The following is a 56,812-nucleotide window of genomic DNA, read 5'->3' on the forward strand; positions in this document are numbered from 1 at the left end:
CGCGCAGCAGCACCGCGAGCTGCACGCCGATGAAGGCGGCGAACAGCAGGTTGAGCACGATCAGCGGAACGGCCCATTCCAGACGCTTGCGGGCACGGCCGGGCTTGATCCTGGCCTTGTCCCACTGGTGCGGGGCCGCGGCCGTGCGGGCGGCGGCCAGCGCGCCGATCAGCCCGAGCAGGAAGAGCAGGAACCGCCACGGCCCGTCGCCGACGGAGACGTCCGGCACCAGTTTGCCGAGGAGTTCGGCGAAGGCGGCGTCGGCGCTGACGAACAGCGCCCCGAAGACCACCAGCAGGCCGACGGCGATCGCCGCAGTACGGATCACGGGCCCCCAGCGGTCTCGCGAGCCGTTCGCCCGCTCGCGCATCCCGCGCCAGCCCCAGGCCACACCCGGGACCAGCGACCCGACGATGCCCACGGAGCCGATCAGCACCCCGGCCCAGGAGCGGCTGCCGTGCAGCGCCAGCGAGCCGAGCGCGAGCGCGGACAGGACCGCCAGGAAGGTGGGCCAGCCCGCGTCGCGCAGTGCGGGGACCGCCAGGAGCGCCAGCCCGCCGAGCCCCCAGAGCAGCGTCCAGGGGCGCGGTCGCCGCCCGGCGGCCTGCGCGGCGAAGAACGCGGCGAGGGCGGCCGGAACGGAGACGATCAGGAGGTTCAGGCCGAGCCCGTCGCCGAGGAACAGGGCGCTCAGCAGCGCGGTGGCCAGCACCGCCCACAGGGACGCCGTACGTATCCGGGCCGGGGGCGCGGGACGGACGCCGGCCCGCCAGGCGGGCGGCTCCATCGCCTTCTGCCGACGCTGCTGCTGCCAGTGCTGCTGCGCCTGCCACTGCTGCCACTGCTGCTGTTGCCGCTGCTGGAGCGCGGACTGCGGCTGCATGTAGGCAGCCGTCTGCGGCGGGTGCGGGCGCATGTACGCAGGGGTGGCAGGGGGCTCCGGTACGGCGTCCTGCGGACCGGCACCGGGCGTCTCACCGGCGCGTGCGCGGGGCGCTGCGGCCTCCCCCTCCGACGGCGCGGACGGCGACGGTGACGCGGACGGCGACGGTGATCCGGACGGCGACATCGCTGCGGGCGGCGACGGTGATGCGGACGGTGACGGTATCGACGGTGGTACGTCGTCAGGCACGGGACCCCCTCCCGACCGGGTGCCTCGCACCCGCGCGGTACGCGGTGGGCGGTTCCCCCGGTGTCTCTGTGAACGCACACCGGTGATGATCAACGCGGCGGCGTGGCCGTCAGAGTAGCCCGGGGCCACCGGACTTCCCCCGCCGCCCCCGGGGATGCGGACGAAACCGTGACAGCGGCCGCCCACGCGGAAGGGGCCGCACGGACAACGTCCGGCGACCCCTTACCCGTACGAAAGCCGTACGAGACGCACGTACGAGAAGAACGCCTCAGGCCACCCGCTCCGGCAGCCACTGCGGCAGCGCCTCCGTCTGCTTCAGCCAGCGCTCCGGCGGAGCACCGGCACTGGTGCTCGCGAGCACCCCTGCGACGATGGCGCAGTTCGTGTCGACGTCGCCGCCCACCTGCGCGGTCCGCCAGAAGGCACCCTCGAAGTCGCCCAGCCCTCGCGCGGCGGCCCACAGGGCGAACGGCACGGTGTCGTGCGCACTGGTGCGCCTGCCGCAGCCGAGGACCGCCGCGACCGTGCTCGCGTCGTCGTAGTCGAGCATGTCGCGTGCCCTGCGCAGTCCCGCCCCCACGGCGCTGCGCGGGATGAGCGCGATCACTCCGTCGAGCAGTGCCGCCGGCGTCGGCGGGCCGGCCGGGTCGGCGGCGAAGGCGGCAGCGGCGGCGACCGCCATGGCGCCCATGACCGCCTCCCGGTGCTGGTGGGTGACGTACGCGGAGATCTCGGCCTGGTGGGTGGCCTGCTCCGGGTCGTCCGCGTACCAGGCGCCCAGGGGTGCGATCCGCATCGCGGCGCCGTTGCCCCAGGAGCCGCGTCCGTCGAACAGGGCGGCGGCCAGTTCCCGCCAGTCGCCGCCCTCGCGGACCAGCCGGAGCATGCGGTTGACCGCGGGCCCGTAGCCGCGGTCGAAGTCGTGGTGGTCGGCGAAGGAGCGCGCGAGGGCGTCCTGGTCGATCCGTCCGTGCCCGGCGAGGACGGCCAGCACGGAGGCGGCCATCTCGGTGTCGTCGGTCCACTGCCACGGTCCTTCGGGCAGTTCCCGGCGCTTGAGCAGGGGATAGTTGGCGGGTACGAAGAACTGGGAGCCCAGTGCGTCTCCCACGGACAGCCCGCGCAGGCTGTCGAGCGCGCGTACGAAGCGCGGGTCGGAATCGGAGTCAGCGGTCATCGCTGTGCACTCTAACCGGTGGCCCCGTAGGACTCCGGTGTGCACCAGTGCTCGAACGGCCGGTCCAGGGTGTACCGCCCGTCGTCGCCCAGCTCCAGCACCCGCATCTCGGCGTTGCCGGGGTTGGACAGCGACTCGAATTCGGCGACCGGCCAGTGGAACCAGCGCATGCAGAACAGCCGCATGGTCAGCCCGTGCGTGACGATCAGGACGTTCTCCGGGTGGTCCTCGGCCTCGAAGCTGCGGTAGAGGCTCTCCAGGAAGGCCCCCACACGGTCGTAGACGTCCGCTCCGGACTCCCCCTGGGCGAAGCGGTAGAAGAAGTGCCCGTAGGCGTCCCGGTAGGCCTTCTGGAGGCGTACGTCGTCGCGGTCCTGCCAGTTGCCCCAGTCCTGCTCGCGCAGTCTCGGCTCCTCGCGGACCCTGACCCGCTCGGGGTCGAGGTCGAAGGCACGGAAGGTCTCGTGGGTGCGCCGGTAGGGCGAGACGTAGGCGCTGATCCGCTCGTCGCCGAACAGCTCGCGCAGCCGCTCGCCCGCCTTGCGGGCCTGCTGCCAGCCGGTGTCGGTCAGTCTCAGGGCATGGTCGGGCTCGCGCTCGTAGACGGTGTCATCGGCGTTGCCCTCGGATTCGCCGTGCCGGACGAGGACGATGCGTCGCGGTCGTGCCATGCCGAAACCCTAGTTCGAAGGCGCGGGGCGGGCTCGACCGGCCTCCCCCTGGGCCCCCATCCGGCGTACGAAGGCCCCGTACCGTACGCCGTCCGACGGTCACCCAGGGGGCTCACCGTCACACCGTCCAGTACGGGTCCAGTTCCACGACGTCCCCCGTCAGCTCCGCCACGTCGGCCTCGGTCTGCGCCCGCAGCGACAGCCGCTCCACCCGGTCGGCACGGTACTTACCGTGCTCGGCGGCCGACTGCCACATCGACAGCACCAGGAACTCGTTGCCGGGGGCCTCCCCGAACACCCCCCGCAGCATGCCGGGCGAACCCGCCATCGCCGGGTTCCACACCTTCTGCTGCATCAGCGCGAAGTGCTCGACCCGGTCCTCCCGCACCGTGCAGTGCGCGATGCGCACCACGTCGGCGTCGGTGAAGCGCGGCTCGAAGCCCGTCTTCACGTCGAAGCGGTACTCGAACAGCTTGACCTGGATGTCCTTGTACGTTCCGGACTGCCCGGCGGCGAGCTTGTCGTGCGAGCGGGCCATGAAGGAGTCGTAGAAGGCGCGGCTCTCCCAGAAGGCGATGACGTGGGCCACCCCGTCCCGCCCTCTGCTCCAGCCGCCGCCCTGGCCCCGGAATCCGGGTTCGCCGAGCAGCCCCGCCCATTTCCGCTGCCCCTGTTCAAAACCTCGACGGTCCACGACAGAGCAGCGAATCCACTTGACCAGCACCGCGCCATCGTACGGCCAGGAGGGTTGCGCAGGTCACCCCGCGGCGGGGTGCACTCGGCATACGCCCGACGCATCGTCGGCCCCCAGTTCGATCCCGAACACCCCGGCGAGGAGGTCTGCCAACTCGCCCGGCGCGACGGAGCGTTCGTCGAAGCTGCCGTCGGCCCTCCCCGTCCGCAGGGTGTCGGCGACGAAGCCGTACCGGGCGTCGGAGGCGATGCGGTGGGCGACGACCTTGCCCACGAAGCTGGAGCGGGGATGGGTGGAGCTGTAGTGGTTCATCAGCTCGAAATCGACCGGGTGGAGCGTCTGCGGCGCGAAGGCGTACAGGTCGACCCACCCCTGTGCCCGCAGCGACCGCAGTACGAGGACCCCCTCGTCCTCCTCCGCGATCGCGAAGCTCCACCCGTCGCTCTGCCGCACCTGCACGCCGGTGCGCAGCGGCACCGGCTCCAGCAGCCCCTGCCACCCGAATCCGGCGTCCACCAGCCACTGTTCGCCCTCCACCGTCACCACCAGCACGGCGTGTGTCGGGCGTCTCCGCGTGTGCGGTTGCGCGCACCACGCCCGGCGACCGCGAACCCGAGCCGCTCCAGCACCGCGGCCAGCAGCGAGTTCTGCTCGTAGCAGTAGCCGCCGCGCGCCCCCGCGACCATCTTCTGCTGGAGCCGCTTGAGGTCGAGGGGCACACGGCGCCCCAGGGCGACTTCCACGTTCTCGAAGGGGATCGCCGTCACATGCGCCCGGTGCAGCGCGTGCAGCACCTCCGTCGTGGCCGCGCGCTCCCCTGCGTACCCGATCCTCGCCACGTAGGCGTCCAGGTCGATCTGTTCCCCACCCCATGTCGTCATGTCCCCCATGATCGGCGCACCCAGGCCGACTTGTCGCGCCCCGTCCACCCTGTGAGGATCGGCGCACGACTGGAAGCGGAGGGACACACGGTGAGCAGCTTCAACAAGGGCATCCGGAAGGCCGAGGTCGCCCTCAAGTGGGACCCCAACCCACTCGGCGCGCCCGCCGCCGACCTCGACATCGTCGCCGCCGTGTACGGGACGGCGAGCCTGTACGAGAGCCCCGCCTACCTGGTGCACTTCGGCAGCCGCTCCCCCGACGGCACGATCACCCTGCACCGGGACAGCAAGACGGGTCAGGGCTTCGGCGCGGACGAGCAGATGACGATCGAGCTGGAGCGCCTGTCGCAGGAGTACGGGCGGGTGGTGCTCGGGGTGGCGATCCAACAGCGCGACGGGCGCATGGAGTTCGGCGACATACAGAGCACGTCGATGCGCGTGACCGAGGGCTACACCGAGCTGCTGACCAGCGACTTCGTCACTGTTGCGCGGGCCACTGCGGCCACTGTCGCGGAGTTCGTGCGCGAGGCCGACGGGAGCTGGGACATGCACGAGACAGTGCGCGGTTTTGACGCCGAACCGGAGGAGTTCACCCGGCTGATGGGAGTGCGGCAGCGCTGACACAGGGACAGCAGGAAGGGCGGCACTCCTCGTACGAGGAGTGCCGCCCTGGTGCTACCCGTTCCGGGTGTCAGCCGTGGTTCAGCTGCAACCGCTGGTCGAGCCGCAGCCCTCGCAGATGTAGCAGGAACCGGCACGCTGCATCTTCGTACCGCAGGAGAAGCACAGCGGGGCGTCGGCGCTGATGCCCAGCTGCATCTCGACCAGTTCGGCCGAGGTGTGCGGGGCGTTCTGCTTCGGGGCCGGAGCCGGGGCCTCCACCTTGGGGGCGGCGGCGACCGGGGCCAGCGGCGCGGACTGCGACAGGCCCTCCACGTCCAGCTCGTCCTCCTCCAGCGCCGGCTCGTACGAACCGGTGTCGAGGTGGCGCTGACGCTCCTCGGCGGAGTGGATGCCGAGCGCGGAACGCGTCTCGAAGGGCAGGAAGTCCAGCGCCAGGCGGCGGAAGATGTAGTCGACGATCGACTGCGCCATCCGCACGTCCGGGTCGTCCGTCATGCCGGCCGGCTCGAAGCGCATGTTGACGAACTTCGCGACGTACGTCTCCAGCGGGACGCCGTACTGGAGGCCCACCGAGACGGCGATGGAGAAGGCGTCCATCATGCCCGCGAGGGTCGAGCCCTGCTTGGACATCTTGAGGAAGACCTCGCCGAGACCGTCGTCCGGGTAGGAGTTGGCGGTCATGTAGCCCTCGGCGCCACCCACGGTGAAGGAGGTGGTGATGCCCGGGCGGCCCTTGGGGAGGCGCTTGCGGACGGGGCGGTACTCGATGACCTTCTCGACGGCCGTACGGATGGTGTCCTCGGCCTTGGCCGTGACCGCCTCCTTCTCCTTCTCCTTGGTCTTGGCGGAGAGGGGCTGGCCGACCTTGCAGTTGTCGCGGTAGATGGCGAGCGCCTTGACGCCCATCTTCCACGCCTCGAAGTAGACCTCTTCGACGTCCTCGACGGTCGCCGTCTCGGGGAGGTTGACCGTCTTGGACAGCGCGCCGGAGATCCAGGGCTGGATGGCGGCCATCATGCGGACGTGGCCCATCGCGGAGATGGAACGCTCGCCCATGGCGCAGTCGAAGACCTCGTAGTGCTCGGTCTTCAGGCCGGGGGCGTCGATCACATTGCCGTTCTCGGCGATGTGGGCGACGATCGCCTCGATCTGCTCCTCCTGGTAGCCCAGGCGGCGCAGGGCCTGCGGGACGGTGCCGTTGACGATCTGCATCGAGCCGCCGCCGACGAGCTTCTTGAACTTGACCAGCGCGAGGTCGGGCTCAAGACCGGTGGTGTCGCAGGACATCGCGAGACCGATGGTGCCGGTGGGGGCGATGACCGAGGCCTGCGCGTTGCGGAAGCCGTTCTTCGCGCCGAGGCGGATGACGTCCTGCCAGGCCTCCGTGGCGGCGGCCCAGATCGGGTTGTCCAGGTCGTCGACGTGCACGGCGGACGCGTTGGCGTCGGCGTGCTGCTTCATGACCTGCTGGTGCGGCTGGGCGTTGCGGGCGTAGCCGTCGTACGGGCCGACGACCGCGGCCAGCTCGGCGCTGCGCTTGTACGACGTACCCGTCATCAGCGAGGTGATGGCGCCGGCGAGGGCGCGGCCGCCGTCGGAGTCGTAGGCGTGGCCGGTCGCCATGAGCAGGGCGCCCAGGTTGGCGTAGCCGATGCCCAGCTGGCGGAAGGCGCGGGTGTTCTCGCCGATCTTCTCGGTGGGGAAGTCCGCGAAGCAGATGGAGATGTCCATCGCGGTGATGACCAGCTCGACGACCTTGGCGAAGCGCTCGGACTCGAAGGACTGGTTGCCCTTGCCGTCGTCCTTGAGGAACTTCATCAGGTTCAGGGAGGCGAGGTTGCACGAGGTGTTGTCCAGGTGCATGTACTCGCTGCACGGGTTCGAGCCGTTGATGCGGCCGGACTCCGGGCAGGTGTGCCACTTGTTGATGGTGTCGTCGTACTGGATGCCGGGGTCGGCGCAGGCCCAGGCGGCCTCGGCCATCTTGCGGAAGAGGGACTTGGCCTCGACCTCTTCGATGACGTCGCCGGTCATGCGGGCACGCAGGCCGAACTTGCCGCCGGACTCGACGGCGCGCATGAACTCGTCGTTCACGCGGACCGAGTTGTTGGCGTTCTGGTACTGGACGGACGTGATGTCGTCGCCGCCCAGGTCCATGTCGAAGCCCGCGTCGCGCAGGGCGCGGATCTTCTCTTCTTCCTTCACCTTGGTCTCGATGAAGTTCTCGATGTCGGGGTGGTCGACGTCGAGGATGACCATCTTGGCCGCGCGGCGGGTGGCGCCGCCGGACTTGATGGTTCCGGCGGAGGCGTCGGCGCCGCGCATGAAGGAGACCGGACCGGAGGCGTTGCCGCCGGAGGACAGGAGCTCCTTGGAGGAGCGGATGCGGGAGAGGTTCAGGCCGGCGCCGGAGCCGCCCTTGAAGATCATGCCCTCTTCCTTGTACCAGTCGAGGATCGACTCCATGGAGTCGTCGACGGCCAGGATGAAGCAGGCGGAGACCTGCTGCGGCTGCGGGGTGCCGACGTTGAACCAGACCGGGCTGTTGAAGCTGAAGATCTGGTGCAGGAGGGCGTACGCGAGCTCGTGCTCGAAGATCTCGGCGTCCGCCGGGGAGGCGAAGTAGCCGTAGTCCTCGCCGGCCTTGCGGTACGTCTTCACGATCCGGTCGATGAGCTGCTTGAGACCGGTCTCGCGCTGCGGGGTGCCGACCGCGCCGCGGAAGTACTTGCTGGTGACGATGTTGACCGCGTTCACCGACCAGAAGTCGGGGAACTCGACGCCACGCTGCTCGAAGTTGATCGAGCCGTCGCGCCAGTTGGTCATGACGACGTCACGATGCTCCCAGACCACCTCGTCGTACGGGTGCACGCCCGGAGTGGTGTGGATGCGCTCGATACGCAGACCCTTGCTGGCCTTGGAACCCTTGTTGCGGGAACCTCGTGCCGGGCCGCTCGTCGTCTCGGTCATGCCGCCTCCCATATCGGGCTAAAACGCCCAGAAGTACCCAGTTCTTCCCAGGGCACGGTGTGTGTCGTGTCGTCCCGGCCGTCGCGCACGGCGGCCGTGACTGGTCTTGAAGTTCTTGGAGTGCCGTCTTCTCGACTGTGCGTCGAAGGGTGTCGGCAGGGGGCCGAACTAGTCGGCGGCCGCCGCGGGCACGGGAACCGACGGATTCCCGCCCGCCCCGTCCTGCTGAGCGGAAGGCTGCTGGTCACGGAGTTCCGTGATGGCCGCCTCGAAGTCCTCCAGCGAGTCGAACGCCCGGTAGACAGACGCGAAGCGCAGGTAGGCGACGACGTCGAGCTCCTGGAGCGGACCGAGGATGGCCAGACCCACGTCGTGGGTGGTCAGCTCGGCGCTGCCAGTGGCGCGCACCGCCTCTTCGACCCGCTGACCCAGCTTGGCGAGGGCGTCCTCGGTGACCGGGCGACCCTGGCACGCCTTGCGCACACCGGAGATGACCTTCGTACGGCTGAAGGGCTCGGTCACCCCGCTGCGCTTGATCACCATCAGCGAGGCCGTCTCGACCGTCGTGAAACGGCGGGAACAGTCGGGGCACTGACGGCGCCTGCGGATCGACGTCCCGTCGTCCGTGGTGCGGCTGTCGACCACTCGGCTGTCGGGGTGCCTGCAGAAGGGGCAGTGCATGGTTCCAAGGCCTCCTTCGCGGCACGTCTGAAGAGCTTCGCCAGGTCGCTTGGCGGACCCTCGAAGCAGCTCCCAGCATAGACGATCCGGAGTCCCGGAAGGACCACGGACCACAACTTGTGGGCAGCTGGAGCGATCCAACCACTAGATCTGGGGTTTCGGCGACTCTTCGCCCCTACGCGCGTGTCGCACCGCAAAGCGGCGGAAAGCCACGGGAGGGGGCGCCGGAGAGGGCAGGGGCGTCGACCGCCCACGAGGGTACGGGACGCGCGGCGCGGAACGGGATTCCGCTCCCTCGGACGGCTCAGCGGGGAGAGGTGCGACACCTCGGGACGCGATGTTCGAGCGCGCGACGTCCACGGAGGAAGGCTACCGTAATGAGCCGAATTGCCGTTCGGGCCGTCGGTCGGCGATCACCGCTGAACCCTCGTTCCATACACCCATCCGTACGAATAGGGCAGCCATTCTGCGGTTTTTCACTCGAACGTGTGTTTGGCGCAACCTTTCGAAAGCTACTACCGTTGTCCGGTCAGGGAGACCATTCGAGAGGGGCCGACCATGACCACCACCGCGGACAGCGCAACGATCGCCGCCCAGGACCGCTCCCAGGGCCGACTTGAGCCGGTGCATGCCATGAATGACGCGACCACGAACTCCGAGGGCGCCAAGCCCGCCCGCTCGCTGCCCGGCCGACCTCCGGGCATCAGGGCGGACAGCTCGGGCCTCACCGACCGGCAGCGCCGGGTGATCGAGGTGATCCGGGACTCCGTGCAGCGCCGGGGCTACCCGCCGTCCATGCGCGAGATCGGGCAGGCGGTCGGGCTCTCCAGCACGTCCTCCGTCGCCCACCAGCTGATGGCTCTCGAACGGAAGGGCTTCCTGCGCCGCGACCCGCACCGCCCCCGTGCCTACGAGGTGCGCGGCTCCGACCAGCCGAGCACCCAGCCCACCGACACGGCGGGCAAGCCCGCGGCGTCGTACGTCCCGCTGGTCGGCCGGATCGCGGCGGGCGGCCCGATCCTGGCCGAGGAGTCGGTGGAGGACGTCTTCCCGCTCCCCCGCCAGCTGGTGGGTGACGGCGAGCTCTTCGTCCTCAAGGTCGTCGGCGACTCGATGGTCGAGGCCGCGATCTGTGACGGCGACTGGGTGACGGTCCGCCGCCAGCCCGTCGCGGAGAACGGCGACATCGTGGCCGCGATGCTGGACGGCGAGGCCACCGTGAAGCGCTTCAAGCGGGAGGACAACCACATCTGGCTGCTTCCGCACAACGCCGCGTACCAGCCGATCCCCGGCGACGACGCGACCATCCTGGGCAAGGTCGTCGCGGTGCTGCGGCGTGTCTGACGCCCGCCGCGGTGATGTGAGAGGGCCCCGGGAACCACGAAGGGTGGTTGCCGGGGCCCTCTCCTGTGCGGGCTGCTCCGGTGCGGGCTACGTGCCGTCCGCCTTGGCCGCCGCGTCGATCGCGGCCAGCGAGCGCCGCACCTGGTTGCGGTCCACGGTGTACCAGAAGTCCGGCATGGAGGCCTTGAGGTAGCTGCCGTACCGGGCCGTGGCCAGCCGCTGGTCCAGGACGGCCACGACGCCCTTGTCGCCCGTGGCCCGGACGAGGCGGCCCGCGCCCTGGGCCATCAGCAGCGCCGCGTGGGTCGCGGCGACCGCCATGAAGCCGTTGCCGCCGTTGTCCTCGACCGCCTTCTGGCGGGCGCTCATCAGCGGGTCGTCCGGGCGCGGGAACGGGATTTTGTCCATCACCACGAGCTGGCAGCTCGGCCCGGGCACGTCCACGCCCTGCCACAGCGACAGCGTGCCGAACAGGCAGGTCTGCGGGTCGGCCGCGAAGCCCTTGATCAGCTCGCCGAGGGTGTCCTCGCCCTGGAGCAGGATCGGCATGTCGAGCCGCTCGCGCAGTGCCTCGGCAGCGGTCTGGGCGGCCTTCATCGAGGAGAAGAGGCCGAGCGTGCGCCCGCCCGCCGCCTCGATCAGCTCTGCCAGTTCGTCGAGCATGTCCTCGCGCCCGGCGTCCCGGGTGGGACGGGCCAGGTGCTTGGCGACGTACAGGATGCCCTGCTTGGGGTAGTCGAAGGGCGAGCCGACGTCGAGGCCCTTCCACTCCGGGAAGTCCTCGCCGTGCTGCCCCTCGGGGGCCAGGCCCAGCGAGGCGCCGACGCCGTTGAAGTCGCCGCCCAGCTTGAGGGTGGCGGAGGTGAGGATCACGGAGCGCTCGGTGAAGAGCTTCTCGCGCAGCAGCCCGGAGACGGAGAGCGGGGCGACGCGCAGGGACGCGGTGCCGTAGCGCTCGTTGCGCTCGAACCAGACGACGTCGTACTCGGAGCCGTTGGCGATGCGTTCCGCGACGCCGTGGATGTTCTCGACCATGGCGAGGGCCTGCTTGCGGACGGCGTCCTCGTCGGTGACGGACCGGTCCTTGGTGGAGCCGAGCGCGGAGATCACCGTGCGGGCGGCGTCGCGCAGCGCCATCAGCGCGTAGCCGAGATCCTCGGGGATCTCCTCCAGGCGGCCGGGCAGGGCCAGCTCCATGACCCGCTCGAAGCTGTCGGAGGCGGTGAGGAGGGCGTCCGCCGCCTTCTCGTTGACGATCTTCGCGGCGCGCTTGACGGCCCGGGTGACCTGCGTCGGGGTCAGCTCGCCGGTGGCCACGCCGGTGACCCGGGAGACCAGTTCGTGCGCCTCGTCGACGATCAGCACCTCGTGCTGCGGCAGCACGGGCGCGCCCTCGATGGCGTCGATGGCCAGCAGCGCGTGGTTGGTGACGACGACGTCCGCCAGCTTGGACCGCTCGCGGGCGGCCTCGGCGAAGCACTCCGCGCCGTACGCGCACTTGCTGGCGCCCAGGCACTCGCGCGAGGAGACGGAGACCTGCCCCCATGCCTTGTCGGAGACGCCGGGGGTGAGGTCGTCGCGGTCGCCCGTCTCGGTCTCGTCGGCCCAGTCGCGCATCCTCAGCAGGTCCTTGCCCAGCTTGCTGCTGGGGCCGGAGGCCTCGTAGCTCTCGATCGGGTTGAAGAGGCCGTCCTCCTCGTCCTGCGGGGCGCCCTCGTGCAGGCGGTGCAGGCAGAGGTAGTTCGACCGGCCCTTGAGCATCGCGAACTGCGGGGTGCGGCGCAGCAGCGGCTTCAGCGCCTCCACCGTGCGCGGCAGGTCGCGCTCCACGAGCTGGCGCTGGAGGGCCAGCGTCGCCGTGGCGACCACGACGCGCTCGCCGTGGGCGAGGGCCGGCACCAGGTAGCCCAGGGACTTTCCGGTGCCGGTGCCCGCCTGGACGAGCAGGTGGGAGTTGTCGTCGACCGCGTCGGCGACGGCCTGGGCCATGGTGACCTGGCCAGGCCGTTCCACACCGCCGACGGAGGCGACGGCGGCGTGGAGGAGCTCGGGGAGTGAGGGCTTCGTCATAGCCCGACCACCCTACGACGCACCACTGACAACGGCGGTCACGGCCGGTTTCCCGGCCGCCGCCCGGACGGGCCTCACAGCCGGTGCAGCGGGTTGGGCACGGTGCCGTGCACGGTGGCGTGCGGGCGGTGCGGGCGGTCGCGGTAGCCGTCGGTGTGGAGCCGGTTGCGGTTGAGACAGAGCCGCTCCAGCCGGGGCGCGAGCAGGTCGAACATCTCGAAGCGCTCCTTGAGTTCGGGGAAGCGCCCCTGGTACCGGAGGACTTCAGCTCGTACGAGTGACCAGAACGCGTCCTCGGGGACGCCGAGTTGCTCCTCGCACAGCGGCGCGAGGTAGCGGTACACGCCGATGAACAGCCCGGACTGGATGAACTGCGGCAGGAAGGAGGCCGGTTCGGTGAGCAGGGTGGCGCGTACGTCGTCGGGCATGGTGTCGCGCTCCGGCAACGGTTCCTCGCTGACGTTGACGTCGTCGACGAAGTCCTTGATCGCGAGGCGGACCGGGACGTCGTGCGCGTCGTAGACGACGATGGCGTTCTCGCCGTGCGGGGAGAACACCGTGCCGTACCGGTAGAGGAAGTGCAGCAGCGGCGGCAGGGTCGCCGCGAAGAGGCGGCGCAGCCAGCTCTCGGCGGGCAGCCCCGAGCGGTCGACGAGTTCCGCGACGAACGCCCGCCCGTCGGGGTCGGTGTGCAGCAGCGCGGCCAGGGTGCGGGCCCGCTCGCCGGGGTCGAGGCGGCCTTCGAGGGGTTCGCGCCAGATCGCGCCGAGGAGTTCCTTGTACTGGTACGGGGCCTCCGGCAGGTGGTCGTACACGGGGTGCTCGACGGCGACCGAGGCGACCTCGCCGAGCAGCACGACCCTGCACTCCTCCTTGAGGTACGCGTCCGTGTCGTACAGCCCCTGCATCCAGGCGGTGACGGCGGGCGCGGCGACGGTCCGTTCGGTGGGCAGGCCGCGCCAGACGAGGGTGTTGAGGACGGACAGCGGCAGCTTGACGGTGTGCCGGTCGGGGCGGCTGACGTTGAGGAACGTACGGATGGACTGCTGCGGCAGCCGGAGGTCGCCGTCGGCGGGCAGCGGGACGATCTCGCCGTGCGCCACGGCCGGTGCGAAGAGCGGCAGGACCGCCTCGTCCCACTGCCAGGGGTGTACGGGCAGGAAGAGGTACGTCCGCGGATTCAGGCCCCTGTCGCGCAGGGCCTCCTCGAAGCACGCGCGCGTGGTGGCGTCGAGCTCCTGGGCGTACAGCTGCTGGGGGTCGGCGAGCGAGGGGATGCCCTGGTAGCGGGCGAGGGCGGTGCTGACGGCGATCCACGGGAGTCTGACCGGGGTGCGGCCCTCCGGGGCCCAGGCGTCGGTGTCCTCGGCGGAGAAGCCGACGCGGCCCTTGTTGAGGACGAGCCAGGGGTGTCCGGTCTGATGGCCCTCCAGTTCGGCGTAGGAGAGCTCGGCGAGGCGGGCGGAGCTGACGGCCGTGTGGTCGAGCCGGGCGTCGGCGGCGAGGGTGGCGGTCAGTTCGCGGACGAGGTGGCCGAGGGTGGCGCCGTCGAGGTCGAGGAGGCGGCGGGCGAGGACCATGAAGCGCACGGGGTCGCGGAAGGGGTGGCGCTCGGCGTGGTCGTGGTCCTGGAGCTCGATGGTGTCCGGGTCGACGCGCCAGCTGCCGTAGGAGCCGCGGCGGGCGCGGAAGGACAGTATTTCGCCGTTGTCGAGGCGGAGGGTGTGGGGTGTCGCGCCGGTGGCGCCCGCGGGTGCTGAGGGGGGTGTGTGCGCGGGTGCTGAGGGGTGCGTGCCCGCGGGAGCCGAAAGATGCGTGCCCGCGTCGCCGTCCGGGATCGGCTCGATGATGTCCTCGTACGCGAATTCGCTGAGCGTCTTGGCGAGCAGGCGGCCGGCCGCGCGCTCCCAGAGGGCGCTGGTCAGTTCGGGCGGGGCGAGCAGCGCCGGAGCGGCGGAATCCGTTGCTCCGGTGCCGGGCGGCGGTCCGGCCTGCGCCGGGATCGGGGTGGGTGTCGGGACGGGCGTGGGCTTCGACACGGTGACTCCTCGGGGTGGGACCGATGCGGGACGAGCGGTGCGGCGAAAGCGTCGGGGGGGGCGGCGCGCGTCCGGGACGGCGGGGGCGCGCGCCGCAGGGGGGGTGAGGGTTACGTCTGTGGCGGGTGGACCCGGTCGAGGGCGCTGTCGTGCCCCCGGTCGCGGATCATGAGCGCGGCCCTCTTGTCGGGGAGGTCGAGCTCGGCGGCCCGGCGGAAGCCCGCGCCGAGGAAGGCCTTGACGGACGCGGTGTTGCGGACGTCGGGTTCGGCGACGACGCGCGTGCACGCGGGCCGGTGGTCCAGGACGAGTCCGGCGACGGCCCGCAGGAGTGCCGTGCCCAGGCCCCGCCCGCGGTCGGCGTCCGCGCCGAGCAGAAGGTGCACGCCGGTGTCGTGCGGGCGGGCCGGAAAGTGGCGGGCCAGCGGGTCGAGGTCCGCCCGGTAGATCTCCCAGTAGCTCATCGGGACGCCGTCGAGGACGCCCAGGCAGGGCACGCTGCGTCCGTCGCCCTCCTGTTGGGGGCGCAGGTGGGCGACGGTGGTCTCCTCGGGTCCCGCGAGTTCCCAGTAGGCGGCGACGGCGGGGTCGTTCATCCACCGGGTGAGGAGCGGCAGATCGGTCGCCGGGTCCACGGGCCGCAGCCGGAACTTGCCCACGGGGGTGGCGGCCGCGGGCCAGTCCGCGACGGAGTCCAGGAGGTCTTCCGGCTGCGCCGTCCCGAACCGGGCGACGAACTCGTCGGGCAGCCGGAGCTCCAGGGTGTCCTCGTTGCCGGGTCTGGCGACGGGACCGAGGGGGGCCTGGGGACCGAGGGGGTCCTGGGGACCGAGGGGGCCGGTGTCGGCCGGTGAGGTGCTGCGGGGAGCCGGGTCGGCTCCCGCGTCGGTGCTCGCTTCGTTGGGGGACACGGCGGCGCGCTCCTCTCGGCGGGCCGATGGGGTGGCCGGCCCGCGGCTGAAATGGGTGCGAAGTGGGGGAACTTTCCTGTGGTGGCGGGGCGTTGAGCAGACGAGGCCCGGGGGGCCTGCGGGTCAGGGGCGGAGGGGGTTGGCGATGGTGACGTAGACGGACTGGGTGTCGACGGGGCCCACGAGCTCGTCCAGGCCGTGCAGCCGGGTGAGCAGGTTGGCCTTGCAGCGGAGCGTGGGCTTCTCCAGGAGCTGGGCGGGCAGTGCCGAGCCGAGCCCGGTGGACTTGCCGAGGAACTGGCGCAGCGCGGCGATCAGCACGCGTTCGTCGGCGAGACGCTGGGCGCCGAACGCGCCGATCAGGCCGAGGATGTTGTTGATGCCGAGGTAGTAGGCGAAGCGTTCGTCGGTGACGGCGTCGCTGACGAAGGTGTCGCTCTGCTGCCCGACGCCGCCGAGGCGTGCTTCGAGGGCGTCGCGGTGGGACTCGCGGAAGTAGTAGCCCTGGTTGTCGCGGTAACGGCCGCCGACCGGCCAGCCGTCCTGGTCGAGCAGGACCAGGGTGTTCTGCTGGTGGGCCTCCAGGGCGATGCCCGCCTGCCCGTCGAGCCAGAGCACGGGACGTACGACCTGGTCGAGGTAGCGCAGGAACCACTCGGCGGACACCGCTCCCGCGGGCTTTCCGGTACGGGAGGCCAGTCGCGCCACGCAGTCCGCGAGCCGGGAGTGCATTCCCGTCCGGCCGGGCCAGGGGCGGGGCGCGGTGAGGCCCGCGATGCAGACGGCGTCGTCGTCGGGTCCGAAGGGGTTGTGCCGGAGCACGACGTCCAGGCCGGGGACGGGTTCCCCGTCGGGGGTGTCGACGGCGAGCCAGGCCGGGTCGCGGACGATGTCGAAGCCGGGGTGGGCGGCGTGCCACTGCTCGGCGAGGCCGCCGCGCAGCAGCCGGTGCACTTCGACGCCCCGGTGGAGTTCCTTGCGGAGGTTCTCCCGGCGGGAGTTGGTGATGCGTACGCCCAGCGAGAGCTTGAGCATGGCCGCCGTGCCAGGCCGGTGCACGGTGCGCACGGAGGAGGTCGGGTGCCAGGCGTCTCCCCGGGGCCCGAGGTCGTGCAGCAGTCCTGCGTCGAGGAGCGCGGCGACGGCGGGCCGCAGGGCCACCTCGCGAGCCTGCCACGGATGCAGCGGAAGCGGCACCGTCCCGTCCGGCAACCGTGGGTCACCGGCCAGCCGTGCGGCGAGCTGCTCGGCCTGGAGGGTGCGGCCGCGCTCCGTCCAGGCGGAGTCCTGGGCGAGCACGGAGCGGTCGACGGCCATCCAGTGCAGGGGGAAGGACCCCCGCAACTCCGGTGAGTAGCGCCGCGCTTCGGCTTCGGAGAGCCCTTCCCTGCTCTTGGGCGTGGGGTGCGTGGGGTGTCCGAGCAGCAGGGACTGTTCGGCGGTGAGGAAGAGGTCGGCCCCGCCCCGCGGCCCGGGGTCGGCGCGCCGGTCGGCGAGGAAGTCGGCGGTCCTGCGCACCGAGTCGGCGACCCGGCCGACCAGGTCGGCGCCTTCCGAGGGGTGGGACTGCGCGGTGTCGCCGGAGTCGGAGGCCTCCGGCGCGGTCTCCCGCCCGAGGAGCGCCGCGAGGGTCACCGCGTCGACGGTCGGGGCGTGTCCGGGACCGCTCGCCAGCACCGGCATCCCGAAACGGTGCCACCCCGCGGCCGACCAGTAGCGGACCGGGACCAGGAGGGAGGTGCCGGTGTGGGACAGCGGGATGCGCAGGGTGCTGCCCTGGGGCCGGGGCAGGCCGGTTTCCCGTACCCAGCAGCGCAGGAGGTTCTCGACCGCCGCCGCGTCCGCCGCCGTCCGCGGGTCGGGGTGGTCGAGGAGGTCGGGGCGCGGCCGCAGGGGGCCGGGCCGGGAGCCGTGCGCCTTGGACAGCTGCCGGGGGACGGTCACGGGCTCGTCGGGCACGGGCCGGTCCAGCACGGGCCCGGCCGCAACGGGCCGGTCCGCACGAGGCTGGTCCGCACGAGGCCGGTCCGACGCCGCGCACGCGCCGGGGGCGGCCGTCACGGACGTGACCGCCCCGGCTTCCCGGTCTGCTGCTGCATCACCGGCTGCCACTGCATCGCCGACTGCTGCTGCGTCGCCGGCTTCGACTGCGGTGTCCTCATAGGTGTCGGGTGCGGGAGTGGGGTTCACGGAGGGCTTCCTTGTGAGGTTGTTCCGGCGTCGGCCGGTGTCAGCACGATGTGCCGGTGGGTTCCTGGCGGTACTGCTCCTGGCCGTACGATTCGGGGCCGCGCGGCCCGTTGCGGTGGTGCGCGCGCTCGGCGGCGGCCAGAGCGTCGGCGAACCGGTCCAGTACCGCGTCGGCCTGTTCGTCGGTGAGGGTGAGCGGGGGCAGCAGCCGTACGACCGCCGAGTGCCGCCCGCCGACCTCGACGATCAACCCGCGCCGCAGGCACTCCTGTTGCACGGCGGAGGCGAGCGCGGGCGCGGCGGCGCCCGGTCCGGGCTCCGTTCCGTCCTCGCCCCACTCGACGGAGGAGCCGCTCTCGGGATCGACCAGCTCGACGCCGATCATCAGCCCCCGGCCCCGGACGTCGCCGATCACCGGATGCCCGGCGGCCAGCGTGCGCAGCTGCGCGAGCAGGCGCGCGCCGAGTGTCCCCGCCCGCTCCGCGAGCCCGTTCTCCCGCACGTGGCGCAGCGTCGCGGCACCGGCGGCCATGGCGAGCTGGTTGCCCCGGAAGGTGCCCGCGTGCGCGCCGGGCTCCCAGGCGTCGAGTTCGGCCCGGTAGACGATGACGGCGAGCGGCAGACTGCCGCCGATCGCCTTCGACATGACCATGACGTCCGGCGTGATCCCGCTGTGCTCGACCGCCCAGAACGCGCCCGTCCTGCCGACGCCGGTCTGCACCTCGTCCACGATCAGCGGGATGTCGCGGGCCGCGGTGATCTCCCGCATCCTCCGCAGCCAGCCGTCCGGTGCCGGAATCACGCCGCCCTCGCCCTGCACGGGTTCGAGGATCATCCCGGCGGGCTGCGGCACCCCGCCCTTGGGGTCGTCCAGCAGGCTCTGCGTCCAGCGCGCGCCGAGCGCGGCCCCCCGCTCGCCGCCGGTCCCGAACGGGCAGCGGTAGTCGTACGGATACGGCAGCCGCGTCACGCGGACGTCCCGCGCCCCGCCGGACGCGTCGAGCGCCCCTGCGGTCATCCCGTGGTACGCCCCGGTGAACGTCAGCAGTCCGCTGCGGCCGGTGGCGGTGCGCACCAGTTTCAGCGCGGCCTCGACGGCGTCGGTCCCGGCCGGTCCGCAGAACTGCACCCGTGCGTCGGCGGCCAGTCCCGGCGGCAGGGTGGCGAAGAGCTCGGTGGTGAAGGCGTCCTTGACCGGGGTGGCCAGGTCCAGGACGTGCAGCGGGGCACCGGAGTCGATGACCTTCTTGATCGCTTCGAGGACCACCGGGTGGTTGTGCCCGAGCGCCAGGGTCCCGGCCCCGGAGAGGCAGTCGAGGTAGCGCCGCCCGTCCGCCCCCTCGATGGTGAGCCCGCGCGCGCGTACGGGCACGATCGGCAGCGAGCGCGCGTACGTCCGGGCGGCGGACTCGCGCAGCGACTGCCGCCGCAGGATGCCCTCGTGGGCGACCGCCGACCGGTCGGCGGCGGGCGGACCGCCGAGCGGCGCGCCCTGTTGTGCGACGACTGCCGGAGCAGGTTCGGTCACGGCCACGACTGCTGGTCCTCCCCCAGGTGTGCCTTTTGTACGGAATGGCGCACCTTGCCCCGCAGGGTTGAACGCCGACCGGTTATCCCTCGTACGTACCAACGACAGTGACCCCGAAGGATCACGGGCAATCAGAAGATCCTTCCGGCGGGGGAACCGCGGCCCTGCCGTTGGCCGTCCCCATCGGCACCGGCATAGTGGTGGCGGTCTCCGGCACCCGTGGACACCGCCCGCCACCGCACCGGTGCCGCGCACCCGCCGCCGTACCGCCTCGTCCGTCACGTTCGAAGTCCCAGGGGGATCAAGAGATGCGACCCATACGCCCGACCCGCGCCGTTCGTCAGGGGAGGAGCGCGCGTCGCAGAAGTGCGCCCCTGATGTCCGCCGCAGGACTCGTTGCCGCGCTCGCGCTGACGGTCACGGCCTGCGGGCCGACCGAGGACGGCGCCGCCGGTACGCCGAGCACGCCGGCGACCGGTTCCGCGGCCGCGACGGGCGGTTCGGGCGACGACAAGATCCAGATCCCGGACGATCTCAAGGACCGGCTCAAGGAGCACGGGATCGACCTGGACAAGTGGAAGAACGGCGACTGGAAGAACTGGAACAAGGACGACTGGCTGCGCGAGGCCGAGGACTTCGTCAACCCGATCATCGCGGACCTGTGGAACCCGGACCGCATGAAGGACGCGGACAAGCAGCCGCAGAAGCCCGTCGACAACGACATCTCGGGCGACGAGGGCGTCACGGACCCGATCCCGGTCCGCCTTCCGGCGAAGGCCGCCAAGGCTCCGTACCACTCCGCCGCCCCCGAGTCCGGGCGGCTGCTGTTCGACGGTCCCGAGGGGTCGATGTCCTGTTCCGCCACGGTCGTGAAGGACCCGGCGCACCCGGGCAAGTCCAACCTGGTGTGGACCGCGGGTCACTGCGTGCACGCGGGCGCGAAGGGCGGCTGGTACCGCAACGTCGCCTTCGTCCCCTCGTACAACGACCAGGCCCGCCCGGTCTCCCAGGAGACGACCCGCGAGCAGATCGCACCGTACGGCGTGTGGTGGGCCAAGAGCGCCTACACCTCCGCCCAGTGGATCTCCCAGGGCGGCCCGACCGGCGGCGAGGGCGCCCCGTACGACTTCGCGGTGCTGAACGTCACCTCGGAGAAGGGTTCGGGCAAGTCCCTGGAGGAGACGGTCGGTTCGGCCCTCCCGGTGGAGTTCAACGCACCGGCCGTGCCGAAGATCGCGAGCATGGAGGCGACCGGTTACCCGGCCGCCCCGCCGTTCGACGGCGAGCGCCTGTACCAGTGCAAGGACAAGCCGGGCCGCCTCGCGATCAAGCCCGCGCAGCCCACGATGTACCGCATCGGCTGCAGCATGACCGGCGGTTCGTCCGGCGGCGGCTGGGTGGCGCAGGGCCAGGACGGCAAGCCCGCACTGGTCTCCAACACCTCGATCGGCCCGGTCACCGCGGGCTGGCTGGCCGGTCCGCGTCTCGGTCCCGAGGCCAAGGCCATCTACGAGAAGGCCGGTTCACGCTAAATGTCCCGCCGCGGGCGCACCCTCGACGGTGCGCCCGCACGGGTCCGCGGCACAGCGCCCGGGCCCTTCTGCTACCTTCCCGCACGGCAGTTCCGTACATGACGCCTCTCCGCAAGACACTTCTTTGCATGACGCGGTCATGACACTTCTGCACATCCGGTACATCCAGGGGGAAACATTTCCATGCGATCCATACGTCCGCTGCTGGCCGCCACCGGCCTCGCCGCGGCACTCGCGCTGACCGCCACGGCCTGCGGCCCCACCGAGGACAAGGCCTCCGGCGGCGACAAGGCGTCGGCTCCGGCAGCCTCGACTCCCGCGGGGGACGCCTCCGCGGGAGGCGCGTCCGCCGGGAACGGCGACGTCACCCTGCCCAAGGACATCGCCGACAAGCTCAAGGAGCACGGCGTCGACCCCGAGAAGTGGAAGAACGGGGAGTGGCAGAACTGGGACAAGGACAAGTGGCTGCGCGAGGCCAAGGACTTCGTCAACCCGGTCATCGAGGGCCTGTGGAAGCCCGAGCGGATGCGGAGCGCCAAGGACCCGATCAAGACGGCGTCCGCGAGTGACCTCTCCGGCGGACAGAACGTCAGCGACCCCGTCCCGCGCCCGGTGCAGGCCCAGCGCGAGAAGACCCCGTACACCAAGCACGGCGCCCCGGTCGGGAAGCTCTTCTTCGACTCCCCCAAGGGCCACATGGTCTGCTCCGGCACCGTGGTCAAGGACGTGAACAACCCCGGGAAGTCCAACCTCGTCTGGACGGCCGGGCACTGCGTGCACGCGGGCGGCGCGGGCGGGTGGTACCGCAACCTCATCTTCGTCCCCGCGTACAACAACAACGCCCTGTCGCCGACCGCCCTCCAGGCGGCACCGCCGCAGGAGGAGGCTCCGTACGGCGCCTACTGGGCGGACTGGATCTCGACCTCCGGCGAGTGGATCAGGGGCGGCGGCCCGACCGGCGGCAACGGCGCTCCGTACGACTACGCGGTCATGCACGTGAAGCCCGAGAAGGGCCGCAAGTCGCTGGAGGAGACCGTCGGCACCGCGGTGCCGGTCGACTTCAACGCGCCCGACACCCGGCGGATCAGCGCGATGGGCGCGTGGGGCTACCCGGCGGGCCCGCCCTACGACGGCTACGTCATGCACAAGTGCGTGGACCGTCCGGGCCGCCTGTCGCTGAGCCCGTCCACGCCCGCGATGCACCGCATCGGCTGCACCATGACCGGCGGTTCGTCCGGCGGCGGCTGGTTCATGAACCGCGCGGGCGGCGGCCTCAGCCTGGTCTCCAACACCTCGATCGGCCCGGTGACGCACGGCTGGCTGGCCGGCCCGCGCCTCGGCAAGGGCGCGGAGCAGATCTACACGATGATGAGCAAGCGGTTCGGCAGCAGCTGACCCGCACGCGAAAGGCCGGTGGCCGGCACCCTCATGACGAGGGTGCCGGCCACCGGCCTTTGTGCTGCTCACCGACTTGTGTGCTGCCCACCGGCCTGTGTGCTGTTCACCGGCCTGTGTGCTGTTCACCGGCCTGTGTGCTGCGTACGAAGCCGCGGTGCCTCAGTGCGCGGTGGGGGTGAACGTGGCGAACTCCGCCGCCAGTTCCTCGTGCACCCGCGCCTTGAGCAGCGTGCCCTCCTCGGTGTGCTCCTCGGAGATCACCTCGCCCTCGGCGTGCGCCCGCGAGACCAGGGCGCCCTGGATGTACGGCACGAGCACCTCGACCTCGACCGAGGGGCGCGGCAGTTCGCGGTCGATGATCTCCAGGAGTTCCTCGAAGCCCTGGCCCGTGCGGGCCGAGACCGCGATGGCGCGCTTCTCGATGCGCAGCAGCCGCTGGAGGACGACCGGGTCGGCCGCGTCCGCCTTGTTGATCACGACGATCTCCGGCACGTCGAGCGCGCCGACGTCACGGATCACCTCGCGCACGGCGGCCAACTGCTCCTCCGGCGCCGGGTGCGAGCCGTCCACCACGTGCAGGATGAGGTCGGAGTCGCCGACCTCCTCCATGGTGGAGCGGAACGCCTCGACGATGTGGTGCGGGAGGTGCCGGACGAATCCGACGGTGTCCGCCAGCGTGTAGAGCCGCCCGCTGGGCGTCTCGGCCCGGCGCACGGTCGGGTCGAGGGTGGCGAACAGCGCGTTCTCCACCAGCACGCCCGCGCCCGTGAGGCGGTTGAGCAGCGAGGACTTGCCCGCGTTGGTGTACCCGGCGATGGCGACCGAGGGCACCTTGTTGCGCCTGCGCTCCTGGCGCTTGAGGTCGCGGCCGGTCTTCATCTCCGCGATCTCCCGGCGCATCTTCGCCATCTTCTCGCGAATGCGACGCCGGTCGGTCTCGATCTTGGTCTCACCGGGACCACGCGTGGCCATGCCGCCACCGCCGCCGCCACCCATCTGACGGGAGAGCGACTGGCCCCAGCCCCGGAGCCTCGGCAGCATGTACTGCATCTGCGCGAGGGCGACCTGTGCCTTGCCCTCACGGGACTTGGCGTGCTGGGCGAAGATGTCGAGGATCAGCGCGGTCCGGTCGACCACCTTGACCTTGACGACGTCTTCGAGATGGATGAGCTGGCCGGGGCTGAGCTCACCGTCGCAGACGACGGTGTCGGCGCCGGTCTCCAGGACGATGTCCCGCAGTTCCTGCGCCTTGCCCGAGCCGATGTACGTCGCCGGGTCCGGCTTGTCGCGCCGCTGCACGACACCGTCGAGCACGAGGGCTCCGGCGGTCTCGGCGAGCGCCGCCAGCTCTGCGAGGGAGTTGTCCGCGTCCTGCGCGGTCCCCGAGGTCCACACACCGACCAGCACGACGCGCTCCAGGCGCAGCTGCCGGTACTCGACCTCGGTGACGTCCTCGAGCTCGGTGGAGAGTCCGGCGACGCGGCGCAGCGCGGCACGCTCGGAGCGGTCGAACTGGTCGCCGTCCCGCTCTCCGTCGATCTCGTGGCTCCAGGCGACGTCCTCTTCCATCAGGGCATCGGCCCGCAGGCTGTCTGTGATGTTGTCGTTCTTGGAAGGGGAAGAAGTGGAGGGGGTCATTGGGTCCTAACGTCGTGGTGTCGATGTGTGGTGGAGCCCTGCCGCCTCCCCTCGCGGGGAGACCGAAAGGCCCCGTCGACAGTCACAACGCGTAACGGTCCCGGATGATTCCCCCATCCGCACGTTCCGTCCGGCCGTGCCGTCGACCCGTCGATGGTCGCACGGCACGGCCCTGTCGTCACACGGGTTTATCGCCCGCCGCACCATCCGTCCCGCACGTGCTCAGCGGTGGACCTCCGGGCCATCCGTCGCCGCGCTGCGCCACTGCGGGTGCCCGGGCATCGGCGGCGTCCTCTGCCCGTACAGCCACGCCTGGAAGAATCCGGAGAGATCGCGTCCGGCGACGTCCGAGGAGAGCTTCACGAAGTCCGCCGTGGTGGCCACCGCGTCACGGTGCTCGCTCACCCAGCGCCGCTCGACCGTGTCGAAGGCCTTCTCGCCGATCTCCTGGCGCAGTGCGTACAGGACGAGCGCGCTGCCGTCGTAGACGACGGGACGGAAGATGCTGATCTTCTGGCCGGGCCGGGAGGGCTTCGGCGCGGCCGGCGGGCCGCCCGCCTTCCGCCAGCCGTCGGAGTTGGTGTACGCCGCCTTCATGCGCTCCTCAAGAGGGCGCTCCTTCTCGGCGTACAGCGCCTCGTACCAGGTGGCGTGCCCCTCGTTGAGCCACAGGTCGGACCAGGACCGCGGCGAGACGCTGTTGCCGAACCAGTGGTGCGCCAGCTCGTGCACCATGATCGAGTCGACGTACCACTCCGGGTATCCGGTGCCGGTGAACAGGGACCGCTCGAAGAGCGACAGCGTCTGCGTCTCCAGCTCGAAGCCGGTGTCGGCCTCGGCGATCAGCACTCCGTACGTCTCGAAGGGGTAGCGCCCGACGCGCTCCTCCATCCACTCCAGGTGTGCCGGGGTCTTCTTCAGCCACGGTTCCAGCCTCTGCGCGTCGGCGGCCGGAACCACGTCCCGCACCGGCAGTCCGTGCGGCCCCGTGCGGTGCAGGACGGCCGACTTCCCGATCGACACCTGGGCGAGCTCGGTCGCCATGGGGTGCTGGGTGCGGTACGTCCAGACCACGGCCTCCTGCGCCCCCTTCACCGCGCGGGGCTTCGCGGAGGGCAGTCCGTTGGCGACGACGGTGTGCTCCTTGGGCGCGGTCACCCGGAAGGTGAAGTACGCCTTGTCGGAGGGGTGGTCGTTGGACGGGAAGACGCGGTGCGCGGCGTCGGCCTGGTTGGCCATGGCGAGCCCGTCGCCGGTGCGTACCCAGCCGCCGTCGGAGGCGTTGCCGACGGGGTTGCTGGTGTGCCGGACGGTGATGATCGTGCGGCTCCCCCTGTGCACGGGTTTCGCCGGGGTGATCACCAGGTCCTCGCCGGACGTGGCGTACCGCGCGCGTGTGCCGTTCACCTCGACGGACTGCACGGTGCCGTGCGCGAAGTCGAGGTTGACGTGCTCCAGGGTCTGGGTCGCCCGCGCCTCGATCCTGGTCACCGCGTTCAGCGGCTTGCTGTTGTCGCCGCCGTAGGTGAGCCCGATGTCGTACGAGAGGACGTCGTACCCGGGATTGCCCAGGTGCGGGAAGAGGCTGTCGCCGATCCCCAGGGGGACGGGCGCGGGCAGGACGGCGCCGACGAGGGAGGCGGACGCGACGGCCAGCAGGGCGGCACGCAGGCGCCGGGAGGTGAGCAGCATGAACTACCGCTATCAGCGCCGCAGTCCGCAGGCGGGGACGGCACGCACCGCACCACTCGAACGGGGTCGGACTCCTGCGCGCGGGTGACCCGGTCGCAGCGCCCCCCTCGCATGCCTCCGGCCGTGGTGTCAGGCCGTCGCCGGGTGCTGGGCGCGGCTGACGTCGTACACGCCCGCGACCTCGCGCATGGCCCGCATGAGTGCCGGGAGCCGGGCCGCGTCGGTGAGCTGCAGGGTGTACGTGTGCCGTACCCGCTGCTCGGAGGGCGGCTCCACGGTGGCGGAGACGACTTCGGCACCGGCCGTGGCGATCGCCTCGGTGAGGTCGGCCAGCAGGTGCGGGCGGCCGAAGGACTCCGCGACGAGGGTGACGCGCAGATCGGCGGTGCCCTGCTGCCAGCGCACCCCGACCGGTTCCCGCCCCAGCGCCCGCATCCGGGCGACGGCGGCACAGCCCTCGCGGTGCACGGTGACGACGCCGCCGCGGACGACGAAGCCGAGCACCTGGTCGGGCGGTACGGGCGTACAGCATCCGGCGAGCCGCACGGTGGCGTCCGGCAGGTCCGTCACCGCGTTCTCCACGACGGGCCGCGGAGCGCCCTCGGGGGCCACTGGAGCGCCCGGCAGCGCGGGGGCCGCCCCGGTGGCCCGGGCGGTCTCCGCGTCCGGTTCGGCGGCCTGTGGCGGCCCCGCGTCGTGCGCGCTGTCCGGATCGGCGAGCCAGCCCGCGATGGCGATGCGCGCGGCGGGCGTCCGGGCGTGGTCCAGCCAGTCGGGCGAGGGTTCCGACGCGGCGTCGTGCGCGAGGAGCAGCTGCACGCTGTCGCCGTCGCGCAGCACGGTGCTGAGGGTGGCCAGGCGGCCGTTGACGCGGGCGCCGATGCAGGCGTGCGCGGCCTCGCCGTACTGGGCGTACGCGGCGTCGACACAGCTCGCCCCTGCGGGCAGCCCCAGCGTGCCGCCGTCGGAGCGGAACACGGTGATCTCGCGGTCCTGGGCGAGGTCGGCGCGCAGGGACGTCCAGAAGGCGTCGGGGTCGGGGGTGGACTCCTGCCACTCCAGGAGCCGCGACAGCCAGCCGGGCCTGGTGGGGTCGATCCGTTCGCCGTCGGCCGCGGTGTCGCTGCCGTCGGGCTGTGCGTACGGGTTGCCGAGGGCGACGACGCCCGCTTCGGCGACCTTGTGCATCTGGTGCGTACGGATGAGGATTTCGGCGACCGCACCGTCGGCGCCCGCGACGGCGGTGTGCAGCGACTGGTACAGGTTGAACTTGGGCGACGCGATGAAGTCCTTGAACTCGGAGATCACCGGGGTGAAACAGGTGTGCAGTTCGCCCAGCACCGCATAACAGTCGGCGTCCTCGCCGACCAGCACCAGCAGCCGTCCGAAGTCCGTGCCGCGCAGTTCGCCGCGCTTGCGCGACACCCTGTGCACCGAAACCGAGTGCCGGGGCCGGACGACGACTTCGGCGGAGATGCCCGCCTCTTTGAGGACGCCGCGTACGTTCTCCGCGATGGGGGCGAGCGGGTCGCCGTCGGCGGCGTTGCCGTCGATGAGCGCACGGGTGCGCGCGTAGTCGTCGGGCTCCAGGATGGCGAAGACGAGGTCTTCGAGTTCGGTCTTGAGCGCCTGGACGCCGAGCCGCTCGGCGAGCGGGATGAGGACGTCGTGGGTGACCTTGGCGATGCGGGCCTGTTTCTCGGGACGCATCACACCGAGGGTGCGCATGTTGTGCAGTCGGTCGGCGAGTTTGATCGACATCACGCGTACGTCGTTGCCGGTGGCGACGAGCATCTTGCGGAAGGTCTCGGGCTCGGCGGCGGCCCCGTAGTCGACCTTCTCCAGCTTGGTGACGCCGTCGACGAGGAAGCAGACCTCGTTGCCGAACTCCTCGCGCACCTGGTCCAGCGTCACCTCGGTGTCCTCGACGGTGTCGTGGAGGAGGGAGGCGGTCAGGGTGGTGGTCTCGGCGCCCAGTTCGGCCAGGATCAGGGTGACGGCCAGCGGGTGTGTGATGTACGGCTCACCGCTCTTGCGCATCTGGCCGCGGTGCGAGGACTCGGCGAGGACGTAGGCCCGGCTGAGGATGGTCAGGTCGGCGTCCGGATGGTGGGCGCGATGGGCCTCGGCCACATGGGCGATCGCGTCCGGGGTCCGGCCGCGCGCGGTGGGACCGAGCAGCGCGGCCCGGCCCAGCCGCCGCAGGTCGATCCTGGGACGGCCGCGCCTGCGACCCTGCGCGGCCCTCGGGAGTGCCGCCGGCTGGGTCAGCGGGCGGAACTCCGGGGACACACCGTTGGGGTTGGTGGCCTCTGCACTCATGGGCACCTCCGGCAGCCTCGACCGGCGGTGGGCGGGTGGTGACTCCCCCTGCCTTCGTCGGGAGTGTCCCGTCCGGGCCGGTGCTTGATGCTATCGAGCCCACCATGCGGTGCTGACCGGGTCCCGCCCGGCGTGAACCGGATCACCCATTCGAGCGAAGGTTTACGCGAGGCCGTTTTGTACTGCTTCGAGCCAGGACGGGTCGATCTGCCCCTCCGCGACGATCACTGCGGGGCCGGTCATCTCGACGGCGCCGTCCGGTCGTTCGGTGATCACCAGACGTCCGCCGAGCACGTCCACGGTGTACGTCACGGGGGCGCCGGTGACGGCCGGGTCGGCCCCGTCGCGGCGGGCGGCGGCCACCGCGACGGCGCACGCGCCGGTGCCGCAGGAGCGGGTCTCGGCGGCGCCGCGCTCGTGCACCCGCATCGCGACGTGGCGCGGGCCCCGGTCGACGACGAACTCCACGTTGACGCCTTCGGGGTAGACGCTCGCGGGACGGAACGGCGGAGGGTCGTACAGGGTCCCGGCGTGTGCCAGGTCCTCGACGAAGGCGACCGCGTGCGGGTTGCCCATGTTGACGTTGGTGGCGGGCCAGGAGCGGCCGTCCACGGTGACGGTGGCGGTGTCCTCGGGGAGCACCGCGCGGCCCATGGAGACGGTGACGTCGCCGTTCTTGTCGAGGTGGACGTGCTTGACGCCGCCCCGGGTGGCCACCGCGAGGTCGCCGCCGTCGGTCAGTCCGGCGTGCTGGAGGTAGCGGGCGAAGACGCGCACGCCGTTGCCGCACATCTCGGCGACGGAGCCGTCGGCGTTGCGGTAGTCCATGAACCACTCGGCCTCGTCGGCCATCGCCCGCGCCTCGGGGTGCGCGGCGGAGCGCACGACGTGCAGCAGTCCGTCGCCGCCGATTCCGGCGCGGCGGTCGCACAGCCTGGCGACGACGGCCGGCGGCAGCTCCAGGGCGTTCTGGAAGTCCGGAACGATCACGAAGTCGTTCTCGGTTCCGTGGCCCTTGAGGAAGGCGATCGGGGCAGGTGCGGCGGATGCGGTGGTCACGCGGTCCATCGTACGGGGAGGCTCCGACAACTGATCTTCGGCCGCCCGTGCCGCACCCGGTGGGGCCACCGTCCGCTTCCGGGGAGATCCTCCGGGCCCGGTGGGATCAGCGGAGTCGGGCCACGCGCCAGACCGCCAGCGCGACGAGCGCGACGCACACCGCCGCGTACAGGAGCGCGACGCGCCAGTTCGCACGGCCGCCCGCGCCCTTGGCGGGCAGTCCCGGCCAGGTGTAGCCGACGCGGCGGGCGGCCATCATGCCCCAGCCCGCCGCACAGCAGCTGATCAGCAGTCCGAGCATGGCGACGACCGCACCGCCGTCGCCGATCTCGAAGGCGAGCGGGAAGGCGAACATCAGCGAGCCGACGGCCGCGAGCCCGACGATGGGGGCGAGCTGCCAGATCCGCAGGCGACGCTGCGGGCGCAGCTCGACCTCGACCTCCGCCTCGGGGGCGGGCAACCCGGGGACCTCGGGCAGCTCCGGCACGTCGGAGTGCTCGCCCGGCAGCCGGGACGCGTTCTCCGGTCCGTCGGGACTCAGTTCTTCGGGCCCGTCAGGACTCAACCGCTCCGGTTCTTCCTGTGCTCTGTCGCGAGGGCCGGCCTCCATCGCCACGCGCCCTCCCCACTCGGACTCCAACGGTCGATCGAAGCTCGATGATGGCACGCGCACGGGCACCCCATTGACGCGCTGAGCGTCCCGATGCCATCACGTGATCAGGCTGTGACCGCTCGTTCGAGCAACGCCAGCGCCTGGTGCGGGAGTTCCGCACGGTGCTCGGCGGCGCCGCTCAGCCAGTGGACCCGCGGGTCGCGGCGGAACCAGGAGTCCTGGCGGCGCGCGAACCGCTTGGTGGCGCGCACGGTCTCGGCCCGCGCCTCGTCCTCGGTGCACTCCCCCGCGAGCGCGTCGAGCACCTGTTGGTACCCGAGCGCGCGCGAGGCCGTGATGCCCTCGCGCAGCCCCTGCGCCTCCAGGGTGCGCACCTCCTCGACGAGCCCCGCCTCCCACATCCGGTCCACGCGGGTGGCGATGCGTTCGTCGAGTTCGGGGCGGGCCACGTCGACGCCGATCTGCACGGTGTCGTACACCGACTCGTGACCGGGGAGGTTGGCGGTGAAGGGGCGGCCGGTGATCTCGATCACTTCGAGGGCGCGGACGATGCGGCGGCCGTTGCTGGCGAGGATCGCGCGGGCCGCGTCGGGGTCGGCGGCGGCGAGCCTCAGATGGAGCGCGCCGGGCCCCTCGGCGGCCAGTTCCGCCTCCAGGCGGGCGCGCACCTCGGGGTCGGTGCCGGGGAACTCCATGACGTCGATGGCGCCCTTGACGTACAGGCCGGACCCTCCGACGAGTACGGGCGTGCGGCCCTCGGCGAGGAGGCGGTCGATCTCCTTGCGGGCGAGGCGCTGGTACTCGGCGACGTTCGCCGTGACGGTGACGTCCCAGATGTCGAGGAGGTGGTGCGGGATGCCGCCGCGCTCCTCGGGCGTCAGCTTCGCGGTGCCGATGTCCATCCCCCGGTAGAGCTGCATGGAGTCGGCGTTGACGACCTCGCCGCCGAAATGCCGGGCGAGGGCGACGCCCAGATCGGACTTTCCGGCCGCGGTGGGACCGACGACGGCGATGACCCGCGGTGCGGGAGCTGCTGTTCTCACTGCCCCAGTCTCGCAAACACCGGGCACTGTCCCCGAACGAGCGACGTGACGGCACGCGTGTGGGTTCGTTGCCTGTTGCGAGGTTCCGCACGCCGGTTGACGCACCGGTTTCTCCGGGCGGCGCAATGGGACGCACCGGAAAGCGCGGTATTTCGCCCACACGAGTACGTTATGGAGTAGTTATGGGCGTTTTTGCAATGTTCCGCCGCAAGTCCAAGGACGCCGCGGAGGTGTCAACCGAGGAGGGGCAGACCGCCACTCCGTCGGCCGACGCCGCCACGGCCGCTGCGACCACGGAGAAGGCCGACGAGGCGAAGACCGGAGCCGAGGCTTCGGACGGTGCTTCGGCGGACGTCTCCTCCCCGGCCGTGCAGGACGCTCCGGAGGCCGCCGACGCGGAGACCGGGGCGGACGACGCGGAGGGGATGGAGATCCCCAAGCAGCAGTCCGCCGACGAGGCCGCGGACAATGAGGTCGGCGAAAGCGCCCGCAAGTAGCCCGGAATCGGCTCCGCCACCACGGACCGGCCCGGGCGTGAACCGAACGATCCCCACGAGGGAAGGTGAACCCATGGGCTTCCTGGACAATCTGAAGGCCAAGCTGGCTCCGGCCAAGGAGAAGGCCGCGGACCTCGCGCAACAGCACGGGGGCAAGATCGAGCAGGGCCTCGACAAGGCCGCTCAGGCGGTCGACTCCAAGACCAAGGGCAAGTACAGCAGCCAGATCCAGTCGGGCACGGGCAAGGCCAAGGACGCCCTGGACCGTCTCTCGACCAAGGACGACGGCGGCACTCCGCCGCCTCCGCCGCCGGCCTCCTGACACGTCGGCGCGCTCACGGGAACGGCCGCGGAACCATTTCGGTTCCGCGGCCGTTCCCGTGGTACGAAGCGCACCTTGGCAACTCCAGAAGGCAACAGGCGGCGAGTCCCGGTCAGGACCGGGCAGCTCTCAAGTCCCGACCGCCCTCAAGTCCCGACCGCTCTCAGGTCCCGACCGCCCTCAGGACCAGGCCGCCACGAAGTAGCCCACGCCGTACGGAGCCTCCTCGTACAGCAGGCGCCCGCCCAGGCCCGTCCCCTCCGCCGCGCCCGCGAGCACCTGCCAGGGGGCCCGGCCGGACACCTTCAGGACGTACGCCAGATCCTCGTCCAGCGCGAGCAGGGCCTCGGTGTCGGCGTCACCCAGCGCACGGGCGGCGTCGGCGTCGAAGCCCTCGGCCCGCTCGTCCAGGTAGCCGGGGGCCTTGAGGGTGCGGCAGGCGCTGCCGTCGCCCATCACCAGGAGCGCGACCCGGTCCGCCCGCCGGGCGAGCTCCCGGCCCGCCTCGGCGCAGCGCTCCCCCTCCAGGGGTTCGCCGACGCCCAGGCCCTCGACGGGGGCGCCGTTCCACCCCGTACGCCCGAGCAGCCAGGCGCCCACCGCGAGCGAGTCCGGGAGGGGCCTGGCGGCGGCTCCCTCCGGGGTGTCCGCGCCGAGGCGGACCTCCAGGTCGACGCCGAAGCCCGCGAAGCTCCCCCGGGCGCCCTGGGGGTGCGGTCCGCGCCGGTCCTGCCCGGCGGGTCCGATCACGACGAGCAGGTCGGGCCGGGAGGCGGCGAGGACTCCCAGGGCGTCCGCGCAGGCGTCCCGGGCGGCGTCCAGTTCCGCCGAGGCACCGGCGGCGACCTCGGGGACGAGCAGCGGCGGACAGGGGCATACGGCGGCGGCTACGAGCATGAGCGGCAGCCTAACGCGGGGCCCGGCCGCCAGAGGGGCCCGGACGCTAAAGGGGCCCGGAGTCCCACTCCAGCTCGTGCACCACGAAGCGGTACGGATAGGACTGGCCGAAACTGCCCTCGCCGACCAGCAGCCACCCGTCCGACGTCCGGTAGCGGCGCACCCGCTGGGCGCGCAGGGGCAGCCGGGGCCGGTACTCCAGGACGAGCCCCCGCAGGTGCTGCAGCGCGTCCTGGTACGTGCCGTCGAAGGTGCCGAGCAGTTCCAGCGGCACGGGCTCGCTGCGCCCGTTGACGACCGGCTTGTGCACCAGAAGTGCCCAGCGGGCCACCGGCCCTCCAGGACCGGTGCCCGGCGTCGCGTCCCCCGTGATCATCAGGCGATGCTGCATCCTCCGGCGGCCGCGGGCAAGGGCTCGGGCACGCCGATCTTCGGCAGGCCGAGCATGACGCCGGGGCCCTGCTGGGGTTCGGCGTTGCGCTTCTCCCAGGCGTCACCGGCCCGGGTGCGGCGCACGGCCTTGGCCTCGCCCTCGGCGAGCAGGTGGTGCGGGGCGGCGTAGGTGATCTCGACGGTCACCACGTCGCCGGGGCGCACCTCCTGGTCGGGCTTGGTGAAGTGCACCAGGCGGTTGTCGGGGGCGCGCCCCGACAGGCGCAGGGTGGCGCCGTCCTTGCGGCCCTCGCCCTCGGCGACCATGACGTCCAGGGTGCGGCCGACCTGCTTCTTGTTCTCCTCCCAGGAGATCTCCTCCTGGAGGGCGACCAGACGCAGGTAGCGCTCCTGGACGACCTCCTTGGGGATCTGGTTGTCCATCGTGGCGGCGGGGGTGCCGGGGCGGATGGAGTACTGGAAGGTGAAGGCGTTGGTGAAGCGGGCCTCGCGGACCGTGTGCATCGTCTGCTCGAAGTCCTCCTCGGTCTCGCCGGGGAAGCCCACGATGATGTCGGTGGAGATGGCGGCGTCCGGCATCGCGGCGCGCACCCGCTCGATGATCCCGAGGAAGCGCTCCTGGCGGTACGAGCGGCGCATCGCCTTGAGGATCGTGTCCGAGCCGGACTGGAGCGGCATGTGCAGCTGCGGCATCACGTTCGGCGTCTCGGCCATGGCGGCGATGACGTCGTCGGTGAAGTCGCGCGGGTGCGGCGAGGTGAAGCGGACGCGCTCCAGGCCCTCGATCTTCCCGCAGGCGCGCAGCAGCTTGCTGAAGGCCTCGCGGTCGCCGATGTCGGACCCGTACGCGTTGACGTTCTGCCCGAGCAGCGTGATCTCGGAGACGCCCTCGGCGACCAGGGCCTCGATCTCGGCGAGGATGTCGCCGGTCCTGCGGTCCTTCTCCTTGCCGCGCAGCGCGGGCACGATGCAGAAGGTGCAGGTGTTGTTGCAGCCCACCGAGATGGAGACCCAGGCGGCGTAGGCGCTCTCGCGGCGCGTGGGCAGCGTCGAGGGGAACGCCTCCAGCGACTCGGCGATCTCGACCTGCGCCTCTTCCTGGATGCGGGCGCGCTCCAGCAGCACCGGCAGCTTGCCGATGTTGTGCGTGCCGAAGACGACGTCCACCCAGGGGGCCCGCTTGGTGATCGTGTCGCGGTCCTTCTGCGCCAGGCAGCCGCCGACCGCGATCTGCATGCCGGGCCGCTTGGTCTTCATCGGCGCGAGCCGCCCGAGATTGCCGTACAGCTTGTTGTCGGCGTTCTCGCGGACCGCGCACGTGTTGAAGACGACGACGTCGGCGTCACCGTCTGCCCCCTCGGGCGCGCGGACGTATCCCGCGCCCTCCAGGAGGCCCGACAGGCGCTCGGAGTCGTGGACGTTCATCTGGCACCCGTAAGTGCGCACCTCGTATGTCTTCTCGCTCATCTCGCCCACCAGGGTACGGGGCCCGCCGGGTGCGGGGCGTCGCGCGGGGGTGGCCGGGGGCCCGGGCGGCGGGCCGGTGCCGGTTGCCTCTGGTCGGGTGGGGCGGTGAGCTGGCAGGATCGCGCGCATGCTCGCCTCCTTCGCCCGCATCGGTCGCCGTCGTGCCCTCCAGGGGGCGGTGGCGCTGCTCGCCGTGTGCGGGCTGCTGCTGTGGTGGCTGCTGCCGTCCCGGCTGCCGTCGCCGGAGGGGCGGATCACCTTCAGTACGGGGGTGCCCACGGGGGTCTACCAGCGGTACGGGGTGCTCCTTGAGGAGGCGCTGCGGCAGCACATGCCGAAGGTCGGGGTGACCCTGCGCACCAGCGAGGGCTCGCAGCAGAACCTCAAGCGGGTGGCGAACGGCGAGGCCGACTTCACGGTGGCCACCGCGGATGCCGTCGCGAAGTACCAGCGCGACCACAGCGAGGGCGCACGGCGGCTGCGCGGCTGCGCGCGGCTGTACGACGACTACGTGCAGCTGGTGGTGCCGACGGACTCGGCGATCCGTACCGTCGCCGACCTGCGCGGCAAGCGGGTTGCGGTGGGGCAGGAGGGCTCCGGGGTGCGGCTGGTGTCGAACCGGCTGCTCGCCGCCGCCGGGCTCGACCCCGAGCAGGGGGTGCGGCCGGTGTCGATAGGGATCGACACGATGCCGGGGCAGCTGGAGAAGGACGAGATCGACGCCTTCTTCTGGTCGGGCGGACTGCCCACCAGCGCGGTGCGCGATCTGTCGGAGCGCATGTCGGTACGGCTGGTGCCGCTCGGCCCGGAGCTGGTGGACGCCCTGCAGCGGCCCGGTGACATCACCCGGTACTACCGCTCCGCGGTGATGCCCGCCGACGCGTACGCGAAGGTCAGCAACAAGGCGGCGGTGCCGACGGTCGCGGTGGCCAACCTGCTGGTGACGACGGACCGTACGGATCCGGAACTGACCGAGCGGTTCACGCAGACGGTGATCGCCAGCCGGGACCGGATCGGGCGCCAGGTGCACGCGGCGCAGCTGGTGGACCTGCGGACGGCCATCTACACCGATCCGCTGCCGCTGCACGAGGGGGCGGCCCGCTACTACCGGTCGGCGAAGCCGTAGCGGTCAGGGCTGGGTCCGGGGGACGGTCACCGTCACGCGCAGGCCGTGGGGTTCGTTGGCGTCGTACGTGATGGTGCCGCGGCCCGCGAGGAGCAGCGCCCGGGAGATCGACAGGCCGAGGCCGGAGCCCTTGATGTTCTGGTGGCGGTTGCTGCGCCAGAACCGGTCGCCGACCCGGGCCAGCTCGTCCTCGGTGAGGCCGGGCCCGCCGTCCGCGACGACGACGGTGCAGGTGTGGCCGCCCGAGGCGACGGTGACCGTGACGTCCTCGCCGGGCGGCGTGAACTTCAGCGCGTTGTCGATCACCGCGTCGAGCGCGCTGGAGAGGGCCACCGGGTCCGCCCACGCGGTGACGGCCTCGGAGCCGCTGCGCAGCAGACGTACCCCCTTGTCGTCGGCGAGCGGTGCCCAGGCCGCGACGCGTTCGGTGGCGAGTTCGCCGAGGTCGGTGAGGCGGAGGTCGGCGGGGGCGTGCTCGGCCTGGGCCAGGTCGAGGAGGTCGTCGAGGACACGGGCGAGGCGCTTGCCCTCAGTGCGGACGGAGGCGATCTCCTCGTTGCCCTCGGGGAGTTCGAGGGCGAGCAGCTCGATGCGCAGGAGCAGTGCGGAGAGCGGGTTGCGGAGCTGGTGGGAGGCGTCGGCGACGAAGGCGCGCTGCTGTTCCAGGACGTCTTCGACGTTGTCGGCCATCTCGTTGAACGAACGGGCCAGGCGGCGCAGTTCCGGCGGGCCGCCGGCCGGGGCGACCCGGGAGTTCATCCGGCCGGTCGCGATGTCGTGGGTGGCCGCGTCCAGGACCCGTACCGGCCGCAGCACCCACCCGGTGAGGCGGAAGGCCGCGCCGATGGCCACGAACAGCGCGGCGAGCTCGCCCACCGCGATCAGCAGCCAGTCGTGCAGGATCCGCGAACGCAGGTGCCCGGTGGGCGAGTCGGTGACCACCACCGCGACCACGTCGCCGTCCCGCACCACCGGCGAGGCCACCACCAGCGTGTGGTCCTGCCACGGCCACACCTGCGGCGGGTCGTGGCTGCGGCGTCCGGCCAGCGCCTCCTGGAAGGCGTCCTTGGCGAGGTCGCCCGCCGCGGTCACCGTCCAGGCGGGCGGGGCGGCGGCCATGGCGTCGCCGTCGCGGTAGAAGACGCCGACCCGGATGCCGTACACGTCCTGGTAGCGGTGGAGTTCGGTCTCCAGGGTGGTCCTGCGCTCGTCCTCGGCGACGGCCTGCCGGCCCGTGGGCGGCGGGCGCTCGGTGACGAACTGGGCGAGGGCGGCGAAGCGCGCGGTGTCGTCGATGCGGTCGACCACCACCTGCTGCTGCTGTGCGGCCGCCATCCGTACGGCGAGCGGGAAGCCGAAGGCGATCAGCATGCCCGCGAGCAGGATGATCAGGAGCGGGAGGAGGCGGGTGCGCACGAGGAGTTACGTGTTCCGGGGCGCCCCGGCGTCGGGCGACTCCGGGGCGCTGGGGGCGTCGGGGCGGTCGGTGCCGCCCGGGGTGCCGGGGCCGTCGGGAGCCGCTGCGCCGCCCGGCGCGACCAGCCGGTAGCCGACGCCGCGCACCGTCTCTATCAGGGCGGGCATCCGCAACTTGGAGCGCAGCGAGGCGACGTGGACCTCCAGGGTGCGCCCGGTGCCCTCCCAACTGGTGCGCCACACCTCGCTGATGATCTGTTCCCGGCGGAAGACCACGCCGGGCCGCTGGGCCAGGAGCGCCAGGAGGTCGAACTCCTTGCGGGTGAGCTGGACGGCGGTGCCGTCGACGCTGACGCGCCGGGTGGGCAGTTCGATGCGTACGGGGCCGAGACAGACCGCCGTGTCGGCGGCCGGGGCGGGTGCCTCCCCGGTGGTGGTGCGCCTGCTCACCGCGTGGATGCGGGCGAGGAGTTCCCCGGTGTCGTACGGCTTGGTGACGTAGTCGTCGGCACCGAGGTTGAGGCCGTGGATGCGGGAGCGTACGTCGGCCCGCGCGGTCACCATGATCACCGGGGTGCTGGTGCGCTTGCGGATCTTGCCGCAGACCTCGTAGCCGTCCTGGTCGGGCAGGCCGAGGTCGAGCAGGACGACGCCGAAGGGCTCCTGCTCCTGGGGGGTGCGGTCGTCGGGCAGGAACGCCTGGAGGGCCTCTTCGCCGTTGCGGGCGTGGACGACCTGGAAGCCGTGCCGGGTGAGGACGGCGGAGAGCGCGGCGGCGACGTGGTTGTCGTCCTCGACGAGCAGCAGCCTCATGGATCTCCCCCTCCCTGCATCCCTGTTCTGGTGTGTGGCCTCAGCGTTTCCGACGTGTGGCCCCAGGGCATCCACGCCGATCCGGCCACGCTCCGTCAAGGCCCTTCCCGTCACGGGCTTGTTCCGTTATGGAGCCGGTATCCCCATCCCATGCCCTGTTCACGCAGAGTGTCCGGTTGCGGCCGGATCGTTATGCTCAATTTCCGCTCAGATGTAATGACGCTGGTAGCACTGGGTGACTAGGGTCCTCCCAACCGAGGAGGACGGAGCAAAAGCCGATGAGCGGAGTTTCAGTGACCAAGGGCGCCGAGGACGCGGTACCCGCGTCGGGCGATCTGGTCGTGCTGAGCAACGTCAACAAGCACTTCGGCGCGCTGCATGTGCTCCAGGACATCGACCTGACCATCGCCCGTGGCGAGGTCGTCGTCGTCATCGGACCCTCCGGGTCCGGGAAGTCCACGCTGTGCCGCACGATCAACCGCCTGGAGACGATCGACTCGGGCGACATCAGGATCGACGGGAAGCCCCTGCCCCAGGAGGGCAAGGAGCTGGCGCGACTGCGCTCCGACGTCGGCATGGTGTTCCAGTCGTTCAACCTCTTCGCCCACAAGACGATCCTGGAGAACGTCACGCTGGGCCAGATCAAGGTCCGCAAGACGGACAAGAAGACCGCGGAGGACAAGGCCCGCGCCCTGCTGGACCGGGTGGGCGTCGGCGCACAGGCGGACAAGTATCCGGCGCAGCTCTCCGGCGGTCAGCAGCAACGCGTCGCGATCGCACGGGCGTTGGCCATGGAGCCGAAGGTCATGCTCTTCGACGAGCCCACGTCGGCGCTCGACCCGGAGATGATCAACGAGGTCCTGGAGGTCATGCAGCAGCTGGCGCGCGACGGCATGACCATGGTCGTCGTCACGCACGAGATGGGCTTCGCCCGCTCCGCCGCGAACCGGGTCGTCTTCATGGCCGACGGGCGCATCGTCGAAGAGGCCACGCCGGACCAGTTCTTCAACAACCCGCGCAGCGACCGGGCCAAGGACTTCCTGTCGAAGATCCTGCACCACTGACAACTGCCGTTCACCGTACGACCGTTGCCAGGCGGGATACGGCTCCGACGACCAACGCTCTCACGACGTAAGGGATGTTCACGATGAAGCTCCGCAAGGTCAGCACCGCCGTTGTCGCGGTCGCCTCGCTCTCGCTCGCTGTCTCGGCCTGTGGTGGCGAGAGCAGCGGCGGCAAGGACGGCGACAAGATCGTCATCGGCATCAAGTACGACCAGCCCGGCATGGGTCTGAAGACGCAGGACGGCAAGTTCACCGGCTTCGACGTGGACGTGGCCCGTTACGTCGCCAAGGAGCTCGGCTACACCGAGGACAAGATCGAGTTCAAGCAGGCGCCCACCGCCGAGCGCGAGAACCTGATCAGCAACGGTGACGTGAAGTTCGTTGCCGGTACGTACACGATCAACGACAAGCGCAAGGCGAAGGTCGACTTCGCAGGCCCGTACTTCATGGCCCACCAGGACCTGCTGGTCCGCGCGGACGACAACTCGATCACCAAGGCCGAGGACCTCAACTCCAAGAAGCTCTGCTCGGTCACCGGCTCCACCTCCGCGCAGAACGTCAAGGAGAAGCTGGCCCCGAAGGCGAACCTCCAGACGCTCGGCGGCTACTCGGAGTGCCTCAACGGCCTGGAGAACAAGGCCGTCGACGCCCTGACGACCGATGGCACCATCCTCGCGGGCTACGCCGCGCAGAAGGAGAACCAGGGCAAGTTCAAGCTCGTCGGCCTCAAGCTGAGCGACGAGCCCTACGGCATCGGACTCAAGAAGGGCGACAAGGACCTTCAGGGCAAGATCAACGCCGCGCTGGAGAAGATGCAGAAGGACGGCTCGTGGAAGAAGGCCGTGGAGACCAACCTCGGCCCGGCCAACTACAAGGCCGACCCCGCGCCGGCCATCACCGAAAAGGGCTGAGCCAGCAGTGACTGACGCGCCGCCGGCTCCGGTCGGCGGCGCGCGCCACGATCCAACAAGGAGAGATCGCGGGGCATCGTGTTCGATTTTCTTAGTTCCGGGCAGTACGACCTGCTCGGCGCCTTCTGGGTGACGGTTCAGCTCACCCTCTACTCGGCGGTCGGCTCCCTCATATGGGGAACCGCGCTGGCCGCGATGCGGGTCAGCCCCGTGCCTCTCATGCGGGGCTTCGGTACGGCGTACGTGAACCTCGTCCGCAACACACCGCTGACGATCATCATGGTGGGCGCACTCCTCGGCCTGAACCAGACGCTCAACTACCAGCTCGGGGCGGAACGCTTCGAGGACATCGGCTTCCGGCTGGCGGTCCTCGCGATGGTCGCGTACACCGGGACCTTCGTCTGCGAGGCGCTGCGCTCGGGCATCAACACCGTCCCGGTCGGCCAGGCCGAGGCAGCCCGCGCGATGGGCCTCGGCTTCACCCAGGTGCTGACCCTCATCGTGCTTCCGCAGGCGTTCCGATCGGTCGTCGCTCCGCTGGCGAACGTGCTGATCGCCCTGACGAAGAACACCACGGTGGCCTCGGCGATCGGTGTCGCCGAAGCCTCGTTCCTGATGAAGAACATGGTCGAGAACGAGACCGACGCGCTCTTCGCCGTCTTCGGCGTGATCGCCCTCGGGTTCATCGTTCTGACCCTGCCCACTGGCTTGTTGCTCGGCTGGGTGTCCAAGCGAGTGGCGGTGAAGCGATGACGTCCGTTCTGTACGACGCCCCCGGGCCCGGTGCCAAGCGGCGCAACATCATCTACACGGTCGTCTTCGTCGTCGTCTTCGCCCTCGTGGCGTGGTGGCTGCTGGACGCCCTGGCGGCGAAGAAGCAGCTGGACGCGGAGAAGTGGAGCCCGTTCGTCACGGACGGCAAGGTGTGGACCACCTTCCTGCTGCCCGGTCTCCTGGAAACCCTCAAGGCCGCGGCCCTGTCGCTGGTGATCGCGCTGCCGCTCGGCGCGCTCCTGGGCATCGGCCGTCTCTCGGACCACGCGTGGGTCCGTGTCCCGGTGGGCGTCGTGGTCGAGTTCTTCCGGTCCATCCCGGTGCTGATCATGATGGTGTTCGCCAGCGCCCTGTTCATTCAGTTCACCAGCATGGACTCCGATGTCCGCCCCCTGTGGTCCGTGGTGACGGGCCTGGTGCTCTACAACGCCTCGGTCATCGCCGAGATCGTCCGCTCGGGCATCCAGTCGCTGCCCACCGGCCAGACGGACGCGGCGAAGGCGATCGGCATGCGCAAGGGCCAGATGATGGTCTTCGTGCTGGTGCCGCAGGCCGTCACCGCGATGCTGCCCGCGCTGGTCAGCCAGTTGGTGGTCATCGTGAAGGACACCGCGCTCGGCGGTGCGCTCCTCGGCTTCAACGAGCTGCTCGCCCAGGTGCGCACCATCACGGCGAATTACGGCTCCAACACGATCGCGGCCCTCACCGTGGTCGCGATCCTGTTCATCGCCGTGAACTTCGCCCTCACCTCCTTCGCGGGCTGGCTGGAACGGCGTCTGCGCCGTACGAAGAAGAGCAGCGGGGCAGCGGTCGACCTGAACGTGATCGAAGCAGGCGGCGGCGGTGGCGCCGGCGGCGCCCTCTGATCCCGACACCGTCCGAGCAAGGGGCCGACCTCTCCGCAAAGGTCGGCCCCTTGCGTATTTCCGAGGACAATTCACCAACGAAACCACCCACTCCCGAAGGACTCGCCTCCGTCACTTGACGCAAGCACCTGCAGTGGGTTGCATACGTTCTGTGATCGAGCACCGTGTTCCCACTGCCCCTTGCGCAGCCGTCCGCTTGTCCGTACGAAGCGGAGGCGCCGCCCCGTGGACCCGGTGATCGTCGTCGGCGCCGGACCGGTCGGGCTCGCGCTCGCCCTGTCCCTCGCCGCGCAGCAAGTCCCTTCCGTCGTACTGGACGAGGGCGACGGCACGCAGGAGGAACGCACCGCCCGCACCGTCGTCCTGCGCCCGGACACGGCGTCCCTCGTCGAGCGGCTCGGCTGCACCGACGCCCCGGCCGAGGGGACGGTCTGGACCGGGTGGCGGTCGATGCGGCGCAAGCAGGTCGTACGAGAACTAACGCTCGGTGACGACGGGGAGTTCCCGGCCCCCCTGCACCTTCCGCAACACACCCTCACCCGCGGCCTGTACGCCGCCGCCGAGGCGCACCCCCTGATCGAGCTGGCGACCCGCGCGCGCGTGGACACCATCGAGCAGGACGCCAAGGGCGTCACCGTGCACACCCGCGAGCCGGGTTACCTGTACTGGCGCGGCAGTTACCTCGTCGGCTGCGACGGCGCCCGCTCCACCGTCCGCAAGCTGCTCGGCATCCGCTTCGCCGGCCGCACCGCCGTCGAGCGGCACGCCGTGGCCGCCCTGCGTGCCGAACTCCCGTGGCCCGAGACCGCCTTGCTGCACCGTCAGCCGCCCTGGCGGGGTGCCGGCCCCGAGGTGACGGCGCGGCCGCTCTCGGACGATGTGTGGCGGCTGGACTGGCTGCTGCCGCCGCGCGGCGACCTGGTGACGCCGGACGCCCTGGTGACCCGCATCCGCGACACCCTCGCCGGGTGGTGCGGCACGACCCCTCCGTACGATCTGATCGACACCGGCGTCTACACCCTGCACCACCGGCTCGCCCAACGCTGGCGCGAGGGGCGGTCGTTCCTGGCGGGCGACGCGGCGCATCTGCTGGGCGCGCTCGGCACCCAGGGCGTCGACGAGGGCCTGCGGGACGTCGAGAACCTGGCGTGGAAGCTGACGCACGCCTTCCACCACGACGCCTCCGAGGAACTCCTCGACAGTTACGAGGCGGAACGGCGCACCAGTGTGGCCGCCCGCCTGCGCGCCGCCGACCAGGTGCTGCCGATACTGCGGGGCGGCGGCGGTCTGCGCGCGGTCCTCCCCGGAGCGGGCAAGAGCCACGACACCCTGCTCACCGACGGCCACCTCGGCAACGGTGCACTGGGCGCGCTCCCGGCGTACCCGCACTCCCCCCTCGCCCCCGTGCCGCCGTCCCCGGAGGTGCGGGCCGATGTCGACACCGCTGTCGGTGCCCCGGTCACGGACGTCGTGGTGACCGCCCCGGACGGCACCGCCGTGCGCCTGTGGGAACGGCTCGGCCAGGGGCACCTGCTGGTGGTGCTCGTGGCGCCCGGCACCGGTGTGTGGGACCGCCGGCACTGGATGTCGGCGGGGGTGATGCCCCGGCTGGCGTCCGCGGTGACCGCGCTGCCGGTGCCGGCGGAGCTGCTCGTCGCCGAGGGCTACCCGGGGGCGACGGCGCACACCGTCCTTCTCGTACGCCCGGACGGGCACCTCGTCGCGGCCTTCGACGGTGTGCATCCGGCGGAGCTGTACGCGGCGGCGGACGCGGCGCGCGGCGGCGCTCCCCGGGACCCGGAGGCGCACGAAGAGGCTCCGGACTCCCCCGTGCACACCGATCGGACCGCGGACGTCAATTGACCGGCCCGGGCTCCCATGGTGTACTCCGGATCATGAGTGACACCGATGTGAGCCTGTGGCGGAGGGTCCATATGGACCTGGTCCGCTACGCGGGCTGCGTCTGTCGCCCGTCCTGCTGATTCGCCCTTCCTCGCGCGCGGTGTGCCGTCTCCCGGCCGTCGACCCCCGGGTCCGGCCGGTGAGACGCCCGTGCGTCCTCGCGAACTCTCCCAGGACGGTCTCTCCGTGTCTCTTCCCGCACCCGTGCACACCCCTGCCCCCACGACCACCGGGCCCTCCTCCGCCCAACTCCTCGATTTCGTACGGAACATCGCTTCCGACGCCGAACTGGTGGCGTCCCTTCCGCTCGACCCCGAGGGGCGCACCTGGGTGCGCCTCGACGGGCCGGGAGGCAGCGAGGCGTGGCTCATCGGCTGGCCGCCGGGCACCGGCACCGGCTGGCACGACCACGGCGGCTCGCGCGGTGCGTTCGCGACGGCGGCGGGCGGTCTGACCGAGCAGTCGCTCGCCGCGCGGCTGCCCACCGAGGGGTGGAAGACCCTGGAGCTCGCCGAAGGCATCGACAGGGAAAGGGAGTTGAGGCCGGGGCAGGGGCGCGCCTTCGGGGAGCACCATGTGCACCAGGTGCTCAACGAGTCGGACCGCGAGCACGCGATCTCGGTGCACGCCTACTACCCGCCGCTGCCGCTGATGCGGCGCTACAGCCGCACGGGCGCGGTGCTGCGCCTGGAGCAGGTGGAAGTTCCGGAGGAGTGGCAGTGACGGACGCCGAAGAGACCCGGGCCCAGGCCCCGGTGGGGATCGACGAACTCCTGGAGCGGGTACGCACCGGGCTCGACCGGCTCGGTCCCGCCGAGGCGCACGCGGCGGCGGAGGCCGGGGCGCTGCTGGTGGACATCCGGTACGCCGCCCTGCGCGAGCGGGACGGGCTGATTCCGGGTGCGTTGGTGGTGGAGCGCAACGAGCTGGAGTGGCGGCTCGACCCGCAGGGCAGTCACCGGGCGGCCGAGGCCACCGGGCACGATCTCCAGGTCGTGGTGATCTGCAACGAGGGCTACGCGTCGAGCCTGGCCGCGGCTTCGCTGCACCAGCTCGGGCTGTACCGGGCGACGGACCTGGACGGCGGCTTCCAGGCCTGGCGGGCGGCGGGCCTGCCGGTGCTGCCCGGCAGGGGCTGACTGCTGAGTGTTCGTGCGTGAGCGCCAGGGTCGGCTTTCTCGTACGTGCGCCTTCTCGTACGAGAGCAGGCGTACGTGAGCAGGGTCACCGGTGCCGACCCGCGGGCCCCCTGAGCTTCAGGGGGCCCGACGGAAGGGCTCCGCGCCGGGTGCCGGGGGCGCGGGGTCAGAACGGCTCGTAGTCCAAGCCGTCCGTGTCCTCGCCCTCCTCCTCCAGCGCCTGCCTGACCACCCGGATGGCGAGGCCTTCCGGGTAACCCTTGCGGGCCAGCATTCCTGCCAGCCGGCGCAGCCGCTTGTCGCGCTCCAGCCCGCGGGTGGAGCGCAGCTTGCGGGTGACGAGCTCGCGGGCGGTGGCCTCCTCCTGGTCGGAGTCGAGCTGCCCGACGGCCTCGTCGATCAGTGCCGGGTCGACGCCCTTGGTGCGCAGCTCGCGGGCGAGTGCCCGGCGGGCCAGGCCCTTGCCGTGGTGGCGGGACTCGACCCAGGCGTCCGCGAACGCCGCGTCGTCGATCAGGCCCACTTCCTCGAAGCGGGACAGCACCTCGTCGCTGACCTCCTGGGGGATCTCCCGCTTGTGCAGGGCGTCCGCCAGTTGCTTGCGGGTGCGCGGGGTGCCGGTGAGCAGGCGCAGACAGATGTTCCGCGCCCGCTCCGCCGGGTCCTGCGGAGGCTTCGGTGCGGCTTCCCGGGTCTCCCCGGGCGCGTCCGAGCCCCGCGAGGACCGGGAACCCCGGGCGCCTCTGCGGCCCCTCCCGGACTCCCCGAACCCCTCCGAACCTCCTCCGCTCCCCCCGGCTCCCCGGGAGGACCAGGGAAGCCGGGGAGGCCCGTCGGCCTCCCCCGCTCCCCCCGCGCCGCCGTCGTACGCGGGGGTCCTGCCGTACCCGGCGGGGGCGTCGTGTCCGCCGGGTCCGTCGTCGCTGCTGCCCGGCCAGTCCGTCCTCCGGGTCACGGACTAGCTCTTGGTCGCCGCGGCCTTGGCCGTCTTGGCCTTGGTCGCCGGGGCCGGTACGGACTTCGGGTCGGCTGCCGCAGCGGCACCCGCCGCGTCCGCGCCGGGCTCGCCCTCGGGGGCATCCGTCTTGGGCTTGACGCCGACGCCCAGCTTCTCCTTGATCTTCTTCTCGATCTCGTCGGCGAGGTCGGGATTGTCCTTCAGGAAGTTGCGGGCGTTCTCCTTGCCCTGGCCGAGCTGGTCGCCCTCGTACGTGTACCAGGCGCCCGCCTTGCGGACGAAGCCGTGCTCGACGCCCATGTCGATCAGGCCGCCCTCGCGGCTGATGCCCTGGCCGTAGAGGATGTCGAACTCGGCCTGCTTGAAGGGCGGCGCGACCTTGTTCTTGACGACCTTGACGCGGGTGCGGTTGCCGACCGCGTCCGTGCCGTCCTTGAGGGTCTCGATGCGGCGGATGTCGAGGCGCACCGAGGCGTAGAACTTGAGCGCGCGGCCACCGGTCGTGGTCTCCGGCGAGCCGAACATCACGCCGATCTTCTCGCGGAGCTGGTTGATGAAGATCGCGGTGGTCTTGGACTGGTTGAGCGCGCTGGTGATCTTCCGGAGCGCCTGGCTCATCAGCCGGGCCTGGAGGCCGACGTGCGAGTCGCCCATCTCGCCCTCGATCTCCGCACGCGGCACGAGCGCCGCCACGGAGTCGATGACGATCAGGTCGAGCGCGCCGGAGCGGACCAGCATGTCCACGATTTCCAGCGCCTGCTCGCCGGTGTCCGGCTGGGAGAGGATCAGGTTGTCCGTGTCGACGCCGAGCGCCTTGGCGTACTCGGGGTCGAGCGCGTGCTCGGCGTCCACGAAGGCGACGGTGCCGCCGGCCTTCTGCGCGTTCGCCACGGCGTGCAGCGTCAGCGTCGTCTTTCCGGAGGACTCCGGGCCGTACACCTCCACCACACGGCCGCGCGGGAGACCGCCGACGCCGAGCGCGATGTCCAGGGCGGTCGACCCGGTGGGGATGATCTCGATGGGGTCGTTCGGCCGGTCGCCGAGCCGCATCACGGCACCCTTGCCGAATTGTCGTTCAATCTGCGCGAGAGCGGCGTCCAGCGCCTTCTCGCGGTCGGTGCCTGCTGCCATGGGTTCCACCCGATTTGCTTGAGTCGATCGCTTCACGTCAATGACGCTAACGCCTGCCACTGACAATCGGCCTCGGCGTCGCCCTGACCTGTGGATAACCCGGTCGGGAGCCCCGGGGTCACTGGGCCGGAACACCAATGAGAATGGATGTTCGATTTTCGTGTCAAGCGAGCCACGCGGCGCCCTCCGACCGGCTCCGCGGCACCCGCCCGACGGGTTTCGCGGCCCCCGCCGGGCGGCTCACGACCCGGCCGGAGGGCGCCCCGGGAAGGCCGTACGCCTCAGGCGTCGTCCCCCGCAGGAGGCGGCGGCGTCCCGTTCCGGCCCTGTCGCAGCGCGCCCCGCACCCGCGCCAGGACCGATGCGCGGCGGCTGCGGTGACCGTGCACCCGGGGGTCGTCGGTCACGTCGTACCGCTTCACGTACGCTCCCAGGAACGCCTGGAGCGTGGCGACGGCCGGGATGGCGATGAGCGCGCCGACGGCCCCCATCAGCGCCGTCCCCGCGACGACCGAACCGAAGGCGACGGCGGGGTGGATGTCGACCGTCTTGGCGGTCAGCTTGGGCTGGAGCAGGTAGTTCTCGAACTGCTGGTAGACCACGACGAAGCCGAGCACCCACAGCGCGTACCAGGGGTTCACCGTGAAGGCGATCAGCATCGGCAGGGCGCCCGCGAGGTAGGTGCCGATGGTCGGGACGAACTGCGAGATCAGTCCCACCCACACCGCCAGCGCCGGTGCGTACGGCACGTCGAAGACCACCAGCAGGATGTAGTGCGCGATGCCGGAGATCAGCGCCATCAGACCGCGCGAGTACAGATAGCCGCCGGTCTTGTCGACGGCGATCTCCCAGGCGCGCAGCACCTCCGTCTGCCGTGCGGGCGGCAGCACCGAGCACAGTGCGCGTCGCAGCCGGGGCCCGTCGGCGGCGAAGTAGAACGAGAACAGAAAGATCGTCAGAAGCTTGAACAGGCCGCCCAGTACGGTCGTCGACACGTCCAGGACGCCGCTCGCACTGTTCTGCACGTACTTCTGCAGCCAGTCCGAACGCAGCAGGCTGTCCTGCACCTCGACCCTGGAGAGCTCGGTGTTGAAGGTGTGGTTGACCCAACTGATGACCGAGTCCAGGTACTTCGGGAACTCGTCGACCATGTTCAGGATCTGACCGGCCAGCATCGACCCGAGCATCACCACGAAACCGGCGCCCGCGATCATCACGCCGAAGAACACCAGGAAGGTGGCGAGGCCACGCCGCATGCCGCGGGCCGCCATCCGTCCGACCGCGGGCTCCACCGCGAGCGCCAGGAAGAAGGCGATCACGATGTTCAGCAGCAGGCTGATCAGTTGGTGGAACGCCCAGTCGCCGAGCTGGTAGCAGGCGTACAGGGCGAGCGCGAGCACCATCGCGCGCGGCAGCCAGCGGGGCATCCGGGCCGGCCCGGTGGGCGCCGCCGCCGGGGGCGCGGTGCTCGGCGGGACGGTCGCCCCGCCGGAGTCCTGGGCTTTCGCCTGGTCCTGGGCGGTCTCATCAGTCGGTGACACGGGGCCAGTCTCACTCATGAGTGCGACAACGGCGTACCCGTGTCGCCGTACAGAGGGTGCGTCACCTTCCTGTGCCGCCGTACGGAGGGAAACGGCTCGGCCTCCCGTGCCGTGCGCGCGAGGAAACGGCTCAGCGCTTGTCGTACGGAACGTCCATCGCCCGGCAGACGACCTGCCACACGCTCTTCGCGTCCCAGCCCGCGTCCAGCGCCTCGTGCACCGTACGACCGCCGAGTTCGGACATCACGTGGTCCCGGGCGAAGGAGTCGGCATATGCCTCGCCGAAGTGCGCCGCCATGCGCTCCCAGAAAATCGTCAACCGCATGACACCAGTATCGCGCCCCTGAGAGTGCAGCCGGGCCCTCACCCCTTGCGGCGAACGCTCCGCACCCTCACCGTCGGCACATGGCTGGAAATGGAGCATCAACCCCCGGGGCGACCCCCCGCACGCCCTCCCCCCACGCGGGGTCGCCTCTCGCCCGCGCGGCGCAGTTCGTCTGGCTGACGGCCCGGGTCCTGGAGCAGCGCCGGTTCGCGTACCACTTCCTCGACGGCGGCGCGGACCCCGTCGAGGCCGCCCTCAACGCGTACCTCGGCGAGGACGGCGGATTCGGCCACGCCCTGGAGCCCGACCTGCGGGGCCCCGTGAGCCAGCCCCTGCACACCGCGCACGCGCTGCGCGTACTGGAGTCCGTCGGCCGGTGCGGCGGCACGCGCGTGGAGCGCATCTGCCGCTACCTGACCGCTGTCTCCACCAAGGAGGGCGCGCTGCCCGCGGTGCACCCCTCGCAGCGGGGCTACCCGGTCGCGCCCTTCGTGCCCGTCGTGGACGACCCGCCGGGCGAGCTGCTGGCGACGGGCCCGGTGGTGGGGATGCTGCACCGCAACGAGGTGTGGCACGCCTGGCTGTTTCGCGCCACGGACTTCTGCTGGGCGGCCGTCGAGGCGATCCAGGAGTCGCATCCGTACGAGATCCAGGCCGCCGTCGCCTTCCTGGACGGCGTGCCGGACCGCTCGCGGGCCCAGGCGGCGGCGGACCGGCTGGGGCGGCTCACCCGGGCGCAGGGGCTGGTCGTACTCGATCCGGCGCGGCGCGACGAGGTGCCGGTGGCGCCCGGGTACGCGCCGGGCGAGCACCACTTCGCGTACGACTACGCGCGCGAGCCCGATTCGCTGGCGCGCGGCTGGTTCACGGACGAGGAGATGGGGCGTGCCCTCGACTTCCTGGCCGCCGAGCAGCAGGAGGACGGCGGGTGGCCGGTGCGTTGGCGGGCCTGGGCGCCCGGGAGCCTGCTGGAGGCGCGCCCCCTGGTCACCGTCGACGCCCTGCTGACCCTGCGGGCGTACGGCAGGGAGATCGGCTGAGCCGACGGCCCTGGGCCCGTCAGCCGCCCAGCGCACGCACTCCCGCGGTCACCACCACGGCCGCGCCGACGACCACCAGGAACGGTGCTCGCAGCACCAGTGCGAGGGCCGCCGCCGCGAGCCCCGCACCCCGGGCGTCCAGGACGAGCGTCTGCCCGGTGGCGAAGGTCTGCTGTGCGGTGAGCGCCGCCAGCAGGGCGACGGGCAGCAGCGCGGACAGCTCGCGCACGAGCGGGCGCTCCAGGGCGTTCGCGGGGACCAGCAGCCCGAGGAGCTTCACGAGGTAGCAACCCACCGCCGTGGCGATGATGGCGATCCAGACGCTCACTGTGCTGCCCCCGTGCCCCTGTGGTCACGGTGCTCCGCGCGCCCCTTGACGAAGAGCACCAGCGGTGCCGCCAGGGCTGCCACCAGCACCGGTGCTCCTCCCGGCAGCACGGGCAGCAGCCCGAGCATCACCACCACCGCGACACCGGCGACGGTGCGCTCGGTGGCGGAGCGCAGCATGGGGGCGAGCAGTGCCAGGAAGACCGCCGGGCCTGCCGCGTCCAGGCCCCAGGCATTGGTGTCGCCGATGGCTTCGGCGCCCAGTGCCCCGAGCAGGGTGGTGAGGTTCCACAGCACGTACAGGGTGACGGCGGTGACGGTGAAGCCGATCCGGGCGCCGCGCCGGGTGGGCTGGGCCAGCGCGACGGCGGCCGTCTCGTCGATCACCCCTTGTGCCGCGAACGGGCGCACCAGTCCCGGCAGTGCGAGCAGCTGCGACAGGCGCAGCCCGTAGAAGGTGTTGCGCACACCCAGGAAGAAGGCTCCCGCCGCGGCGGTGAGCGGGTTGCCCCCGGCAGCGAGCGCCCCCACGAGGGCGAACTGCGAGGCCCCGGTGAACACCAGCAGGCTGAGCGCACAGGTCTGCGCGAGGGTGAGTCCGGCGCCGGCCGAGGTGACGCCGAAGGCGAAGCCGGAGAGACCCACCGCGACACCGACGCCGAGGGCGTCCCGTACGACGGCGGCGTCGGGCTTGGGCTCGGCGGCGGGCGCGCCGGTCCCTGCTGTTCGTATGCCCGCGGCGGCCGCGGACGCTGTTCGTGTCTCCGCGGAGGCCGCGGACGCTGTCTGATCTGCCACACCCAGGACGCTACGAGGGACCCGCGCCCCCGGTCTTGTACGTTCTTGCACGCTCGCGCCGGTACGCCCCCGGCGGCACCCCGACGATGCGGGTGAAGTGACGGTTGAGGTGCGGCTGGTCGGTGAACCCGACCAGGACGGCGGCGTCGGCGGGGGTGCTGCCGGTGTTCAGCAGGTGCTGGGCGCGGCGCACGCGCGCGTTGGTGAGCCACGTGTGCGGGGGCATGCCGTACACCGCCTTGAAGGCGCGCAGCAGCGCGAAGGGGCTGGTGCCGAGTTCCTGGGCGAGGCCCTCCAGCGACGGCGGCTCCGTCATCCGGTCGACCAGGATCTCTCTGGCCAGGGCCGCGGTCCGGGCGGCGGCGGGGAGCGGGCCCCGAGCGGGCAGGGAGCGCCCGTGGCGGCGCAGCATGCGGGCGATGGCGAGGCGGAAGGCGGTGTCGGCGGCGAGCGCGTTGCCCGCCTCGGCGGCCCGGTGCACCTCGTGCACGAGTCGCGCGGTGTCCGGGTCGTGCACGATCGTCTCGGCGAATCCCGCCGTGCCGCGCAGCGTGGTGACCTCGGCCGCGACGTCGGCGACCAGTTCCCTCGACGGGTAGAGGGTGGCGTACGACCAGCCCTCGGGGACTCCGGCGTGGGCCGCGTGCGGCACCTCCGGGTTGATCATGACGATGCTGCCGGGCACCGCGCTGATCGTGCCGTCCGGCATCCGCACGTCCTCGATGCCGCGTCGGACGGCGCCCAGCACGAAGCCCTCGTGGCTGTGGCGCGGGAAGGTGTGCCGGACGTAGCGGGCCCGCAGCAGATCGAGGCCCGGCACCCCGGCGTAACTCCAGTGCCGCGCCCACTCGCCCTCGCGCTCGGTGGCGGTCGAACCTCGCTCCATCGGACCATTCTCCGCCCCTTCGCCAGGCTTCTGACCTGCGAGTCCACGGTCCGGACCGGGAATTGTCAGTGGCGGGGTGCACGATGGGGCCATGGTGAGGACCGCGCTCGACTCGTTCTCCCCCGCGACCAGAGGCTGGTTCACGGGGGCCTTCCGGACGCCCACGGCCGCGCAGGACGGGGCCTGGCGGGCGATCGGGGAGGGCTCCGACGTGCTGGTCGTCGCCCCGACCGGCTCGGGCAAGACACTGGCCGCCTTCCTCGCCTCGCTCGACGCGCTCGCCTCCACTCCCCCGCCCGCGGAGGCGAAGAAGCGCTGCCGGGTGCTCTACATCTCCCCGCTGAAGGCCCTGGCCGTCGACGTCGAGCGGAACCTCCGCAGCCCGCTGACCGGCATCCGCCAGGAATCCGTGCGCCTCGGCCTGCCCGAGCCGGACATCAGGGTCGGCATCCGTTCCGGCGACACCTCCCCGGCCGACCGCCGCTCGATCGCGAACAAGCCGCCGGACATCCTGATCACGACCCCCGAATCGCTGTTCCTGATGCTCACCTCCTCCGCGCGCGACGCCCTGGAAGGCGTGGAGACGGTGATCCTGGACGAGGTGCACGCGGTCGCGGGCACCAAGCGCGGCGCGCACCTGGCGCTGTCCCTGGAGCGCCTCGACGCGCTGCTGCCCCGGCCCGCCCGCCGGATCGGCCTGTCCGCGACGGTCCGCCCCGTGGACGAGGTGGCCCGGTTCCTGTCCCCGCAGCGCCGGGTGGAGATCGTGCAGCCGCCGTCCGGCAAGGTCTTCGACCTGTCGGTGGTGGTGCCGGTGGAGGACATGGGCGAGCTGGGCGGCTCCCCCGCCAAGGACGACGACCAGGGCGACAAGCCCTCCATCTGGCCGCAGGTGGAGGAGAAGATCGCCGACCTCGTCCAGGCGCACCGCTCGACGATCGTCTTCGTCAACTCCCGCCGCCTCGCCGAGCGCCTGTGCAACCGGCTGAACGAGATCGCGTACGAGAGGGCCACCGGCGAGGCCCTCCCCGAGGGCGGCTCCCCGGCCGAGCTGATGGGGCAGTCCGGTGCCGCCCAGGGAGCCCCGCCCCTGCTGGCCCGCGCGCATCACGGCTCGGTCTCCAAGGAGCAGCGCGCCCTGGTCGAGGAGGACCTCAAGGCGGGCCGACTGCCTGCCGTGGTCGCCACCTCCAGCCTCGAACTGGGCATCGACATGGGCGCGGTGGACCTGGTGATCCAGGTCGAGTCCCCGCCGTCCGTCGCCTCCGGCCTCCAGCGCGTGGGCCGCGCGGGCCACCAGGTGGGCGCGGTGTCGACGGGCGTCGTCTTCCCCAAGTACCGGGGCGACCTGGTGCAGGCTGCCGTGGTCACCGAGCGGATGCGCTCCGGCTCCATCGAGTCCCTGCGCGTCCCGGCCAACCCTCTGGACGTCCTGGCCCAGCAGCTCGTCGCGATCGTCGCGCTGGACTCCTGGCAGGTCGACGACCTGCTCGCCCTCACCCGCCGCGCCGCCCCCTTCGCCTCGCTGCCCGAGTCGGCGTTCACCGCCGTCCTCGACATGCTCGCCGGGCGCTACCCCTCCGACGCCTTCGCCGAGTTGCGCCCGCGCGTCGTCTGGGACCGCATCGCCGGTACGGTCACGGGCCGCCCGGGGGCCCAGCGCCTCGCCGTCACCTCGGGCGGCACCATCCCCGACCGGGGTCTGTTCGGCGTCTTCCTGGCCGGGTCCGACCCGAAGAAGGGCGGCGGCCGGGTCGGCGAGCTGGACGAGGAGATGGTGTACGAGTCCCGCGCGGGCGACGTCTTCACCCTGGGCACGACGTCCTGGCGCATCGAGGACATCACCCGCGACCGCGTCCTAGTCTCCCCCGCCCCGGGCGTCCCCGGCCGCCTCCCCTTCTGGAAGGGCGACCAGCTCGGCCGCCCCCTCGAACTGGGGCGTGCGCTCGGCGCGTTCCTCCGCGAGATCGGCAACCTGAAGCCCGAGAAGGCCCGCACCCGCCTCCAGGAGGCGGGCCTGGACGACTGGGCCGCCGACAACGTCCTGTCGTACCTCGACGAACAGCGCCGCGCCGCGGGCCACGTCCCCGACGACCGCACCATCGTCGTCGAGCGGTTCCGCGACGAGCTGGGCGACTGGCGGGTGGTCGTGCACTCCCCGTTCGGCGCGCAGGTGCACGCGCCGTGGGCGCTGGCGCTCGGGGCCCGGCTGTCCGAGAAGTACGGCATGGACGCCCAGGTGATGCACGCCGACGACGGCATCGTGCTGCGCCTCCCGGACGCGGACCTGATGGGGCTCGACCTCATGGGCCTCGACCCGCTGGACGCCCCCGGTCCCGCCAAGCCCCTGGGCACCGAGTACGACGACAACCAGGCTCCGATCAGCGCCGCCGACACCCTCTTCGACGCGGGCGAGGTCGCCCAGATCGTCACCGACCAGGTCGGCGGCTCCGCCCTGTTCGCCGCCCGCTTCCGCGAGTGCGCGGCCCGTGCGCTGCTGCTGCCCCGCCGCAGCCCCGGCAAGCGCACCCCGCTCTGGCAGCAGCGCCAGCGCGCCTCCCAACTCCTCCAGGTGGCATCCGAGTTCGGGTCCTTCCCGATCGTCCTGGAGGCCGTCCGCGAATGCCTCCAGGACGTCTTCGACGTGCCCGGCCTGACCGAGCTGATGGGCGACATCGAGGCCCGCCGGGTGCGCCTGGTGGAGGTCACCACCCCCGAGCCGTCCCCCTTCGCCCGCTCCCTCCTCTTCGGGTACGTCGCCCAGTTCCTGTACGAGGGGGACTCGCCCCTCGCGGAGCGGCGCGCGGCGGCGCTGTCCCTGGACTCCCGTCTCCTCGCCGAGCTCCTCGGCCAGGCCGAGCTGCGCGAACTGCTCGACGCCGACGTCCTGACCCAGCTGGAGCAGGAACTCCAGTGGCTCACCGAGGACCGCCGCATCAAGGACCTGGAGGGCGTCGCCGACCTGCTGCGGGTCCTGGGCCCGCTCACCACCGCCGAGTTGACCGCGCGGGGCGCGGACGCCCAGTGGCCCCGCGACCTCGCCGACGCCCGCCGGGCGATCCAGGTCCGTATCGCCGGAGCGGACCACTGGGCCGCCGTCGAGGACGCCGGACGCCTGCGCGACGCGCTGGGCACGGCGCTCCCGGTGGGCGTCCCGGAGTCCTTCACCGAGCCGGTCAAGGACCCCCTCGGCGACCTCCTCTCCCGTTTCGCCCGCACGCACGGCCCGTTCACCTCCGCCACCGCCGCCGCCCGCTTCGGCCTCGGCGCGGCCGTCACCGACGGGGCGCTGCACCGGCTCGCCGCAGCAGGCCGGGTCGTGCAGGGCGAGTTCCACCCGGCGGGCATCGGCCAGGAGTGGTGCGACGCGACGGTCCTGCGCCGCCTGCGCCGCCGCTCCCTGGCCGCCCTCCGCCAGGAACTGGAGCCGGTCGACCCCGCCGCCCTGGCCACCTTCCTCCCCCAGTGGCAGCACTACGGTGGCGGCGGCCTGCGCGGCATCGACGGACTGGTGCGCGCCGTCGAGCAGTTGCAGGGCGCTCCGGTCCCCGCGTCCGCCCTGGAGAAGCTCGTCCTCCCGCACCGCGTCTCCGGCTACACCCCCGCCCTCCTCGACGAACTCACCACCACCGGCGAGGTCGTCTGGGCGGGCGCGGGCGCACTCCCCGGCAAGGACGGCTGGGTCTCCCTCTACCTCGCCGACGCCGCCCCACTGCTCCTGCCCCCGCCCCACCCCCTGGAGCTCTCCGCCCTCCACGAGTCGATCCTGACCGCCCTCTCCGGCGGTTACGGGCTCTTCTTCCGCCAGATCGCCGACCAGGTCCGCGCCACCACCCACCCCGACGCCTCCGACCCCCAACTGGCCGACGCCCTCTGGGACCTGGCCTGGTCGGGCCGCCTCACCAACGACACCCTCGCCCCCCTGCGCGCGGTCCTCGGCTCGGGCCGCACCGCGGGAGCCACCGCCCACCGCGCGAAACGCTCCGTCCCCCGCGGCCGGTACGGCTCCCTCACCGGCGGAGCCCGCCCCGTCTCCCGCACCGGCCCGCCCACGGTCTCCGGCCGCTGGTCCCGCCTCCCCGCCCCCGAACCCGACCCCACCCACCGTGCGCACGCCCTGGCCCGCACCCTCCTCGACCGGCACGGCGTCGTCACCCGGGGCGCGGTCGCCGCCGAGGGCGTCGAGGGCGGCTTCTCGGCGATCTACCGCATCCTCGCCGCGTTCGAGGACAGTGGCCAGGCCCGCCGGGGTTACGTCGTCGAGGGGCTCGGCGCGGCCCAGTTCGCCATGGACGGCGCGGTCGACCGCCTCCGCGCCGCCGCGACGGCCCGCGACCGCTCCGAGAACGACGCCCCGAACCGCGCGGTCGTCCTGGCCGCCGCCGACCCCGCCAACGCGTACGGGGCAGCCCTGCCCTGGCCCGAACCGCCCACCGGCGTCACCCACAAGCCGGGCCGCAAGGCGGGCTCCCTGGTCGTCCTGGTCGACGGCGAGCTCACCCTCTACATGGAACGCGGCGGCAAGACCCTCCTCGCCTGGCCGAACCAGTCCGCACCAGCGGCCGCCCCCGCACCCGCCTCCACCACCCCGACGGCCAACCCCACCCCCGCCGAAGCCCGCGCCGAAGCCCCCGACGAGAGCCTCCGCGCCGCCGCCGAAGCCCTCACCGACTCCGCCCGCGCGGGCGCCCTCGGCACCGTCACCGTCGAACGCATCAACAACACCCCGGCCCTGACCTCCCCCCTGGGCCGCACCCTGGAGTCCGCCGGCTTCCACGCCACCCCCAAAGGCCTCCGCATCCGCCCCTGACCCACACCCCCTGCAACAACGCAGCCTCCTCCCCCAGCCCCCTTGGACGAAAGGCTCCCCTCCTCTCCCCTCCCCCAGCCCCCTGGAGCGACAGGCCGCCCTCCCCTTCCCCCGCCCCCTTGGGCTTCGCCCTGTGCCGCCCCGCCCCCTTGGCTCCGCCACTTGCCGCGCCGTCCCCTTGGGCGACGGGGCCGCCCCAAGGGGGCGGAACGGGCGGGCAAGGGGGCGGCCCCTCCCGCTCCCGGCCCACCCGGGTGCCGCCCCTCGGCCCATCCCCGTACCGGGTGCGCGTCCCAAGGGGCCCCGGCCCACCCTCGTACCGGACATGCGGCCCCGCCCGGCTCAGGCAGAGAGGCCCCGGACCCGCCCCTTTCCCTAAAGCGCTCGCCGCGCGGCGATTGCACGGGTCCGTACAGGTAAGTGGGTGGCTGCTCGCGCAGTTCCCCGCGCCCCTAACGGGGCACGGATGAGCCGCACACTGAAACATCCCGCACCGTAAACCCCCGCCAACCACCCCCACCTCCCCCATCATGGACACATGCCCGAAGGAGACACCGTCTGGCAAGCCGCCGCCCGCCTGCACGCGGCCCTCGCCGGGCGCACCCTCACCCACGCCGACCTCCGTGTCCCCCGCTTCGCCACCTCCGACCTGACCGGCCGCGAGGTCCTCGACGTCACCCCGTACGGAAAGCACCTGCTCACCCGCGTCGAGGGCGGCCTCACCCTGCACTCGCACCTCCGCATGGACGGCGCCTGGCGGATCTTCGCCCCCGGCGCCCCCTGGCGCGGCGGCCCCGAGCACCAGATCCGCGCGGTCCTCCAGAACACGGACGCCACCGCCGTCGGCTACCGCCTCCCCGTCCTGGAACTCCTGCCGACCGCCGACGAACACACCGTCATCGGCCACCTGGGCCCGGACCTCCTCTCCCCCGGCTGGGACAACACCCTCCGGGACCAGGCCGTGCGCAACCTCCTCGCCGCCCCCGACCGCCCCCTCGGCGAAGCCCTCCTGGACCAGCGCAATCTCGCGGGCATCGGCAACGTCTACAAGTCCGAACTCTGCTTCCTCGCCCGCGTCACCCCCTGGCTCCCCGTCGGCGACCTGGCCCCGGACGTCCCCGCCCGCCTCGTCGCCACCGCCCACCGCCTCCTGGACCTCAACAAGGACCACCCCGACCGCCGCACCACCACCGTCGCCCG

47 protein-coding genes and 1 pseudogene (2 of these 48 running past the window's edge) are annotated in these 56,812 nt (G+C 71.8%); 18 read left to right on the forward strand and 30 right to left on the reverse strand.

Annotated features, from left to right (window positions below):
* The 5 genes and pseudogenes from ACIO3O_RS10740 to ACIO3O_RS10760 form a co-directional block, all read right to left on the reverse strand.
* Positions 1–1,069 carry the 5' portion of a DUF4153 domain-containing protein gene (locus ACIO3O_RS10740; protein WP_401744496.1) on the reverse strand. Its footprint begins 704 nt before the window's first position, so the window shows 1,069 of its 1,773 coding nt (coding positions 1–1,069); its start codon is at positions 1,067–1,069; its stop codon lies beyond the left edge, outside the window.
* A 331-nt stretch (positions 1,070–1,400) separates the two neighbouring features.
* Complete coding sequence (locus tag ACIO3O_RS10745) at positions 1,401–2,309, reverse strand: ADP-ribosylglycohydrolase family protein (RefSeq protein ID WP_401744353.1); 909 nt, start codon at positions 2,307–2,309, stop codon at positions 1,401–1,403.
* An 11-nt stretch (positions 2,310–2,320) separates the two neighbouring features.
* Entirely contained in the window at positions 2,321–2,980 is a 660-nt protein-coding gene (locus ACIO3O_RS10750) for a histidine phosphatase family protein (protein ID WP_401744355.1), read from the reverse strand.
* Between the two features lie 118 nt (positions 2,981–3,098).
* Positions 3,099–3,704 carry a YdbC family protein gene (locus ACIO3O_RS10755; protein WP_401744356.1) on the reverse strand — a complete coding sequence of 202 codons (606 nt, stop codon included), beginning with the start codon at positions 3,702–3,704 and terminating at the stop codon, positions 3,099–3,101.
* Between the two features lie 33 nt (positions 3,705–3,737).
* Positions 3,738–4,564 (reverse strand): annotated as a pseudogene (locus ACIO3O_RS10760) (arylamine N-acetyltransferase).
* An 81-nt stretch (positions 4,565–4,645) separates the two neighbouring features.
* Between ACIO3O_RS10760 and ACIO3O_RS10765 the strand changes: the two are divergent.
* Positions 4,646–5,176 carry a TerD family protein gene (locus ACIO3O_RS10765; protein ID WP_401744358.1) on the forward strand — a complete coding sequence of 177 codons (531 nt, stop codon included), beginning with the start codon at positions 4,646–4,648 and terminating at the stop codon, positions 5,174–5,176.
* A gap of 81 nt (positions 5,177–5,257) precedes the next feature.
* Here ACIO3O_RS10765 and ACIO3O_RS10770 read toward each other — a convergent pair whose 3' ends face one another.
* Both ACIO3O_RS10770 and nrdR read right to left on the reverse strand, forming a co-directional pair.
* Positions 5,258–8,149, reverse strand: a complete 2,892-nt coding sequence (locus ACIO3O_RS10770; RefSeq protein ID WP_401744359.1) for a vitamin B12-dependent ribonucleotide reductase — start codon at positions 8,147–8,149, stop codon at positions 5,258–5,260.
* A gap of 168 nt (positions 8,150–8,317) precedes the next feature.
* Positions 8,318–8,830, reverse strand: a complete 513-nt coding sequence (nrdR, locus tag ACIO3O_RS10775) for a transcriptional regulator NrdR (protein WP_401744361.1) — start codon at positions 8,828–8,830, stop codon at positions 8,318–8,320.
* Positions 8,831–9,388: 558 nt separating this feature from the next.
* Between nrdR and lexA the strand changes: the two genes are divergently transcribed.
* A complete protein-coding gene (gene lexA, locus ACIO3O_RS10780) occupies positions 9,389–10,174 on the forward strand; it encodes a transcriptional repressor LexA (protein WP_401744363.1) in 786 nt (261 codons plus the stop codon).
* A gap of 87 nt (positions 10,175–10,261) precedes the next feature.
* On the opposite strand, the gene ACIO3O_RS10785 is transcribed toward lexA, so the two are convergent.
* From ACIO3O_RS10785 to ACIO3O_RS10805, 5 genes are all read right to left on the reverse strand, one after another.
* On the reverse strand, positions 10,262–12,244 hold the full coding sequence (locus ACIO3O_RS10785) for an ATP-dependent DNA helicase (protein WP_401744364.1): 1,983 nt from the start codon (positions 12,242–12,244) through the stop codon (positions 10,262–10,264).
* Positions 12,245–12,318: 74 nt separating this feature from the next.
* On the reverse strand, positions 12,319–14,247 hold the full coding sequence (locus ACIO3O_RS10790; protein WP_401744498.1) for an IucA/IucC family protein: 1,929 nt from the start codon (positions 14,245–14,247) through the stop codon (positions 12,319–12,321).
* A 146-nt stretch (positions 14,248–14,393) separates the two neighbouring features.
* On the reverse strand, positions 14,394–15,194 hold the full coding sequence (locus ACIO3O_RS10795; protein WP_401744365.1) for a GNAT family N-acetyltransferase: 801 nt from the start codon (positions 15,192–15,194) through the stop codon (positions 14,394–14,396).
* A 123-nt stretch (positions 15,195–15,317) separates the two neighbouring features.
* Positions 15,318–17,384: an IucA/IucC family protein gene (locus ACIO3O_RS10800; protein ID WP_401744366.1), complete on the reverse strand. Its 2,067-nt coding sequence runs from the start codon at positions 17,382–17,384 to the stop codon at positions 15,318–15,320.
* A 40-nt stretch (positions 17,385–17,424) separates the two neighbouring features.
* Positions 17,425–18,918 carry a diaminobutyrate--2-oxoglutarate transaminase family protein gene (locus ACIO3O_RS10805; RefSeq protein WP_401744368.1) on the reverse strand — a complete coding sequence of 498 codons (1,494 nt, stop codon included), beginning with the start codon at positions 18,916–18,918 and terminating at the stop codon, positions 17,425–17,427.
* Positions 18,919–19,220: 302 nt separating this feature from the next.
* On the opposite strand from ACIO3O_RS10805, the gene ACIO3O_RS10810 reads away from it, so the two are divergent.
* Both ACIO3O_RS10810 and ACIO3O_RS10815 read left to right on the forward strand, forming a co-directional pair.
* Positions 19,221–20,444 (forward strand): trypsin-like serine peptidase, encoded by a 1,224-nt coding sequence (locus ACIO3O_RS10810; RefSeq protein ID WP_401744370.1) that lies wholly within the window; start codon positions 19,221–19,223, stop codon positions 20,442–20,444.
* A gap of 183 nt (positions 20,445–20,627) precedes the next feature.
* A complete protein-coding gene (locus ACIO3O_RS10815; protein ID WP_401744371.1) occupies positions 20,628–21,839 on the forward strand; it encodes a trypsin-like serine peptidase in 1,212 nt (403 codons plus the stop codon).
* Positions 21,840–22,001: 162 nt separating this feature from the next.
* On the opposite strand, the gene hflX is transcribed toward ACIO3O_RS10815, so the two are convergent.
* The 6 genes from hflX to miaA all read right to left on the reverse strand — a co-directional run bounded on the left by hflX (position 22,002) and on the right by miaA (position 30,209).
* Positions 22,002–23,480 carry a GTPase HflX gene (hflX, locus tag ACIO3O_RS10820; protein WP_401744373.1) on the reverse strand — a complete coding sequence of 493 codons (1,479 nt, stop codon included), beginning with the start codon at positions 23,478–23,480 and terminating at the stop codon, positions 22,002–22,004.
* Positions 23,481–23,702: 222 nt separating this feature from the next.
* A complete protein-coding gene (locus ACIO3O_RS10825; protein WP_401744375.1) occupies positions 23,703–25,172 on the reverse strand; it encodes a M1 family metallopeptidase in 1,470 nt (489 codons plus the stop codon).
* A 129-nt stretch (positions 25,173–25,301) separates the two neighbouring features.
* On the reverse strand, positions 25,302–27,494 hold the full coding sequence (locus tag ACIO3O_RS10830; RefSeq protein WP_401744377.1) for a RelA/SpoT family protein: 2,193 nt from the start codon (positions 27,492–27,494) through the stop codon (positions 25,302–25,304).
* Between the two features lie 162 nt (positions 27,495–27,656).
* On the reverse strand, positions 27,657–28,562 hold the full coding sequence (gene dapF / locus ACIO3O_RS10835; RefSeq protein WP_401744379.1) for a diaminopimelate epimerase: 906 nt from the start codon (positions 28,560–28,562) through the stop codon (positions 27,657–27,659).
* A 97-nt stretch (positions 28,563–28,659) separates the two neighbouring features.
* Positions 28,660–29,169: a hypothetical protein gene (locus ACIO3O_RS10840; RefSeq protein WP_401744380.1), complete on the reverse strand. Its 510-nt coding sequence runs from the start codon at positions 29,167–29,169 to the stop codon at positions 28,660–28,662.
* A gap of 101 nt (positions 29,170–29,270) precedes the next feature.
* Positions 29,271–30,209, reverse strand: a complete 939-nt coding sequence (gene miaA / locus ACIO3O_RS10845) for a tRNA (adenosine(37)-N6)-dimethylallyltransferase MiaA (protein ID WP_401744382.1) — start codon at positions 30,207–30,209, stop codon at positions 29,271–29,273.
* A 182-nt stretch (positions 30,210–30,391) separates the two neighbouring features.
* Here miaA and ACIO3O_RS10850 point away from each other — a divergent pair, with 182 nt between their 5' ends.
* Complete coding sequence (locus ACIO3O_RS10850; protein ID WP_401744384.1) at positions 30,392–30,706, forward strand: hypothetical protein; 315 nt, start codon at positions 30,392–30,394, stop codon at positions 30,704–30,706.
* A 73-nt stretch (positions 30,707–30,779) separates the two neighbouring features.
* Complete coding sequence (locus tag ACIO3O_RS10855) at positions 30,780–31,028, forward strand: antitoxin (protein WP_189823245.1); 249 nt, start codon at positions 30,780–30,782, stop codon at positions 31,026–31,028.
* A gap of 180 nt (positions 31,029–31,208) precedes the next feature.
* On the opposite strand, the gene ACIO3O_RS10860 is transcribed toward ACIO3O_RS10855, so the two are convergent.
* The 3 genes from ACIO3O_RS10860 to miaB are packed head-to-tail and all read right to left on the reverse strand — an operon-like array spanning position 31,209 to position 33,785.
* Complete coding sequence (locus ACIO3O_RS10860; protein WP_401744386.1) at positions 31,209–31,925, reverse strand: class III extradiol dioxygenase subunit B-like domain-containing protein; 717 nt, start codon at positions 31,923–31,925, stop codon at positions 31,209–31,211.
* 46 nt (positions 31,926–31,971) lie between these two features.
* Complete coding sequence (locus ACIO3O_RS10865) at positions 31,972–32,301, reverse strand: hypothetical protein (protein ID WP_401744388.1); 330 nt, start codon at positions 32,299–32,301, stop codon at positions 31,972–31,974.
* Positions 32,301–33,785, reverse strand: a complete 1,485-nt coding sequence (miaB, locus tag ACIO3O_RS10870; RefSeq protein ID WP_401744389.1) for a tRNA (N6-isopentenyl adenosine(37)-C2)-methylthiotransferase MiaB — start codon at positions 33,783–33,785, stop codon at positions 32,301–32,303. The genes ACIO3O_RS10865 and miaB overlap by 1 nt, the downstream gene beginning before the upstream one ends.
* Before the next feature lie 127 nt (positions 33,786–33,912).
* Here miaB and ACIO3O_RS10875 point away from each other — a divergent pair, with 127 nt between their 5' ends.
* Positions 33,913–34,911 (forward strand): TAXI family TRAP transporter solute-binding subunit, encoded by a 999-nt coding sequence (locus tag ACIO3O_RS10875; RefSeq protein ID WP_401744390.1) that lies wholly within the window; start codon positions 33,913–33,915, stop codon positions 34,909–34,911.
* Positions 34,912–34,914: 3 nt separating this feature from the next.
* Here the strand turns inward: ACIO3O_RS10875 and ACIO3O_RS10880 are convergent, their stop codons facing one another.
* Both ACIO3O_RS10880 and ACIO3O_RS10885 read right to left on the reverse strand, forming a co-directional pair.
* Positions 34,915–36,327: a sensor histidine kinase gene (locus ACIO3O_RS10880; RefSeq protein ID WP_401744392.1), complete on the reverse strand. Its 1,413-nt coding sequence runs from the start codon at positions 36,325–36,327 to the stop codon at positions 34,915–34,917.
* A gap of 6 nt (positions 36,328–36,333) precedes the next feature.
* A complete protein-coding gene (locus ACIO3O_RS10885; protein ID WP_401744394.1) occupies positions 36,334–37,140 on the reverse strand; it encodes a response regulator transcription factor in 807 nt (268 codons plus the stop codon).
* A 278-nt stretch (positions 37,141–37,418) separates the two neighbouring features.
* Between ACIO3O_RS10885 and ACIO3O_RS10890 the strand changes: the two genes are divergently transcribed.
* From ACIO3O_RS10890 to ACIO3O_RS10925, 8 genes are all read left to right on the forward strand, one after another.
* Positions 37,419–38,204: an amino acid ABC transporter ATP-binding protein gene (locus tag ACIO3O_RS10890; protein WP_401744396.1), complete on the forward strand. Its 786-nt coding sequence runs from the start codon at positions 37,419–37,421 to the stop codon at positions 38,202–38,204.
* An 83-nt stretch (positions 38,205–38,287) separates the two neighbouring features.
* Positions 38,288–39,115, forward strand: coding sequence for a glutamate ABC transporter substrate-binding protein (locus ACIO3O_RS10895; RefSeq protein WP_401744397.1), 828 nt, complete (start codon positions 38,288–38,290; stop codon positions 39,113–39,115).
* A gap of 78 nt (positions 39,116–39,193) precedes the next feature.
* On the forward strand, positions 39,194–39,868 hold the full coding sequence (locus tag ACIO3O_RS10900) for an amino acid ABC transporter permease (protein ID WP_401744399.1): 675 nt from the start codon (positions 39,194–39,196) through the stop codon (positions 39,866–39,868).
* A complete protein-coding gene (locus ACIO3O_RS10905) occupies positions 39,865–40,755 on the forward strand; it encodes an amino acid ABC transporter permease (protein ID WP_401744400.1) in 891 nt (296 codons plus the stop codon). Before ACIO3O_RS10900 ends, ACIO3O_RS10905 begins: the two co-directional genes overlap by 4 nt.
* 225 nt (positions 40,756–40,980) lie before the next feature.
* Positions 40,981–42,618 carry an FAD-dependent monooxygenase gene (locus ACIO3O_RS10910; RefSeq protein ID WP_401744401.1) on the forward strand — a complete coding sequence of 546 codons (1,638 nt, stop codon included), beginning with the start codon at positions 40,981–40,983 and terminating at the stop codon, positions 42,616–42,618.
* Between the two features lie 32 nt (positions 42,619–42,650).
* Positions 42,651–42,737, forward strand: coding sequence for a putative leader peptide (locus ACIO3O_RS10915; protein WP_380836616.1), 87 nt, complete (start codon positions 42,651–42,653; stop codon positions 42,735–42,737).
* Positions 42,738–42,843: 106 nt separating this feature from the next.
* On the forward strand, positions 42,844–43,380 hold the full coding sequence (locus tag ACIO3O_RS10920) for a cysteine dioxygenase (RefSeq protein WP_401744403.1): 537 nt from the start codon (positions 42,844–42,846) through the stop codon (positions 43,378–43,380).
* The gene (locus ACIO3O_RS10925; protein WP_401744405.1) at positions 43,377–43,796 is read left to right on the forward strand and encodes a rhodanese-like domain-containing protein; all 420 of its coding nucleotides are present in this window, start codon (positions 43,377–43,379) and stop codon (positions 43,794–43,796) included. The genes ACIO3O_RS10920 and ACIO3O_RS10925 overlap by 4 nt, the downstream gene beginning before the upstream one ends.
* Before the next feature lie 166 nt (positions 43,797–43,962).
* Here the strand turns inward: ACIO3O_RS10925 and recX are convergent, their stop codons facing one another.
* From recX to ACIO3O_RS10945, 4 genes are all read right to left on the reverse strand, one after another.
* Positions 43,963–44,751 carry a recombination regulator RecX gene (gene recX / locus ACIO3O_RS10930; RefSeq protein WP_401744406.1) on the reverse strand — a complete coding sequence of 263 codons (789 nt, stop codon included), beginning with the start codon at positions 44,749–44,751 and terminating at the stop codon, positions 43,963–43,965.
* Between the two features lie 3 nt (positions 44,752–44,754).
* Positions 44,755–45,885, reverse strand: coding sequence for a recombinase RecA (recA, locus tag ACIO3O_RS10935; RefSeq protein ID WP_401744408.1), 1,131 nt, complete (start codon positions 45,883–45,885; stop codon positions 44,755–44,757).
* A 281-nt stretch (positions 45,886–46,166) separates the two neighbouring features.
* Positions 46,167–47,312 (reverse strand): AI-2E family transporter, encoded by a 1,146-nt coding sequence (locus ACIO3O_RS10940; RefSeq protein WP_401744500.1) that lies wholly within the window; start codon positions 47,310–47,312, stop codon positions 46,167–46,169.
* 244 nt (positions 47,313–47,556) lie between these two features.
* Positions 47,557–47,751, reverse strand: a complete 195-nt coding sequence (locus ACIO3O_RS10945) for a DUF3046 domain-containing protein (protein ID WP_401744410.1) — start codon at positions 47,749–47,751, stop codon at positions 47,557–47,559.
* Positions 47,752–47,831: 80 nt separating this feature from the next.
* Between ACIO3O_RS10945 and ACIO3O_RS10950 the strand changes: the two genes are divergently transcribed.
* A complete protein-coding gene (locus ACIO3O_RS10950) occupies positions 47,832–48,791 on the forward strand; it encodes a hypothetical protein (RefSeq protein WP_401744411.1) in 960 nt (319 codons plus the stop codon).
* Between the two features lie 19 nt (positions 48,792–48,810).
* Here the strand turns inward: ACIO3O_RS10950 and ACIO3O_RS10955 are convergent, their stop codons facing one another.
* The 3 genes from ACIO3O_RS10955 to ACIO3O_RS10965 form a co-directional block, all read right to left on the reverse strand.
* Positions 48,811–49,119 carry an AzlD domain-containing protein gene (locus ACIO3O_RS10955; RefSeq protein WP_401744412.1) on the reverse strand — a complete coding sequence of 103 codons (309 nt, stop codon included), beginning with the start codon at positions 49,117–49,119 and terminating at the stop codon, positions 48,811–48,813.
* The gene (locus tag ACIO3O_RS10960; protein WP_401744502.1) at positions 49,116–49,850 is read right to left on the reverse strand and encodes an AzlC family ABC transporter permease; all 735 of its coding nucleotides are present in this window, start codon (positions 49,848–49,850) and stop codon (positions 49,116–49,118) included. Before ACIO3O_RS10960 ends, ACIO3O_RS10955 begins: the two co-directional genes overlap by 4 nt.
* A gap of 76 nt (positions 49,851–49,926) precedes the next feature.
* The gene (locus ACIO3O_RS10965) at positions 49,927–50,802 is read right to left on the reverse strand and encodes an AraC family transcriptional regulator (RefSeq protein ID WP_401744413.1); all 876 of its coding nucleotides are present in this window, start codon (positions 50,800–50,802) and stop codon (positions 49,927–49,929) included.
* Positions 50,803–50,893: 91 nt separating this feature from the next.
* Between ACIO3O_RS10965 and ACIO3O_RS10970 the strand changes: the two genes are divergently transcribed.
* Together ACIO3O_RS10970 and ACIO3O_RS10975 are read left to right on the forward strand one after the other, a co-directional pair.
* Positions 50,894–55,612, forward strand: coding sequence for a DEAD/DEAH box helicase (locus tag ACIO3O_RS10970; protein WP_401744415.1), 4,719 nt, complete (start codon positions 50,894–50,896; stop codon positions 55,610–55,612).
* 538 nt (positions 55,613–56,150) lie between these two features.
* Positions 56,151–56,812 carry the 5' portion of an Fpg/Nei family DNA glycosylase gene (locus tag ACIO3O_RS10975; RefSeq protein ID WP_401744417.1) on the forward strand. Its footprint extends 184 nt past the window's final position, so only the first 662 of its 846 coding nucleotides appear in the window; it begins with the start codon at positions 56,151–56,153; the stop codon falls past the right edge of the window.

This window comes from Streptomyces sp. NPDC087440 (genome assembly GCF_044744005.1).
Classification (GTDB): Bacteria; Actinomycetota; Actinomycetes; order Streptomycetales; family Streptomycetaceae; genus Streptomyces.

Bases quoted from the DNA above. Each gene is read 5' to 3' on its own strand.
- recA (WP_401744408.1), bottom strand. From the start codon at position 45,885: ATGGCAGCAGGCACCGACCGCGAGAAGGCGCTGGACGCCGCTCTCGCG.
- ACIO3O_RS10830 (WP_401744377.1), bottom strand. From the start codon at position 27,494: ATGAGTGCAGAGGCCACCAACCCCAACGGTGTGTCCCCGGAGTTCCGC.
- ACIO3O_RS10785 (WP_401744364.1), bottom strand. From the start codon at position 12,244: ATGACGAAGCCCTCACTCCCCGAGCTCCTCCACGCCGCCGTCGCCTCC.
- ACIO3O_RS10860 (WP_401744386.1), bottom strand. From the start codon at position 31,925: ATGCTCGTAGCCGCCGCCGTATGCCCCTGTCCGCCGCTGCTCGTCCCC.
- ACIO3O_RS10770 (WP_401744359.1), bottom strand. From the start codon at position 8,149: ATGACCGAGACGACGAGCGGCCCGGCACGAGGTTCCCGCAACAAGGGT.
- nrdR (WP_401744361.1), bottom strand. From the start codon at position 8,830: ATGCACTGCCCCTTCTGCAGGCACCCCGACAGCCGAGTGGTCGACAGC.
- ACIO3O_RS10865 (WP_401744388.1), bottom strand. From the start codon at position 32,301: ATGATCACGGGGGACGCGACGCCGGGCACCGGTCCTGGAGGGCCGGTG.
- ACIO3O_RS10750 (WP_401744355.1), bottom strand. From the start codon at position 2,980: ATGGCACGACCGCGACGCATCGTCCTCGTCCGGCACGGCGAATCCGAG.
- lexA (WP_401744363.1), top strand. From the start codon at position 9,389: ATGACCACCACCGCGGACAGCGCAACGATCGCCGCCCAGGACCGCTCC.
- ACIO3O_RS10810 (WP_401744370.1), top strand. From the start codon at position 19,221: ATGCGACCCATACGCCCGACCCGCGCCGTTCGTCAGGGGAGGAGCGCG.
- ACIO3O_RS10970 (WP_401744415.1), top strand. From the start codon at position 50,894: ATGGTGAGGACCGCGCTCGACTCGTTCTCCCCCGCGACCAGAGGCTGG.
- dapF (WP_401744379.1), bottom strand. From the start codon at position 28,562: ATGGACCGCGTGACCACCGCATCCGCCGCACCTGCCCCGATCGCCTTC.
- ACIO3O_RS10890 (WP_401744396.1), top strand. From the start codon at position 37,419: ATGAGCGGAGTTTCAGTGACCAAGGGCGCCGAGGACGCGGTACCCGCG.
- miaB (WP_401744389.1), bottom strand. From the start codon at position 33,785: ATGAGCGAGAAGACATACGAGGTGCGCACTTACGGGTGCCAGATGAAC.
- ACIO3O_RS10895 (WP_401744397.1), top strand. From the start codon at position 38,288: ATGAAGCTCCGCAAGGTCAGCACCGCCGTTGTCGCGGTCGCCTCGCTC.
- ACIO3O_RS10745 (WP_401744353.1), bottom strand. From the start codon at position 2,309: ATGACCGCTGACTCCGATTCCGACCCGCGCTTCGTACGCGCGCTCGAC.
- ACIO3O_RS10950 (WP_401744411.1), top strand. From the start codon at position 47,832: ATGGCTGGAAATGGAGCATCAACCCCCGGGGCGACCCCCCGCACGCCC.
- ACIO3O_RS10885 (WP_401744394.1), bottom strand. From the start codon at position 37,140: ATGAGGCTGCTGCTCGTCGAGGACGACAACCACGTCGCCGCCGCGCTC.
- ACIO3O_RS10915 (WP_380836616.1), top strand. From the start codon at position 42,651: ATGAGTGACACCGATGTGAGCCTGTGGCGGAGGGTCCATATGGACCTG.
- ACIO3O_RS10850 (WP_401744384.1), top strand. From the start codon at position 30,392: ATGGGCGTTTTTGCAATGTTCCGCCGCAAGTCCAAGGACGCCGCGGAG.
- ACIO3O_RS10965 (WP_401744413.1), bottom strand. From the start codon at position 50,802: ATGGAGCGAGGTTCGACCGCCACCGAGCGCGAGGGCGAGTGGGCGCGG.
- ACIO3O_RS10815 (WP_401744371.1), top strand. From the start codon at position 20,628: ATGCGATCCATACGTCCGCTGCTGGCCGCCACCGGCCTCGCCGCGGCA.
- ACIO3O_RS10945 (WP_401744410.1), bottom strand. From the start codon at position 47,751: ATGCGGTTGACGATTTTCTGGGAGCGCATGGCGGCGCACTTCGGCGAG.
- ACIO3O_RS10855 (WP_189823245.1), top strand. From the start codon at position 30,780: ATGGGCTTCCTGGACAATCTGAAGGCCAAGCTGGCTCCGGCCAAGGAG.
- ACIO3O_RS10825 (WP_401744375.1), bottom strand. From the start codon at position 25,172: ATGCTGCTCACCTCCCGGCGCCTGCGTGCCGCCCTGCTGGCCGTCGCG.
- ACIO3O_RS10905 (WP_401744400.1), top strand. From the start codon at position 39,865: ATGACGTCCGTTCTGTACGACGCCCCCGGGCCCGGTGCCAAGCGGCGC.
- ACIO3O_RS10940 (WP_401744500.1), bottom strand. From the start codon at position 47,312: ATGCCCCGCTGGCTGCCGCGCGCGATGGTGCTCGCGCTCGCCCTGTAC.
- ACIO3O_RS10875 (WP_401744390.1), top strand. From the start codon at position 33,913: ATGCTCGCCTCCTTCGCCCGCATCGGTCGCCGTCGTGCCCTCCAGGGG.
- hflX (WP_401744373.1), bottom strand. From the start codon at position 23,480: ATGACCCCCTCCACTTCTTCCCCTTCCAAGAACGACAACATCACAGAC.